Source organism: Subtercola sp. YIM 133946 (assembly GCF_036553535.1).
Taxonomy (GTDB): Bacteria; Actinomycetota; Actinomycetes; order Actinomycetales; family Microbacteriaceae; genus Subtercola.
In genome coordinates, this window is record NZ_JAZHPE010000016.1 from 57,672 (window position 1) to 114,560 (window position 56,889).

50 protein-coding genes, 1 tRNA gene and 2 pseudogenes (2 of these 53 running past the window's edge) are annotated in these 56,889 nt (G+C 70.4%); 29 read left to right on the forward strand and 24 right to left on the reverse strand.

The window, feature by feature from the left end; all coding sequences use genetic code 11:
• The 3 genes from V3W46_RS05480 to V3W46_RS05490 all read left to right on the forward strand — a co-directional run.
• Positions 1–247: the final stretch of an ABC transporter permease gene (locus V3W46_RS05480; protein WP_331782233.1), read on the forward strand. The gene continues 797 nt to the left of window position 1, outside the view; the window shows 247 of its 1,044 coding nt (coding positions 798–1,044); its start codon lies off the left edge, out of view; its stop codon occupies positions 245–247.
• A 97-nt stretch (positions 248–344) separates the two neighbouring features.
• Positions 345–1,367: an ABC transporter permease gene (locus V3W46_RS05485; RefSeq protein ID WP_443069942.1), complete on the forward strand. Its 1,023-nt coding sequence runs from the start codon at positions 345–347 to the stop codon at positions 1,365–1,367.
• Complete coding sequence (locus tag V3W46_RS05490; RefSeq protein WP_443069937.1) at positions 1,342–3,084, forward strand: dipeptide ABC transporter ATP-binding protein; 1,743 nt, start codon at positions 1,342–1,344, stop codon at positions 3,082–3,084. Before V3W46_RS05485 ends, V3W46_RS05490 begins: the two co-directional genes overlap by 26 nt.
• Positions 3,085–3,194: 110 nt before the next feature.
• On the opposite strand, the gene V3W46_RS05495 is transcribed toward V3W46_RS05490, so the two are convergent.
• Positions 3,195–3,407 (reverse strand): hypothetical protein, encoded by a 213-nt coding sequence (locus tag V3W46_RS05495; protein ID WP_331782092.1) that lies wholly within the window; start codon positions 3,405–3,407, stop codon positions 3,195–3,197.
• Positions 3,408–3,554: 147 nt separating this feature from the next.
• Here V3W46_RS05495 and V3W46_RS05500 point away from each other — a divergent pair, with 147 nt between their 5' ends.
• On the forward strand, positions 3,555–5,015 hold the full coding sequence (locus tag V3W46_RS05500; protein WP_331782093.1) for a threonine/serine ThrE exporter family protein: 1,461 nt from the start codon (positions 3,555–3,557) through the stop codon (positions 5,013–5,015).
• A 16-nt stretch (positions 5,016–5,031) separates the two neighbouring features.
• Here the strand turns inward: V3W46_RS05500 and V3W46_RS05505 are convergent.
• The 3 genes and pseudogenes from V3W46_RS05505 to V3W46_RS05515 all read right to left on the reverse strand — a co-directional run bounded on the left by V3W46_RS05505 (position 5,032) and on the right by V3W46_RS05515 (position 9,164).
• Positions 5,032–6,681: pseudogene (locus tag V3W46_RS05505) on the reverse strand (DUF7059 domain-containing protein).
• A gap of 203 nt (positions 6,682–6,884) precedes the next feature.
• Positions 6,885–7,550 (reverse strand): annotated as a pseudogene (locus V3W46_RS05510) (ABC transporter ATP-binding protein); the annotation flags it as partial.
• 123 nt (positions 7,551–7,673) lie between these two features.
• Positions 7,674–9,164: an ABC transporter permease gene (locus tag V3W46_RS05515; RefSeq protein WP_331782094.1), complete on the reverse strand. Its 1,491-nt coding sequence runs from the start codon at positions 9,162–9,164 to the stop codon at positions 7,674–7,676.
• A 439-nt stretch (positions 9,165–9,603) separates the two neighbouring features.
• Here V3W46_RS05515 and zwf point away from each other — a divergent pair, with 439 nt between their 5' ends.
• The 3 genes from zwf to V3W46_RS05530 all read left to right on the forward strand — a co-directional run bounded on the left by zwf (position 9,604) and on the right by V3W46_RS05530 (position 17,896).
• Positions 9,604–11,070, forward strand: a complete 1,467-nt coding sequence (gene zwf, locus V3W46_RS05520; RefSeq protein ID WP_331782234.1) for a glucose-6-phosphate dehydrogenase — start codon at positions 9,604–9,606, stop codon at positions 11,068–11,070.
• A 194-nt stretch (positions 11,071–11,264) separates the two neighbouring features.
• A complete protein-coding gene (locus V3W46_RS05525) occupies positions 11,265–17,738 on the forward strand; it encodes a DUF3320 domain-containing protein (RefSeq protein ID WP_331782095.1) in 6,474 nt (2,157 codons plus the stop codon).
• Positions 17,711–17,896, forward strand: a complete 186-nt coding sequence (locus V3W46_RS05530; protein ID WP_331782096.1) for a hypothetical protein — start codon at positions 17,711–17,713, stop codon at positions 17,894–17,896. Before V3W46_RS05525 ends, V3W46_RS05530 begins: the two co-directional genes overlap by 28 nt.
• Here V3W46_RS05530 and V3W46_RS05535 read toward each other — a convergent pair.
• Positions 17,893–18,075 (reverse strand): hypothetical protein, encoded by a 183-nt coding sequence (locus V3W46_RS05535; RefSeq protein WP_331782097.1) that lies wholly within the window; start codon positions 18,073–18,075, stop codon positions 17,893–17,895. The two genes, V3W46_RS05530 and V3W46_RS05535, sit on opposite strands and share 4 nt — an antisense overlap.
• Before the next feature lie 117 nt (positions 18,076–18,192).
• Entirely contained in the window at positions 18,193–19,638 is a 1,446-nt protein-coding gene (locus V3W46_RS05540; RefSeq protein ID WP_331782098.1) for a pyridoxal phosphate-dependent decarboxylase family protein, read from the reverse strand.
• A 93-nt stretch (positions 19,639–19,731) separates the two neighbouring features.
• Between V3W46_RS05540 and V3W46_RS05545 the strand changes: the two genes are divergently transcribed.
• Positions 19,732–20,751, forward strand: coding sequence for an LLM class flavin-dependent oxidoreductase (locus tag V3W46_RS05545; RefSeq protein ID WP_331782099.1), 1,020 nt, complete (start codon positions 19,732–19,734; stop codon positions 20,749–20,751).
• A gap of 38 nt (positions 20,752–20,789) precedes the next feature.
• Complete coding sequence (locus V3W46_RS05550) at positions 20,790–21,704, forward strand: Fpg/Nei family DNA glycosylase (protein WP_331782100.1); 915 nt, start codon at positions 20,790–20,792, stop codon at positions 21,702–21,704.
• Between the two features lie 121 nt (positions 21,705–21,825).
• On the opposite strand, the gene V3W46_RS05555 is transcribed toward V3W46_RS05550, so the two are convergent.
• Positions 21,826–22,287, reverse strand: coding sequence for a hypothetical protein (locus V3W46_RS05555; protein ID WP_331782101.1), 462 nt, complete (start codon positions 22,285–22,287; stop codon positions 21,826–21,828).
• 115 nt (positions 22,288–22,402) lie between these two features.
• On the opposite strand from V3W46_RS05555, the gene V3W46_RS05560 reads away from it, so the two are divergent.
• From V3W46_RS05560 to V3W46_RS05580, 5 genes are all read left to right on the forward strand, one after another.
• Complete coding sequence (locus tag V3W46_RS05560) at positions 22,403–23,785, forward strand: LLM class flavin-dependent oxidoreductase (protein ID WP_331782102.1); 1,383 nt, start codon at positions 22,403–22,405, stop codon at positions 23,783–23,785.
• Positions 23,782–24,987, forward strand: coding sequence for a methionine ABC transporter ATP-binding protein (locus tag V3W46_RS05565; RefSeq protein ID WP_331782103.1), 1,206 nt, complete (start codon positions 23,782–23,784; stop codon positions 24,985–24,987). Before V3W46_RS05560 ends, V3W46_RS05565 begins: the two co-directional genes overlap by 4 nt.
• On the forward strand, positions 24,984–25,754 hold the full coding sequence (locus tag V3W46_RS05570) for a methionine ABC transporter permease (RefSeq protein WP_331782104.1): 771 nt from the start codon (positions 24,984–24,986) through the stop codon (positions 25,752–25,754). Before V3W46_RS05565 ends, V3W46_RS05570 begins: the two co-directional genes overlap by 4 nt.
• Positions 25,755–25,993: 239 nt before the next feature.
• A complete protein-coding gene (locus V3W46_RS05575; protein ID WP_331782105.1) occupies positions 25,994–26,953 on the forward strand; it encodes a MetQ/NlpA family ABC transporter substrate-binding protein in 960 nt (319 codons plus the stop codon).
• Positions 26,954–27,049: 96 nt separating this feature from the next.
• Positions 27,050–28,096: an LLM class F420-dependent oxidoreductase gene (locus V3W46_RS05580; protein WP_331782106.1), complete on the forward strand. Its 1,047-nt coding sequence runs from the start codon at positions 27,050–27,052 to the stop codon at positions 28,094–28,096.
• A gap of 106 nt (positions 28,097–28,202) precedes the next feature.
• On the opposite strand, the gene V3W46_RS05585 is transcribed toward V3W46_RS05580, so the two are convergent.
• Positions 28,203–29,105 carry a DNA adenine methylase gene (locus V3W46_RS05585; protein ID WP_331782107.1) on the reverse strand — a complete coding sequence of 301 codons (903 nt, stop codon included), beginning with the start codon at positions 29,103–29,105 and terminating at the stop codon, positions 28,203–28,205.
• A 515-nt stretch (positions 29,106–29,620) separates the two neighbouring features.
• Here V3W46_RS05585 and V3W46_RS05590 point away from each other — a divergent pair.
• A complete protein-coding gene (locus tag V3W46_RS05590; protein WP_331782108.1) occupies positions 29,621–30,412 on the forward strand; it encodes a 4'-phosphopantetheinyl transferase family protein in 792 nt (263 codons plus the stop codon).
• A 120-nt stretch (positions 30,413–30,532) separates the two neighbouring features.
• On the opposite strand, the gene V3W46_RS05595 is transcribed toward V3W46_RS05590, so the two are convergent.
• Positions 30,533–31,549, reverse strand: a complete 1,017-nt coding sequence (locus tag V3W46_RS05595) for a GGDEF domain-containing protein (protein WP_331782109.1) — start codon at positions 31,547–31,549, stop codon at positions 30,533–30,535.
• Positions 31,550–31,782: 233 nt separating this feature from the next.
• Here V3W46_RS05595 and V3W46_RS05600 point away from each other — a divergent pair, with 233 nt between their 5' ends.
• Positions 31,783–32,799 (forward strand): alpha/beta hydrolase, encoded by a 1,017-nt coding sequence (locus tag V3W46_RS05600; RefSeq protein ID WP_331782110.1) that lies wholly within the window; start codon positions 31,783–31,785, stop codon positions 32,797–32,799.
• Between the two features lie 291 nt (positions 32,800–33,090).
• Here the strand turns inward: V3W46_RS05600 and V3W46_RS05605 are convergent, their stop codons facing one another.
• Positions 33,091–33,231: a hypothetical protein gene (locus V3W46_RS05605; RefSeq protein WP_331782111.1), complete on the reverse strand. Its 141-nt coding sequence runs from the start codon at positions 33,229–33,231 to the stop codon at positions 33,091–33,093.
• 91 nt (positions 33,232–33,322) lie between these two features.
• On the opposite strand from V3W46_RS05605, the gene V3W46_RS05610 reads away from it, so the two are divergent.
• Entirely contained in the window at positions 33,323–34,060 is a 738-nt protein-coding gene (locus tag V3W46_RS05610) for a response regulator transcription factor (RefSeq protein ID WP_331782112.1), read from the forward strand.
• A gap of 218 nt (positions 34,061–34,278) precedes the next feature.
• Here V3W46_RS05610 and V3W46_RS05615 read toward each other — a convergent pair whose 3' ends face one another.
• From V3W46_RS05615 to V3W46_RS05630, 4 genes are all read right to left on the reverse strand, one after another.
• Complete coding sequence (locus V3W46_RS05615; protein WP_331782113.1) at positions 34,279–35,568, reverse strand: glycosyltransferase family 4 protein; 1,290 nt, start codon at positions 35,566–35,568, stop codon at positions 34,279–34,281.
• The gene (locus V3W46_RS05620; protein ID WP_331782114.1) at positions 35,565–37,868 is read right to left on the reverse strand and encodes a glycoside hydrolase domain-containing protein; all 2,304 of its coding nucleotides are present in this window, start codon (positions 37,866–37,868) and stop codon (positions 35,565–35,567) included. The genes V3W46_RS05615 and V3W46_RS05620 overlap by 4 nt, the downstream gene beginning before the upstream one ends.
• A 174-nt stretch (positions 37,869–38,042) precedes the next feature.
• Positions 38,043–38,342 (reverse strand): hypothetical protein, encoded by a 300-nt coding sequence (locus V3W46_RS05625; RefSeq protein ID WP_331782115.1) that lies wholly within the window; start codon positions 38,340–38,342, stop codon positions 38,043–38,045.
• Between the two features lie 127 nt (positions 38,343–38,469).
• A complete protein-coding gene (locus V3W46_RS05630; protein WP_331782235.1) occupies positions 38,470–39,507 on the reverse strand; it encodes a PLP-dependent cysteine synthase family protein in 1,038 nt (345 codons plus the stop codon).
• Positions 39,508–39,754: 247 nt separating this feature from the next.
• Between V3W46_RS05630 and V3W46_RS05635 the strand changes: the two genes are divergently transcribed.
• Both V3W46_RS05635 and V3W46_RS05640 read left to right on the forward strand, forming a co-directional pair.
• Positions 39,755–40,012 carry a DUF3253 domain-containing protein gene (locus tag V3W46_RS05635; protein ID WP_331782116.1) on the forward strand — a complete coding sequence of 86 codons (258 nt, stop codon included), beginning with the start codon at positions 39,755–39,757 and terminating at the stop codon, positions 40,010–40,012.
• A gap of 50 nt (positions 40,013–40,062) precedes the next feature.
• Positions 40,063–40,263 carry a hypothetical protein gene (locus tag V3W46_RS05640; RefSeq protein WP_331782117.1) on the forward strand — a complete coding sequence of 67 codons (201 nt, stop codon included), beginning with the start codon at positions 40,063–40,065 and terminating at the stop codon, positions 40,261–40,263.
• Here the strand turns inward: V3W46_RS05640 and V3W46_RS05645 are convergent.
• Positions 40,232–40,642: a hypothetical protein gene (locus tag V3W46_RS05645; RefSeq protein ID WP_331782118.1), complete on the reverse strand. Its 411-nt coding sequence runs from the start codon at positions 40,640–40,642 to the stop codon at positions 40,232–40,234. The two genes, V3W46_RS05640 and V3W46_RS05645, sit on opposite strands and share 32 nt — an antisense overlap.
• 70 nt (positions 40,643–40,712) lie before the next feature.
• On the opposite strand from V3W46_RS05645, the gene V3W46_RS05650 reads away from it, so the two are divergent.
• Positions 40,713–41,558 carry a helix-turn-helix transcriptional regulator gene (locus V3W46_RS05650; RefSeq protein ID WP_331782119.1) on the forward strand — a complete coding sequence of 282 codons (846 nt, stop codon included), beginning with the start codon at positions 40,713–40,715 and terminating at the stop codon, positions 41,556–41,558.
• 31 nt (positions 41,559–41,589) lie between these two features.
• Here V3W46_RS05650 and V3W46_RS05655 read toward each other — a convergent pair whose 3' ends face one another.
• Positions 41,590–42,663 (reverse strand): helix-turn-helix transcriptional regulator, encoded by a 1,074-nt coding sequence (locus V3W46_RS05655; RefSeq protein WP_331782120.1) that lies wholly within the window; start codon positions 42,661–42,663, stop codon positions 41,590–41,592.
• Between the two features lie 102 nt (positions 42,664–42,765).
• Between V3W46_RS05655 and V3W46_RS05660 the strand changes: the two genes are divergently transcribed.
• Both V3W46_RS05660 and V3W46_RS05665 read left to right on the forward strand, forming a co-directional pair.
• Entirely contained in the window at positions 42,766–43,188 is a 423-nt protein-coding gene (locus V3W46_RS05660; RefSeq protein WP_331782121.1) for a VOC family protein, read from the forward strand.
• 61 nt (positions 43,189–43,249) lie between these two features.
• The gene (locus V3W46_RS05665; protein ID WP_331782122.1) at positions 43,250–43,528 is read left to right on the forward strand and encodes a hypothetical protein; all 279 of its coding nucleotides are present in this window, start codon (positions 43,250–43,252) and stop codon (positions 43,526–43,528) included.
• Here the strand turns inward: V3W46_RS05665 and V3W46_RS05670 are convergent.
• From V3W46_RS05670 to V3W46_RS05680, 3 genes are all read right to left on the reverse strand, one after another.
• The gene (locus V3W46_RS05670; protein ID WP_331782123.1) at positions 43,525–44,781 is read right to left on the reverse strand and encodes an acyl-CoA dehydrogenase family protein; all 1,257 of its coding nucleotides are present in this window, start codon (positions 44,779–44,781) and stop codon (positions 43,525–43,527) included. The genes V3W46_RS05665 and V3W46_RS05670 overlap by 4 nt on opposite strands.
• The gene (locus V3W46_RS05675) at positions 44,778–46,106 is read right to left on the reverse strand and encodes an LLM class flavin-dependent oxidoreductase (protein WP_331782236.1); all 1,329 of its coding nucleotides are present in this window, start codon (positions 46,104–46,106) and stop codon (positions 44,778–44,780) included. Before V3W46_RS05675 ends, V3W46_RS05670 begins: the two co-directional genes overlap by 4 nt.
• 110 nt (positions 46,107–46,216) lie before the next feature.
• Positions 46,217–47,425: an acyl-CoA dehydrogenase family protein gene (locus V3W46_RS05680; protein WP_331782124.1), complete on the reverse strand. Its 1,209-nt coding sequence runs from the start codon at positions 47,423–47,425 to the stop codon at positions 46,217–46,219.
• A gap of 184 nt (positions 47,426–47,609) precedes the next feature.
• On the opposite strand from V3W46_RS05680, the gene V3W46_RS05685 reads away from it, so the two are divergent.
• Genes V3W46_RS05685 through V3W46_RS05710 form a run of 6 tightly spaced genes read left to right on the forward strand, consistent with a single transcriptional unit; the run spans position 47,610 to position 52,503 of the window.
• Entirely contained in the window at positions 47,610–48,458 is an 849-nt protein-coding gene (locus V3W46_RS05685; protein WP_331782125.1) for a MetQ/NlpA family ABC transporter substrate-binding protein, read from the forward strand.
• Positions 48,455–49,459, forward strand: coding sequence for a methionine ABC transporter ATP-binding protein (locus V3W46_RS05690; protein ID WP_331782126.1), 1,005 nt, complete (start codon positions 48,455–48,457; stop codon positions 49,457–49,459). Before V3W46_RS05685 ends, V3W46_RS05690 begins: the two co-directional genes overlap by 4 nt.
• A complete protein-coding gene (locus V3W46_RS05695) occupies positions 49,456–50,139 on the forward strand; it encodes a methionine ABC transporter permease (protein WP_331782127.1) in 684 nt (227 codons plus the stop codon). The genes V3W46_RS05690 and V3W46_RS05695 overlap by 4 nt, the downstream gene beginning before the upstream one ends.
• 20 nt (positions 50,140–50,159) lie before the next feature.
• Positions 50,160–50,330 carry a hypothetical protein gene (locus V3W46_RS05700; protein ID WP_331782128.1) on the forward strand — a complete coding sequence of 57 codons (171 nt, stop codon included), beginning with the start codon at positions 50,160–50,162 and terminating at the stop codon, positions 50,328–50,330.
• Positions 50,323–50,979: a hypothetical protein gene (locus V3W46_RS05705; protein ID WP_331782129.1), complete on the forward strand. Its 657-nt coding sequence runs from the start codon at positions 50,323–50,325 to the stop codon at positions 50,977–50,979. Before V3W46_RS05700 ends, V3W46_RS05705 begins: the two co-directional genes overlap by 8 nt.
• Before the next feature lie 3 nt (positions 50,980–50,982).
• Positions 50,983–52,503, forward strand: a complete 1,521-nt coding sequence (locus V3W46_RS05710) for a DUF2510 domain-containing protein (protein ID WP_331782130.1) — start codon at positions 50,983–50,985, stop codon at positions 52,501–52,503.
• 49 nt (positions 52,504–52,552) lie between these two features.
• On the opposite strand, the gene V3W46_RS05715 is transcribed toward V3W46_RS05710, so the two are convergent.
• Both V3W46_RS05715 and V3W46_RS05720 read right to left on the reverse strand, forming a co-directional pair.
• Entirely contained in the window at positions 52,553–53,944 is a 1,392-nt protein-coding gene (locus tag V3W46_RS05715; RefSeq protein WP_331782131.1) for an MFS transporter, read from the reverse strand.
• A gap of 68 nt (positions 53,945–54,012) precedes the next feature.
• Entirely contained in the window at positions 54,013–55,209 is a 1,197-nt protein-coding gene (locus V3W46_RS05720) for a hypothetical protein (protein WP_331782132.1), read from the reverse strand.
• A 239-nt stretch (positions 55,210–55,448) separates the two neighbouring features.
• Here V3W46_RS05720 and V3W46_RS05725 point away from each other — a divergent pair, with 239 nt between their 5' ends.
• Entirely contained in the window at positions 55,449–55,904 is a 456-nt protein-coding gene (locus V3W46_RS05725; protein ID WP_331782133.1) for a hypothetical protein, read from the forward strand.
• A gap of 49 nt (positions 55,905–55,953) precedes the next feature.
• Here the strand turns inward: V3W46_RS05725 and V3W46_RS05730 are convergent, their stop codons facing one another.
• From V3W46_RS05730 to V3W46_RS05740, 3 genes are all read right to left on the reverse strand, one after another.
• Positions 55,954–56,208 (reverse strand): hypothetical protein, encoded by a 255-nt coding sequence (locus V3W46_RS05730; RefSeq protein WP_331782134.1) that lies wholly within the window; start codon positions 56,206–56,208, stop codon positions 55,954–55,956.
• Between the two features lie 66 nt (positions 56,209–56,274).
• Positions 56,275–56,347, reverse strand: a tRNA-Ala gene (locus V3W46_RS05735).
• 76 nt (positions 56,348–56,423) lie between these two features.
• A protein-coding gene (locus tag V3W46_RS05740; protein WP_331782135.1) for a hypothetical protein crosses the window boundary here: on the reverse strand, positions 56,424–56,889 show its 3' portion. 659 nt of this gene lie beyond the right edge of the window; the window shows 466 of its 1,125 coding nt (coding positions 660–1,125); its start codon lies off the right edge, out of view; its stop codon occupies positions 56,424–56,426.

Consider the following 56,889-nt stretch of genomic DNA (forward strand, 5'->3'; position numbering starts at 1 on the left):
CAAGCCCGCGCTCATCCCCATCATCACCGTCATCGGCCTGCAGATCGCACTGCTGCTCAGCGGCGCCGTACTCACCGAATCGACGTTCGAATGGAAGGGCCTCGGCTTCCAGCTGGCGCAGTACCTCGGTGCGCGCGACTTCGTGGCCGTACAGGGCATCGTCGCCCTGCTCGCGGTGATCGTGGCCCTGACCAACTTCATCGTCGACGTCGCCGCGGCGATCATCGACCCGAGGGTGAGGTACTGACGTGACCGCGACACTTCCGCGACCGGCCAAGCCGAGCATCCTGAGTCGCCTGCCCGTCGTGCGCCAGCTGCGCCAGAGCGTGGGGCTGCAGCGCGGCATGCTCGTCGCCGGCCTCATCATCACGGCCGTCTACGTGATCTGCGCCGTGTTCGCGCAGTGGATCGCGCCCTACGGCTTCGCCCAGCTCAGAGACGCCAGCGGGCCGTTCGGCTCGCAGGAGCCGCCGAGCCCCGGCCACATCTGGGGCACCACGGTCGGCGGCTACGACGTGTTCTCGCGGGTCATCTGGGGTGCCCAGACGGCGCTCGAGGTGATGGTCGTCGCCATCGTGCTCTCGATCTTCGTCGGCGTCTTCCTCGGGCTCGTGTCGGGGTACCTCGGCGGCTGGCTCGACCGCGTGCTCGTGGTCATCGCCGACGCGATCTACGCCTTTCCGTCGCTGCTGCTGGCCATCGTCATGTCGATCGTGATCTCGGGCGGCCAGTCGAACCTGTACGGCGGAATCCTGGCGGCGGCCATCTCGATCACGGTCGTCTACATTCCGCAGTACTTCCGGGTGATCCGTTCGGAGGCCGTGCGCATCAAGAGCGAGGCCTTCGTCGAGTCGGCCATGGTCATCGGTGCCTCGACCCCGCGCATCATGTTCCGGCACGTGCTGCGAAACTCGACCCGCACCCTGCCGCTCATCTTCACGCTGAACGCGTCGGAGGCAGTACTCACCCTCGCGGGGCTCGGCTTCCTCGGCTTCGGCATCGAGCCGACGGCCGCCGCCGAATGGGGCTACGACCTCAACAAGTCGCTCTCAGACGTGACCAGCGGAATCTGGTGGACGGCCATCTTCCCCGGCCTCGCCATCGTGCTCTCGGTGCTGGGTGTCACCCTCGTCGGTGAGAGCCTCAACGACCTGGCCGACCCGCGCCTGCGCGGCCGTCGCGCGGTCGCCGCCGCTGGGCCCACGCCGGCCGGAGGCTCCACGCGCCACGCGCGGCGGGTGGAGAGGCCGGTGGGAACGGGAGACGTCGCGCAGACCTCGGTCGTGCCCGGCGGACCCCTGACCGCCGGGCCCGCCGGTCTCGCCGGCCTCGAAGACACCGATGGAGGGTCTGACCGTGACCGTTGAGAACACCACGGCCGGCCCTACCCGCGGGCCTGTCGTCGATATCCGACACCTCGAGGTGTCGTTCTCCACCGACGCCGGCGCCATCAAGGCCGTCGACGGCGTCAGCCTCTCGGTCGCCGCGGGCGAAGTTCTCGCGATCGTCGGCGAGAGCGGTTCGGGCAAGACCGTCACGGCGAAGTCGATTCTCGGGCTGCTGCCCGAGACCGCCACCTCGAGGGGTGCGATCGTGCTCTCGAGCCGCGACGACGACAGCAGCCGCGACGTGGTCAGCCTCACGAAGAAACAGCTGCGGGGCATCCGCGGGTCTGACGTGTCGATGGTCTTCCAAGAGCCGTCGACAGCGCTCAACCCCGTGTACACCGTGGGCTGGCAGATCGCCGAAGGCCTGCGTGCGCACGGCAGCTATTCGCGGGCCGAGGCCAAGGCGAAGGCCATCGAGATTCTCGGCAGGGTCGGCATTCCCGACCCCGAGACGCGGGTGAACTACTACCCCCACCAGTTCTCGGGCGGCCAGAAGCAGCGCGTCGTCATCGCGCAGGCGCTGGTGCTGAACCCGGGCCTGATCGTGGCCGACGAACCGACCACCGCGCTCGACGTCACTGTGCAGGCCGAGATTCTCGACCTGCTGCGCCGCTGCCGCGACGAGTTCGGCGCGGCGATCGTGCTCATCACCCACAACATGGGCGTGGTGGCCGACCTGGCCGACCGGGTCGCCGTGATGTACCAGGGTGTCGTGGTCGAAGAGGCCGACGTCGTGACGCTGTTCGCCGACCCGCAGAACGACTACACGAAGCAGCTGCTGGCCGCCGTGCCCCACGTGGGCCAGGGTGCGCTGCAGACCGCCGAGCGGGCATCCGGTCGGGCGGCCGACTGGGCAGCCGCTCCCCCTGTGGTCGTCGCCGATCGCCTGCGCATCGAGTACCCCGGGCGGTTCGGGCGCAGCCCGTTCGTGGCCGTCGACGGAGTGAGCTTCGAGATTCGTGAGGGCGAGGTGCTCGGCCTGGTCGGCGAGAGCGGATCGGGCAAGACCACCATCGGCCGCGCCATCGCGGGGCTGACGAAGGTGACGAGCGGTTCGCTCTCGGTGCTCGGGCATGAGATGAACGGCGTGCGCGAGCGCCGCTTCAAGAAGACCCGCAGCGACATCGGCTTCGTCTTCCAAGACCCGGGCTCGAGCTTCAACCCGCTGCTCACCATCGCCGACTGCGTGGCCGAACCCCTGATCGTGCACGGCCGGGCTCAGGATGCCGGGGCCGCCCGCCCCCGGGTCAACGAGCTGCTCGAGGCCGTACAGCTGCCGTCGGCGTACGGCGATCGTTTTCCGCACGAACTGAGCGGCGGACAACGCCAGCGCGCCAGCCTCGCCCGCGCTCTCGCGCTCGAGCCGAAACTGCTGATCGCCGACGAGCCGACCTCGGCGCTCGATGTCTCGGTGCAGGCCCGGGTGCTCGAGCTGTTCGCAGAGCTGCAGCGGGAGTTCGGGTTCGCGGCGTTGTTCATCAGCCACGACCTCGCCGTCGTCGACCTGCTCGCCGACCGCATCGCGGTGCTGTACCGCGGAACGTTGGTCGAAGAGGGTACCGGCGCGGAGGTGCTCGGCGCTCCCCAGCATCCGTACACCCAGCGGCTGCTCGCCTCGCTGCCCGTGCCCGACCCGCTCGAGCAGGCCCGGCGGCGCGAGGCGCTGCGCGCCCTGCGCGCCGCCGAGACGGCGTAGCCGCGCGGCCCCCGGCGCCCGCGCTGGTTCTGGCGCATCCGCGCCCGTCCGGCGCATCCGCACCCTTTCGAAGCAGCGCGGATGCGCCGAAACGCCGCGTTCGCGGTGAGCTACTCGGAGTCGGCGCCCTCCTGCACCTCGATCGGGCGGTAGGTGTACTCGGCCGCGTCGGGGTCGAGCTCCCACACGACCTCGGCCGGCTCGCCGTCGATGTCGGCCGTTCGAACGATCGACTTCTGCGGCAGCCCTTCGATGTACTCGAGCTGGATCGATTCGGTGCTGCTGCCGCTGTCGAGAATGGCGGTGTAGACGGTGTCGCTCACGTGAGGTTTCCTTTCAAGATCGCCGCACCGCGCGTCACGGCCGGCACCCTCGAGACTATCCGTCGGCAGCCACCACTGACGAGCGTGGCCGGCCGCCACAGACGAGCGCTGAACCCCGACGGGCCTCGCGCCTGAGAGGATACTGACATGGCCCGAAATCCCTCGCCGGCACCGCACCCGCGGCGTGGGCTGCACCCGTGGCGCGAGCTGCGCCGCCAGTGGGGCCGCACACTGAAGCCGCAGGCGCCGCCGAAGGAGCCCGACGAAGAGGCCAAAGACACGGCCATCCTGACCATGCTGCGCGCGCTCGGCGTGGCCATGCTGGCGTCGAGCCAGGCCACCAACGATGTCGAGAACACGCTGTACGACATCGCGGCGACCTACAACCTCACGGGCATCCGTATCGCCGTGCTGCCCACGCTCGTCATTCTGCAGCTCGACGCGGTGGCGGGCCCGGGCGAGCCCCAGGTCGCCGGCGCCGTGTCGACCGAGACCGGCTCGCAGACCGTGGTCGGCGGCCACGGCCGGTACAGCGCAGAAGACCTCGCGGCCCGGGCCGGCCGCACCGACCTCGACACGGTGTCGACGCTGTCGATCAGGCTCGACCAGGCGGCCGCGATCGACGAACTCGTCGGTGAGGCCCAGCGCGGCACGCTCGACCCCGACGATGCGCTCGGCCGGCTGGCGGCCATCCGCACCTCTGCACCGCGCTTCGGGCCGTGGATGACCGTGGTCGGGCACACCGTGCTGTGCCTCGGCTTCGGGCTGACGTTGAACCCCACGGCGGCGGCGATTCCGGCGTACATCCTGCTGGGCGCCATCGTGGGCGGGCTGCTCGTGCTCGGCAAGCGGCTGCCGACCCTGGCCAGCGCGATGCCGGTGTTCGCCTCGTTCATCGTCACGGTGATCACGACGCTGTTCCTCGCCGGCGCGGCCGGCGACAGCCCGCTGAAGCTCATTGCCCCGGCGCTGGTGAGCTTTCTACCGGGGCTCACGCTCACCGTCGCGTCGATCGAGCTCACCAGCAACCAGATCATCGCGGGCGCCAGCCGGGTCGTCTACGGCGTCGCCCAGCTGCTGCTGCTCGCGTTCGGCGTGATCGCCGGGCTCACCGTGACCCACGGCGGCACCGAGGTGACACAGGTGAACGGTCTCGGGTGGTGGTCGGCGATCGCGGGAGTGGCGCTGGTGGGTGTGGGGTTCGTGTTCTTCCTGTCGGCGCCGAAGCGGTCGTTCCTGTGGATTCTCGTGGCCCTGTTCGCGTCGTACGGGGCCCAGACCATCGGGGCGGTGTTCCTCGGCTCGCTGCTGTCGGGGTTCGTCGGGGCGCTTGTGGTGGTGCCGCTCAGCCGGTTCCTCGCGCAGTTCCGGTCGGCACCGCCCGCCACGGTGATGATGCTGGCGTCGTTCTGGCTGCTCGTGCCCGGGGCGCTCGGGTTCATCGGCATCAGTGAGAGCGCCGGTGGAACCTCGGTGAGCGCGGGGGCGGCGAGCGTGACGACGCTGGTCAACACGGGCATCTCGCTGTTCTCGATCGCGCTCGGCATTCTCGTCGGCACCGGGCTGACCCGCGACTTCACTCGGGCACGCATCACCTTCCGCGGCTGACCGGGAGCGGGCTCTCTTAAGCGGGCAGCAGGAAGCCGTCGATGAGCAGCTCGCGCACGCGCGGCAGCACGTCGACGAGCAGCTCGAGCTCGTCGACCTCGAGCAGGTGCGCGATCGCGCCACAGATCTGCCCGATGGTGAGGTCGCCGTCGCAGGCTCCGACCAGAGCGGCCAACGCCGTGTCGAGGGAGACGGTGCGGGCGAACCCGCTGCCCTGACGCAGTGTCATCACCGTCGGGTTCTCCTGGCCGGGCCAGTAGTGGCGCTCTTCGGTGACGTCTGGCGCGTAGGTGACCGTCGACGCCAGCAGCGCTTCGTCGCTCAGCGCCTGCTGCCAGTCGTAACCCTCGAGGCTCGTCGAGAAATACTGCCCGAGCCCGGCCGGGTTCGAGCCGCGGGCGTCGGTCAGGCGCTCGAAGCGGCGCAACGGCCGCGGCGCGCGGCTCTGGCGCAGCAGCACGTAGCCGAAGCCTACGTGCGTGACGCCGCGCGCCTCGAAGTCGTCGAGCCAGGCCGCGTACAACGGCTCGAAGGCGGGGGTGCCGGGGCGGGTGCCGCCGTCACGAATCCAGGTCTCGGCGTACTGCGGAGCATCCTGCAGCTCGCGCTCGATCACCCACGCGTCGAGGGTGCTGCCCTGAAGCCAGCCGCGCACCCGTTCGAGGCCGTCGCCCGAGCCCTCGCCGGGGTCGCTGCCCGGGCCGCGGGGCGTGCTGCCGGTGGAGGTCGTTCGACGTGCACCGGGCTCGCGGTACTCCCAGTTGCCGAGCAGCTGCGCGATTCCGCCCGGGGCGAGGTGTGCCTCGCAGCCGCGCATCACCGTCGCCACCAGATCGTCGCCCACCAGCCCGCCGTCGCGGTACTAGTACTGCGGAACATCCTCGCCGCGCGGGGTGATCACGAACGGCGGGTTCGACACGATCTGGTCGAACTGCTCGCCCGCGACCGGCTCGAACAGGCTGCCGAGGCGCAGCTCGATGTTGTCGATCGCGTTCAGCTCGGCGTTCAGCGCCGCAAGCTCGAGGGCGCGCGTCGAGATGTCGGTCGCGACGACGCTCCTGGCGTGGCGCGAGGCGTGCATGGCCTGGATTCCGCACCCCGTGCCGAGGTCGAGCACCCGCCCCACCGGTTCGGTGATCATCAGGCCGCTGAGAGTCGTGGATGCCCCACCGACCCCCAGCACATGGTCGACGCCGAGCGGCCGGCCGCCGAGCGCCAGCTCGCCGAGGTCGGAGACGATCCACCAGCTGCCCGCGCCGAGCGCGTCGACGAAGCTGTACGGGCGCAGGTCGAGCAGCGCGACGAGCGGGTCTACGACGTCGACCGCCGCCTGGCCAGTGGCCGGCGCGGGGGCCGGGCCGACGAGACCCAGCTGCTCGGCGCCCGCGGAGCCGAGGGTGGGCAGTGCGGCATCCGTCGCCGCCCGCTCCACCGGCTCGTTCAGCACGAACAGCGTCGCCAGCGTCTCGGCCCGCGACACCGGCACACCCTCGGCCCGCCGCCGCTGCAACGCTCGCACTGCCGGCAACCGCTGCCCCCGGAACAGCGCCGCTGCGGCCTCCTCGCCCCACAGCGCCCCCACCGTCTCGACACTGAACGACGATGTAATCAGGTCGCGCCGCAGCGCCGCTACCAGGGAAGAACTCACTCTCCCATTCAACCCCAGTCTCACCGGCCGCCTCCGCGCTCAGCCTGTCTCCGGAAGGGACGAAGTCAGGCGGCCTCGGACTCGTCGCCCGAATCGGCGGCACGCGCCGTGGCAGGCTCAGCGCCAGTGGGCGCCGTGGCGGGCGCCACGCCGGGCGCCGCGGGGGCAGCGGAGGCCGCCGGGCCCGGCGCCGACCGGGCACCGACCTTCGATGAGGTGCCCACCTCGGTGACCTTTCCGTTCTTGATGTGCAGGCGGCGCTCGGCGCGGCGGGCCACCGCCGAGTCGTGCGTGACGATGATGAGCGTCAGGCCCTGGTCGCGCCAGAAGCTCTCGAGCAGTTCCATGATCTCGTCGCGGGTGCCCTCGTCGAGGGCTCCGGTGGGCTCATCGGCCAGCAGAACGTCGGGCGACTTGACCAGCGCGCGGGCGATCGCCACGCGCTGCTGCTGTCCGCCCGACAGCTCGGCAGGCAGGTGCGACGAGCGCTCGGAGAGCCCGACGGAGGCCAGGGCATCCAGTGACCGCGACCGACGCTCGGCGCCCGACACCGGCAGCGGCGCGAGCGCCGTCTCGACGTTCTCGAGGGCGGTCAGGGTCGGAATCAGGTTGAACCCCTGAAAGACGAACCCGATCTCTTTGGCGCGGATCTCGGCCAGCTTGTGGTCGCCGAGCTTCGACAGCATCGACGTTCCGAGCTGCACCTCGCCCGAGCTCGGCCGGTCGAGGGCGCCGAGCATCTGCAGCAGCGTCGATTTGCCACCGCCGGTGGGGCCCTGGATGGCCACCATCTGCCCGTCGGGAATGCTCAGGTTCACGCCGTCGAGCGCCGTGACCTTTCGTTTGCTGGCGTTGTAGGTCTTCGTGACGTTCGTGAGTTCGTACATGGTCTGGCTCCTCTGCGTTTCGTTGAGAGTGGGGTGTTGCGACGGTCGGGGTGGGCGGGTGATGCGACGGGCGGCGTGAGCCGGGGCCGCAGGGCGAGGCGGGCAGGTCTGGGATGCCGCGCCCTAGCCCACCGACCGAAGCGCCTCGGCGGGCCGCAGCCGGGCCGCACGCCAGCCACCGATAGCGCCGGCGAGAAGCCCGCCGAGCACGGCCAGCGCCACCGCGATGAGGATGATGCCGATCGTCACCGGCGCCTGCAGCGTGACCGTGGTCGATGCGACAGCCGACGCCGCGGCACCGAAGCCGCCGCCGCCGGGGCCGCCGCCCGCGCCGGGGCCTCCGGCGGTGGTGGTCGAGGCGGCCGAGCCGCTCAGCGTGGGGGCAATGATGTTGACCACGATGATGCCGATCAGGCCGACCACGATGCCGATGGCACCGCCGATGAGGCCCTGTACGACCGATTCACCGGCCACCTGGCTGACGATGCGCCGGTTGCTCCAGCCCACCGCCTTCAGGGTGCCGAACTCGCGGGTGCGGCGGGTGACGCCCGAGATCGTGAACAGGATCGCGATCAGGAAGGCGGCGGCGAGCACCAGGATCGACAGCCACGTGCCGAGGTTGGCGATGAGCGAGGAGGCGGTCGAGAGCGATCCCGAGACGGTCGACGCGAGGTCGGCCTGGGTGCTCACGGTGGCGGTCGGCAGCGCGGCCTGCAGTGCGGCGGCGACCGTGTCGACGTCGCCCGAGTTGGCGGCGGTGACGTAGATGTTGCTGATCATGCCGGCGTTGCTCGAGAGCGTCTGGGCCACGTCGAGCGGAATGTAGGCGTTCGACGCGGTGACACTGTCGGAGCCGGTCGACGAGACCGTGCCGACGATGGTGAACGTGGTTCCGCCGATGTCCATGGTGCCGCCGGTGGCGAGCGAGGCCGACGTGGCGTAGCTCGAGTCGAGCACGACGTTGTCGGTTCCGACGTCAGAGGCGTCGAGCAGCCGGCCGGTGGCGAGGGTGACGGCTGAGAGCGGGCCGACCGAGCTGCCGGTGGGGTCGAGGCCGAGCACGGTGAAGCTGTTCACGTCGAACGCGCTGCCGCCGGCACCGTCGGCGCCTCCTGTCGGGGCCTGACCCGCGGCGGGGGCACCCTGGGTGCCGGTGGTTCCGTCTGCGGTTCCGCCGGTGGTCGACTGGTCGGGCAGCTGGCCGCTGAAGGTCTGGTTGGTGAGCGACAGGGTTCCGGTGGCGGCCGAGACGCCCGCCGTGCCCTGCACGGTGGCGAGCGCGGTGTCGGCGAACACGGTCTCGGTGCGGCTGGCGGTGAGCGTCGACTGACTGAGCGTCGTGGTGCCGCCCGAGGTGGCGCCCGAGCCCGAGCCGAAGGCGAACTGGCCGCCGGGGTTCGCGCCGGCGGTCGGGGCGGCCGCCGCCTGGCTGATCGTGATGTCGGTGCCGACACCGTAGACCGACTGCAGCACAGACGCCTGCGCGCCCTGCACTCCCGCCGAGATCGAGTTGACCAGAATGACCAGCCCGATGGCGAGCGCCATTCCGATCGAAATGATGATGGTCTGTTTTCGCCTGTTGACGAGTTCTCGCCTGAGGTATGTGCCGAACATGGGGCTCCTTCGTATGGGGTCTGTGTGAGACAGTACGAAGCGGCGCTATGCGGTGCCCATGCCGATGCTATGAAGCGGGTATGCAAAAGTGAGGTTTCGATACGGCTCGCTGCGCGGGCCTACTCGACCAGCGACCCCGCCGATTGACGAACGCGGCTCGCTGCGCGGGCCCACTCGACCAGCGACCCCGCCGATTGACTAACGCGGCTCGCTTCACGGGCCCACTCGACCACCGACCCCGCCGGTTGACGAACGCGGCTCGCTGCGCGGGCCCACTCGACCACAACCCCGCCGGTTGAGTAGCGCGGCGAAGCCGCGCGTATCGAAACCCCCCGCCACCCGCGACACGAGCAGAATACCGGCATGTTTCGTTCACGTGACGGTCTGTTTGCGGCCACCCTGCGGTAGCGGGCGCGCTGCCACTATGTCGAGGGTGAGCATGATTCCCGACGAGCCCGACCGCTTCGACCTCTCGACCGCCATCGCACCGCATGTCGTGGTGCTGTTCGGTGCCACGGGCGATCTGGCGAGACGAAAACTGATCCCCGGCATGGCGCATCTGGTGCTCTCGTCGCTGGCCCCGAGCATCCGTATCGTCGGAACCTCGCTCGAACCGTACGACAACGAATCGTTCCGCGAGTTCGCCATCGAGGCCTGCCACGAGTTCAGCACCCGCCCGCTGTCAGAAGAGCAGCTCGAGAGCTTCGCGTCGCGGCTGACCTACGTGGGGCAGAACGAGGGCCCGGATGCCCTGGCCGAGGCCGTGCGCGACGCCGAGGCCCTGCTGGGTGAGGGTGCACGCCGCCTGCACTACCTGAGCGTGCCGCCGAAGGCCGCCCTCGCCGTCGTGAAGATGCTGTCTGACGCCGACCTCGTCGACCACTCCCGGGTGATCATGGAGAAACCGTTCGGCACCGACCTGCCGAGCGCCGTCGCGCTCAACGCGAAGCTGCACGAGACGTTCCGCGAGGCGCAGATCTTTCGCATCGACCACTTTCTGGGCAAGGAGCCGGCCCAGAACATCCTCGCGTTCCGCTTCGCCAATGGGTTGTTCGAGCCGATCTGGAACCGCAACTTCATCGCGCACGTGCAGATCGACGTGCCCGAGACACTCGGCCTCGACCGCCGCGCCGAGTTCTACGAGTCGACCGGCGCGTTCAAAGACATGGTCGTGACGCACCTCTTCCAGATTCTCGCGTTCATGGCGATGGAGCCGCCGACCGAGCTCGGGCCGGCCGCGATCAGCGAGGAGAAGAACAAGGTCTTCCGCTCGATGCGCTCCATCGACCCGGCGAACGTGGTGCGCGGCCAGTACGGCGGGTACCGCGACATGCCGGGTGTCTCGCACGAGTCGGAGACCGAGACCTTCGTGGCGCTGAAGGTCGAGATCGACAACTGGCGCTGGGCGGGCGTTCCGTTCTACCTGCGCACGGGCAAGAAGCTCGCCGAGGGGCAGCGCATCATCTCGATCGCGTTCCACGAGCCGCCGAAGAGCATGTTCCCGGCCGGGTCGGGCGTCGGCAAAAGCGGGCCCGACCACCTCACGTTCGACCTCGCCGACGCGTCGAAGGTGTCGCTGTCGTTCTACGGCAAGCGACCGGGGCCGGGCATGAAGCTCGACAAGCTCTCGATGCAGTTCGCGCTGCACGACCACGAGCGGGCGGGCGACGTGCTCGAGGCCTACGAGCGGCTCATTCTCGACGCGATGCGCGGCGACCACACGCTCTTCACCACTGCGGAGGGCATCGAGCGGCTGTGGGAGATCTCAGCGGAGCTGCTCGAAGACCCGCCGCCCGTGCGCACCTACGCGCCCGGAACGTGGGGCCCCAACGCCATTCACCAGCTCATCGCGCCGAACGCCTGGCGGCTGCCGTTCGAGCGCGCCTGGCGGCACTCGAAGGAGTGACTTCGCCTGTCGAGTGGCTCCGCAGGAGCGTATCGAGACCCCCGTACCCCCGGCGCTGGTTTCGATACGCGGCGACGCCGCTACGCAACCGGCGTCGGGAGGGCTGTTCGATACGCGGCGACGCCGCAACCGGCGTCGGGCGGTCTTGTTAGCCTGAGAGCATCCACACCGGCCGACGACAGCAGAGGATGCCCGTGCAGAACGAGATCTACGAGGTGCTCGACGCCGCTCTGAACGGCGTGCGCCTGCAGGTCGAACTGCAACCCCGGGTCAACTCGTCGCTGGTGTCGAGCGGGATCCCGTTCATCCGGAGCCTGGTGGTTCACAACGAGACGGCGGGGGCACTCGACTCGCTCGAACTGCGCGCCACGCTGCAGGTGGCCGGCCGGGCGAGCGCCGCCGAGTGGCGGCGACCGGTGGGGGCGCTGGCACCGGGTGACGCCCAGCGGGTGGATGCCCGTGCCGACCGTGCGGCGTTCGCCGAGTTCGCCCCGCTCATCTCGGGCGCGGCGGAGGCCACGCCGGCCACGCTGACGCTCTCGGTCGGGCCGGTGGGAGGCGCCGAGACTCGAATCGTCGCCGCCGTCGAGGTGAGCGCATTCAACGAGTTCCTCAACTACCCCGGACTGCACGCCGCCCTGGCCGCCTTCGTGCAGCCGAACACCGCCGCCGTCACCAGCGTTCTGCGCGCCGCGTCAGACCTGCTGCTGAAGCGCACCGGCAACGGCTCGCTCGACGGCTACCAGTCGGGCCCCGTGCGCGCCACCCAGATCGGCGGGGCACTCTATGAGGCATTGCGGGCGCGCGAGATCACCTACATCAATCCGCCCGCCTCGTTCGAGCTCTCGGGCCAGAAGGTGCGCACCACCGAGCAGGTGCTCGCCGAACGCTTCGGCACCTGCATCGACCTGTCGGTGCTGTACGCAGCCTGCCTCGAGGCGTCGGGGCTGTTCCCGGTGATCTTCCTGACCGCGGGGCACGCCTTCGCAGGCTTCTACACCAGCGAGAAGTACGGCGACACGGCCACGCTCGACAACGTCAACGTGCTCACCAACCTCGTCGAGATCGACGCGATTCACGCCGTGGAGCTGACCGCCATCGGGCCCGGGCGGGGCAGCCTCGACTTTCGCGATGCGTCGAAGCGGGCAGCCGAGTACTTCAGGCAGCAGTTCGACCGGCTGCGCGACATGGTCGACATCACCCGCGCCCGTCTCGACGGCGTGCGCCCGATGCCGGGGTTCACCGGGCTGGCCGGCGCCGTGCTCGGTGGCGCAGTGCTCGGTGGCGCAGTGCTCGGTGGCGCCGTGCTCGGTGGCGCCGTGCTCGGTGCCACTGGGGTGGGTGCCACAGCGGACGCCGAGGCCGCACTGCAGGCCGCCGCCGACCTCGAACGGCCGTTCGTCGCGAAGTCGAGCCTGAAGAACCTGACCGCCGCCGCCCGCGACGACGAGGTGGTGCGGGGCGTGCTCGACTCGCACGACGACTCCCCCGCCCGCTTCAAGGCGTGGAAGCGCGACCTGCTCGACCTGAGCCTGCGCAACCCGCTGCTGAACATGCCCCGCACCTCGAAGGTGCTCGACCTCATCGTGCCCGGCGGATCGCTGCCCACCCTCGACGACCTGGCCCACTCGGGCAAGAGCCTGCGCCTGATGGGCGCGGTCGACTCGACCGAGCTGCAGAAGCTCGCCGGCGACCGGGGGGTCAACGAGATCGCACCCGACGTGATGGCGACGCTGCTGAGGTCGACGCACACCGTCTTCACCGCCCGCGACGACATCAAGCATCGCGCACAGCTCCGAGCCATGAAGCGCGAAGCAGACACCCTCGAGCAGGAGACGGGCAGCAACTACCTCTACCTCACGCTGGGCACCCTCGTGCATGAGAAGTCGGGCGGCGGCGAGGCCCGGGCTCCCCTGTTTTTGCTGCCGATGCGTCTCACCGGCGGTCTGGCATTCACGCCCTACTCGATGAAGCTCGACGGCGACGACATCGCCCAGCCCAACCTCTGCCTGCTCGAGTGGCTGCGGGCCACCAAGGGTCTCGATCTCGACGAGCTGGCGAGTCCGGCGCTCGACGACTCCGGCATCGCCGTCGGGGCCGTGTTCGCCGGCATCCGGTCGCGTCTCGTCGAGGCGGGTCTGCCGTACCGCATCGACGAGACCGCGAGCCTCGCCATCCTGCGGTTCTCGACCTTCCAGATCTGGAAAGACCTCGACGCCAACTGGAGCGACCTCCTCGAGCGGCCGGTGGTCAAGCACCTCGTCGAGAGACCCGGCGAGTCGTTCGACGACCCCGCCGCATCGGCCGCCCCGGTGATCGACGAAGAGACCCTGCGCCTGCCGATCGCCGCCGACGGATCGCAGCTCGCCGCCATCGTGCGCGCCACCAGCGGGCAGTCGTTCGTGCTCGAGGGCCCTCCCGGCACAGGCAAGTCGCAGACCATCACGAACCTCATCGCGCACGCCGTGGGCGAAGGCAAGAAGGTGCTGTTCGTGGCCGAGAAGCAGGCCGCGCTCGAGGTCGTGAAGCGCCGGCTCGACGCGGTGGGGCTCGGCGTTTTCGGGCTCGAGCTGCACGGGTCGAAGCAGTCGATGAAGTCGATCCGCGACCAGCTGAAGGCCTCACTCGACGCCGCCGTCACCGCAGACCAGAGCCGGTGGGCGGCGACGGATGCCCGGCTGCGCTCAGCCGTCTCGACCCTGTCGCGCTATCCGCACCTCGTACACGACCGCAACGCGGCCGGCCAGTCGCTCTGGAGCGCCTACGACGCCCTCGGCGCCCTCGGCGACGGGCCGGTGGCGGAGGTTCCCGAGGCGTGGCTCGCCGGGCGCGGCGGCGGCGCCGGCGTGAGTGGGGTCGGCGCGAGCGCGGGTGGGGTCGGCGCGAGCGCGGGTGGGGTCGGCGCGAGCACGGCCGACCCGAGCGGGGTCGGGCCCAGTGGCGTGCCGGCGAACGCGGGCAACGCCGGCGCGGGCGCCGATGACGTCACCGAGCTGACGCGAGGTTTCGCGCAGGCCGCGGCCCGGTTCGGGCTGCGTGCCGGGCATCCGTGGGTCATCGTGGGCGCCACCGAACCCGCCGCCCTCGACGCCGCCACTCTCACCGCCGCGCTGCAGGAGCTGGCGGCCGCCGAACGCCGTCTCGCCGAGCTCGGGCCCGCGTGGGCTGCGGCCCTAACCTCGGTGACACCGGCGGGCGCTCTGCCGCTCGTGCTGCGGCTGCTCGACGCACGCCAGGCCGGCCGCCTGCCCGCGACCGGACACCTCGCCTACATCGACCGGCCGAGCTGGCGCGAGAGCGTCGACGCCCTGCGGCAGGCGACGGCCGCCTACGCGGCCCGGCACGCCGCGATTCTCGCCCAGGTCACACCCGGGGCGTTCGAACTGCCCGATCTCGCAGCACTGATCGAGCGTTCGGCGAAGCTCGACGAGTCGTGGTTCTTCGCCGAGCAGCGGCGCAAGCCGATCGTCGAACAGCTGCGGTCGGTGTCGCGCACGCCGATCGAGGGCGCCGCTGTCACGCCCGCGCTGCGTGCGATCGCCGCCGCCCAGGCCGAGGCGGTGCCGCTGCGGGCGCAGCTGGCAGCGATTCAGGGCCTGCTCGTCGACCCCGCGTGGCAGCCGTACGGCACGGCTGCCATCGGCGCGGATGCGTACGGTACCGCTGCCACCGGCACAGACGCGTACAGCACCGCCGCCCTCAGCACAGCCGCATACAGCACCGCCGCCACCGGCACAGCCGCATACAGCACCGCTGCCAGCGGTACAGACGCGTACGACACCGCCGCCACCGGCGCGGATGCGTACGGCGCCGCTGCGGGCGGCACACCCCCCGCCGGTACACCTCCAGCGAGCACGGCCGCCGCAGCGCAGCTCGACGCGGCCGTGTCTGTCTCCCTCGAGGCGGTCTGGCTGAATCGTGCTGCACCCGCGGCCTACGCGGCTCTCGACTCGACGACGCCCGCCGAACAGGCGGCGCTGGCCGACGTCGAGGCGAGTTGGCAACGCTGGCTCGCGGCGACGGGCGGCAGCGGTACCGCGCCGCCCCATCAGCCCACCACCTCGCTGCTTCCCTCGGCGACGGGCGGCACCCCTGCCACCGCTCCTGCCCCTGCCACCGCTTCTACCCCTGCCACCGCTCCTGCCCCTACCCCTGCCACTGCCACGCCCCCCATCGACGCCGCCCACCGGGTGCTGCAGTGGTCGGCCGGCCGCAACTGGGTCGAGGCGTGGCACACCGACGCACCACTGTGGTGGGCCGATGTGTCGGCCACGGGAGCCCTGCAACCGCAGCGATTCACCGAGTGCCGGCGGCTCATCGAGTCGATCCGGGCATCCGGTCTCACCGCGTTCGCCGACCAGCTCGTCTCGTCACGCATCCCCGCCGCAGAGGCGCCAGAGGCTCTCTTGCGCGGCCTCGCCCGCACCTCGCTCGATGAACGGCGCCGCGCATCCGGTCTCGACGCCTTCGACGCCGACGCCGAAGACCGCGCCGTCGCCTCGTTCCTGCAGAACGGCGCGGCCAGCCGCGAGCTGCTGCGCGGCATCGGGCCCGCGACGCTGGTCGCACGACGGCCGTTCGACCGCACGAACCTGCGCGGCGAGGTCGCCGAACTCGGCCGGCAGCTCGAGCGCAAACGCGGCGGGCTGAGCTTTCGCGAGATCACCCGGCGGTATCCGGATGCCCTGCTGGCCGTCTCGCCCGTCTTCCTGATGAGTCCCGGCTCGGTCGCGCACTACCTCGACCCCACCTCGCTCGAGTTCGACCTCGTCATCTTCGACGAGGCCTCGCAGATTCGTGTCTCGCAGGCAATCGGCGCCATGGGCCGCGGCCGCGCGGTCGTCGTGGTGGGCGATTCGAAGCAGATGCCGCCGACGCGGGTGATGCAGGTCGAGAGCACGCCCGACAGGCCCGAGGAGGGCGAGGAGCTCGTGGTCGAAGACCTCGAGAGCATCCTGACCGAGGCCGTGGAGTCGGGCCTGCCCCAGCTCTGGCTGGGCTGGCACTACCGCAGCCGCGACGAGAGCCTCATCGCGTTCTCGAACGCCCGCTACTACGGCAACCGTCTCGTCAGCCTGCCGTCGCCCGGCGTCGACCCCGGGGCCGGCGTGGGCTGGCGTCGCGTCGACGGGGTGTTCGACCGCGGCCGCACCCGCACCAACGAGGTCGAGGCGCGAGCGATCGTCGACGAGATCGCGGTGCGTCTGCGCGACCCCGAGACCCGCGGCGACTCGCTGGGCGTCGTGTGTTTCAACATCCAGCAGCGCGACCTCATCTTGAACATGCTCGAAGACTCGCCCGACCTGCTGGTGCAGCAGGCTCTCACGGCCGAGGCCGGCAGCGAGCTGTTCGTCAAGAACCTCGAGAATGTGCAGGGCGATGAGCGCGACACCATCCTGTTCTCGCTGGCGTTCTCGGTCGACCCGGCCACCGGAGTTCTGCCGCTGAACTTCGGCCCGCTGAACCTCGCGGGCGGCGAGCGGCGCTTCAACGTCGCGGTCACCCGTGCCAAGAAGCAGATCGTGCTGTTCAGCTCGTTCGACGCCGCCGACATCGACCTCAAGCGGTCGAGCGCGCAGGGCATCGCCGACCTCAAGACCTACCTCGAGTTCGCCGCCACCCGGGTCTCACCCGGCTCGGTGAACCAGGTCGACGCGTTCTCGAACCGCGGCCGGCTCGTCGACGAGATCGCGGCCGACCTCGTGGCGGCCGGCTACGAGGTCGAGGCTGAGCTCGGCATGTCTGCCTTCAAGGTCGACCTCGCCGTTCGCACGCCGGGCGCCGACAAGTGGATGCTCGCGGTCATGGTCGACGGCCCCGGCTACAACTCGCGGCCCACCGTCACCGACCGCGAGGGGTCGTCGCAGCTGCTCGTCGACATCATGGGGTGGAACCAGGTGACCCGCGTGTGGCTGCCCGGCTGGCTGCGCGACCGCGCGGGCGCCCTGCGCCGCCTCATCGAGCTGCTCGAGCGCCCGGTGGCCGCTGCTGCCCTACCCCCCGCTGACGACGCGGCCGAGGCCGCTGTCGCCGGCGCGGCCGTCACCACAGGTTCGGCCTCCAGTGCGCCGATCGCCGGCGGCCCGGCCGTGGCGGCGCCCGGAGACGATGCGCCCGCAGACGATGCGCCGACAGACGATGCGCCGACCCGTTCACACGCGGCGGCCGCCACGGGCGCTACGACCGCTACGGCCTTACCGGCCCCACCGGCCTCACCGGCCTCACCGGCCTCACCGGCGTCACCGGCGTCACCGGCGTCACCGGCGTCACCGGCCGAGGGTACCCCGATCCCCGTGTTTGAGGTCGCACCCGACAGCGTCGTGGCGGCGCAGTCCGCGCTCGGCAACATGGCCGCGGCAGCTGCCGTGATCGCACGCATCGCGACCGAGATCGTCGACGTGGAGGGGCCGATTCCCCTGCAGCGCCTCGTGTCGACGGTGAGCCGCCGGTTCGGGTTCAGCCGCATCGGCGAAGCGAAACGCCAGGAGCTTGCCCGCGTCATCCGACGGTCGATCACCGTCGTCGACGACATCGCGTGGCCGGGCGCTCTCGACCCGCAGCAGTGGCGCGGATTCAGGCGCACACAGCGCACCGACGACCGCGCGCTGGCCGACATAACCCTCCCGAGATCACCAACGCCATGCTCTTCGTGCTGGGCCAGGCGCTGAGCTCGGGGCGCGACGACCTGTTGCGTGAGACGGCGTCGGTGCTCGGCTATTCGAGGCTCACCGAAGCGAGCCGGCGCACCCTCGACGGCGTGCTCGCCGCGGCCGTGGCGGCCGGGCGCATCACCGACGACGACGGCCGGCTGAGGGCAGCGCTCTAGACGGGCTCGTCGTCGGCGAGCGCGTCGAGCGTCTCGATCACCTTGTCGAGCGCAGTGAGCAGGTTGTGGATCGCCTGACGCTCAGGAGTGTCAGACTCGAACTTCTGAACGTCGTACGCGGCGAGACTGGCGCTTTCGCGTGCTTCTTTGAGGTAGGCCTGGGCCTTGAGGTTCGACATGCCGCCACTCTAGCGGCGCGAGCATCCATTCCTCCAGAGCCGCACACAACCCCGCCCGGGCCACCCGCTCCCGGCGGTCGGCCCACCGGCACGTCACCAGACCACCACGCCCGCACGTCACCCCACCAGCACGTCGGCCGCTGCCACCGCCCGGCGCACCGCGTCGACCGCCCGCTCGACGTCGGCCTCGTCGGTGCTGTAGTTGCTCACCGAGATGCGCAGGATGACGCGGCCGTGCCACTTCGACCCCGACATCCACGTCACGCCGTCGGCGAGCAGCAGCTCGGTCACCCGCCGGGTGCGGTCGTCGCTGCCGAAACTGATGCTGACCTGCGTGAAGACGACATCGTTCAGCACCTCGGCCCCCTCGATGAGCCGGATGCCGTCGGCCAGCTCACGCGCCCGTTGGGCCATGCGCTCTACCATCTCGATGGTGCCGGCCCGGCCGAGCGACTTCAGCGCCGCCCACACCGGAACCCCACGGGCGCGCCTGGAGAACTCGCCCACCTTCTCGAACGGGTCGCCCGGCCCCGAATCGTCGTTCAGCAGATAGCTCGCGTGCACACCCATGGCGGCCCGCACCGCCTCCCGGTTGCGCACGATGGCCAGGCCGCAGTCGTAGGGAACGTTCAGCGTCTTGTGCCCGTCGGTCGCCCACGAGTCGGCCAGGTCGAGCCCGTCGACGGCCTCGGCGAACTGCTCGCTGACGGCGGCCCAGAGCCCGAACGCGCCGTCGACGTGCACCCAGGCCCCCCGCGCGTGTGCGACCGCGATCGACTCCCGCATCGGGTCGAAGGCACCGGAGTGCAGGTTGCCCGCCTGCAGGCAGACGATGGTGAACACGTCGGCCGCGTTCGACCCGTCGGTCACCGAGGGGTCGAGTGCGGCATCCGCCAGCAGGTCCATCGCGGCGGCGAGCGCGTCGGGCCGGATGCGGCCCTGCTCGTCGACGTCGACCGCGACCGGGGCGGGCAGCCCGAGGTACCGCAGTGCGAGGTCGACCGAGTCGTGCCGCTCGGCGCCGACGAACACCCGCACGGCAGGGCCGCCCGCGAGGCCGCGGCTGCGAACATCCCAGCCGCGTTCAGAGAGCAGTGCTTGCCGCGCCGCGGCGAGACCGACGAAGTTGGCCATCGTGGCACCCGTGGTGAAGCCCACGTCGCTGTCGGCGGGCAGGCCGAGCAGGTCGAGCGACCACGCCGCGGCGGCTTCTTCGCAGGCGGCCGTGCCGGGGGTGGCGAGGCGCATGGCGGCGTTCTGATCCCACGTGCTGACCAGCCAGTCTGCACCCAGGGCGGCCGGTAGCGTGCCGCCGATCACCCAGCCGAAGAACCGGCCGGAGCCCATGGCCATCAGCCCGGGCTCGATGAGCTCGGCCAGTTCGTCGACCACCGCGGCGGGGTCGGTCGGATGCTCGGGCAGAGGCTGAGCGAACTGCGCGAGCAGTTCATCCGCGGTTCGGCGGGGCCCCACGGGGCGCGAGTCGAGCGAACCGAGCCACTCGAGCGCGTGCGCTTTCGCGCGGGCCAGTACTTCGTCGTATGCATCGCTGGAGGCCGACATACGCACATGGTAGCCCTCGCGTCGCCCCGCGTGAAGACAGGGTTGCGCGCGGGCGACGGGAAGAAAAGGCGGGCGCAGGGGGTTGAGAAGAGCATGACGCTTCCCCTCTCCATTCTCGACCTCGCCCCCATCGCCCCCGGCGAAACGGCCCGCGAGAGCTTCGCCTCGAGTGTCGCCCTCGCGCAGACCGCGGAGAAGAGCGGCTACCGCCGCGTGTGGTACGCCGAGCACCACAACATGCCCAGCATCGCGTCGTCGGCCACGAGCGTGCTGATCGGGCACGTCGCCGCGCAGACGTCGACCATCAGGCTGGGCGCCGGCGGAATCATGCTGCCGAATCACGCTCCGCTCACCATCGCCGAGCAGTTCGGCACCCTCGAGACCCTCTTTCCGGGCCGCATCGACCTCGGCCTCGGCCGGGCGCCGGGCAGTGACCAGGCCACCATGCACGCAATGCGGCGTGACCCCATGTCGGCCGAGTCGTTTCCGCAAGACGTCGTCGAGCTGCAGGGCTACCTGTGGGGCGAGTCGCGCATCGCGGGCGTGCAGGCGGTGCCCCGGGCATCCACTCGCGTGCCGCTCTACATTCTCGGATCGTCGCTGTTCGGCGCCCAGCTCGCCGCCATGCTCGGGCTGCCCTATGCCTTCGCCTCGCACTTCTCGCCCGACGCCCTGCACGAGGCCGTCGCCCTGTACCGTCGCGAGTTCAAGCCGGCCGACCTGACCGGCGACGGAGTGTTCAGCGAGCCATGGGTCATCGCCGGCGCGAACGTCGTGGCCGCCGAGAACGGCGACGACGCCCGCGAGCAGCTGGCCACCACCCGCCGGTCGCGCGTGCGGGGCATGATCTCGCGCGGCGCCGCCTCGCCCGAGTACAGCGACGAGCACATCGACGCCTTCCTGACCACGCCGAACGGGCGCCAGCTCGCCAACATGATGAAGTACTCGGCGGCGGGCACTCCGACCGAGGTGGCCGCCTTTCTCACCGACTTCGCGTCGGCCGCCGACGCCGACGAGGTGATCGTGGCGCACCAGTCGCCGCAGATCGCCGAACGCCTGCGCTCTGTCGAGCTGACCGCCGACGCCCTCTCCCTCGCAGGAGCCGCCGTCTAGTCCGGCTCGAAGTCGGCGCAGACCGTCATACTTGTAGGGTGCCAGAGCTCCCTGAGGTGTACGCGCTCGTCGCCGATCTCGGCGCGCGGCTGGTCGGCCGCACGCTCGACCGGTTCGACGTGGTGTCGTTCGCGGCCCTGAAGACGTTCGACCCGCCCGCCTCGGCGCTGGCGGGGCGGATGATCGTGGCCGTCGACCGCCACGGCAAGTTTCTCGACCTGACGTTCGCCGCCCCCGGCGCCGGCGTCGCGGCCGGCGGCGACGACGAGCTGCACCTGGTGATGCACCTGGCCCGCGCGGGGTGGATCCGCTGGCGCGAGGGCCCGCCCGTCATCAAGGCGGGGCGCCCCGGGTCTGGCCCGCTTGCGGCACGACTGGTGCTCGATGAGAGTGGCGATCCCCCCGGCTCGGGGCTCGACATCACCGAGGCCGGAACCAAGAAGAGCCTCGCGATCTACGTCGTGCGCGACCCGAACGAGGTGCCGGGCATCGCGCGCCTGGGCCCCAACCCGCTCGACCCCGGGTTCACGCTCGAACAGTTCGCGGGCATCCTGAACGGTGCCGGCCGCGCCCAGATCAAGGGCGTTCTGCGCAACCAGGCGGTGATCGCGGGAATCGGCAACGCCTACTCCGACGAGATTCTGCACACCGCCCACATGTCGCCGTTCAAGCCCGCCGCCATGACCGACGACGAGGTCGGGCGCCTGTTCGAGGCCATGCAGTCGACGCTGCGCGGTGCGATCGAGCGCAGCGACGGGCTCGCGGCGTCAGAGCTGAAGCGCGAGAAGAAGCTGGGGCTGCAGGTGCACGGCCGAACGGGCGAGTTCTGCCCGGTGTGCGGCGACATCGTGCGCCAGGTGACCTACGCCGACTCGTCGCTGCAGTACTGCCCCACCTGCCAGACGGGCGGCAAGCCGCTGGCCGACCGGGTGCTGTCGCGCCTGCTCAAGTAGCCCGCGACCGCCCTCACCAACCGGCCGCTGTTCGCGTGCGCTCGGGTGCCCCCGCCGGGTGCTGTTCGCGTGCGCTCGGGCGCCCCCGCCAGGCACCGCCGGGTGCTGTTGGCGTGCGCTCTCACTCCGCCGGCGCTGCACACAGATGCGCACGCAGCCAGTCCGGTGCGTCGGCGGGGTCGAGCTCGCCCGAACGGATGATCGTGGCGAACTCGATGGCGCACTCGGTGAGTCGCCCGTCGGCAGAGTCGAGCGCGTCGCGGCGAACGTGCACCGACAGCCAGCGCGTCGCGCGGGGGCCGAGGCGGGCGACGCTCGCCACGATTCCGGCGAAGTGCCGCGCCTGGCCGGTCGAGCCGTCGTCGAGCGAGGCCGCGAAACCCCGCCCGCGAAGAGGATTGCGCCCGCCCGTTGCCGCCGCCACGAACCACAGCGGGCCGGCCGGAATGCCCGCTCCACGCCGGCCGAACTCGACGAGATACCGTCGGCCGCCGGGGCCCTGCGCCGCCAGCGAAGCGGCCATCGCGCAGAGGGCGGCGCATCCGTCGCGGGTGTCGCCGCGGGCCGACCGTCGCTCTGCCATCGTTCGAGCCTAATCGCACGCCGGCGCGAACCCATTTTGTGTACTCGGTCTGGAATGTGACGCTGTATAACGCATGCGCGCGCGCCGATCGACGAACTCGCCCATGATGATCACCATGACTCGCCAGATTCGCTTCAACGCTTTCGACATGAACTGCGTCGCCCACCAGAGTTCGGGCATGTGGCGGCACCCCGACGACCAGTCGTGGCGCTACAAGCAGATCTCCTACTGGACTGAGCTCGCCAAGCTCCTCGAGCGCGGCGGGTTCGACGGCATCTTCATCGCCGACGTGCTGGGCACCTACGACGTGTACGGCGGCTCGAACGAGGCCGCGATCCGGCACGGCGCCCAGGTTCCGGTCAACGACCCGATTCTGCTCGTGTCGGCCATGGCCGCGGTCACCGAACACCTCGGGTTCGGCATCACCGCCGGCACGGCCTACGAGCATCCGTACCCGTTCGCACGCCGCATGTCGACGCTCGACCACCTCACGAACGGCCGCGTCGGCTGGAACGTGGTCACCGGCTACCTGCCGAGCGCCGCCCGCAATATGGGGCACGAAGACCAGCTCGAGCACGACGACCGCTACGACGTGGCCGACGAATACCTCGAGGTGCTCTACAAGCTCTGGGAGGGCTCGTGGGAAGACGACGCCGTCATCCGCGACCGCGAGTCTGGCGTCTTCACCGACCCGAGCAAGGTGCACGAGATCGGGCACTACGGCAAGAACTTCACGGTTCCGGGTATCCACCTCGCCGAGCCGTCGACGCAGCGCACGCCCGTGATCTACCAGGCAGGCGCCTCGCCCCGCGGCATCAGGTTCGCCGCCGGCAACGCCGAGGCGATCTTCGTCGCCTCGTCAACGAAGGCGGGCCTGAAGGCGACCGTGGGCCGCATTCGGGATGCCCTCGAAGAGGCAGGGCGCGACCGCTACAGCGCCAAGATCTACACCCTGCTCACCATCATCACCGATGAGACCAGCGAGAAGGCGCACGCCAAGCACCAGGACTACCTGCGCTACGCCAGCGAAGAGGGCGCCCTCGTGTTCATGTCGGGCTGGATGGGCATCGACCTGTCGCAGTACGACCTCGACGAGCCGATCGGCAATGTGAAGAGCAACGCCATCCAGTCGGCGGTCGCCAACTTCCAGGAGGCGAACGAAGACGGCGGCGAGTGGAAGGTGCGCGACATCGCCCGGCTCGGCGCGATCGGCGGCCTCGGCCCGTTCATCGTCGGTTCGCCCGAAGAGGTCGCCGACCACCTGCAGGAGTGGGTCGAAGACACCGATGTCGACGGGTTCAACCTCGCCTACGCCATCACCCCCGGCACGTTCGAAGATGTGGTGGAGTTCGTCATCCCCGAACTGCGCCGCCGTGGCGCCTACCCCGAGGAGTACGTCGAGGGCAGCCTGCGCCAGAAGCTGCACGGCCGCGGCGACCGCCTGCCCGAGGAGCACCTGGGCGCCAGCTTCCGTATCGGGGTGCCGGCGAGAACATGATCACCCTCGAGAAACTCACCAAGGTCTACGGTCACGGCGACAGCGCCGTGGCCGTGCTCGACAACCTCGACTTCAGTGTCGGCGCCGCCGAGATCTTCGCCGTCGTCGGCCCGAGCGGCGCGGGCAAGAGCACGCTGGCGCAGTGCGTCAACCTGCTCGAGCGCCCCACTTCCGGCTCCGTCATCGTCAACGGCGAGAACCTCTCGCGGCTCACCGAGGCGCAGCTGCGCACGGCCAGGCGCCGCATCGGCACTGTCTTCCAGGCCGACGGCCTGTTCAGCCGCCGCACCGCCGCAGAGAACATCGCGCTGCCGCTCGGCTACCTCGGGGTCACCCGGCGCGAGTCGAAGAAGCGCGTCGCCGAGCTGCTCGACCGTGTCGGCCTCTCCTCCCGCGCCGACTACTACCCGCACCAGCTCTCGGGCGGCCAGCGCCAGCGCGTCGGCATCGCCCGCGCTCTCGCCCTGAAGCCCACCGTGCTGCTCGCCGACGAGGCCACCTCGGGCCTCGACCCCGACTCGACCGCCTCCATCACGTCGCTGCTGAAAGAGCTGCGCTCTGACCTCGGCCTGTCGATCTTGTTCATCACCCACGAGATGCAGACCGTTCTGCAGGTGGCCGACTCGGTGGCGCGGCTCGACCGCGGGCACATCGTCGAGTCGGGGCGGGTCGTCGACCTGCTGCGCGACCCGTCGTCTGGTCTCGGGCGCGCCCTGAACCCCGCGAAGCCCGCCCAGAACGCGGGCGCGAGCGAGAGCGAGTGGTTCGTCAGCTACACCTCTGCGGCGGTTCCGGCCGACTGGGTGACCCGGCTCGGCCAGGAGTTGCAGACGCCGGTGTCGCTGCTCGGCGCCTCGATCGAGACGATCGACGGCGCCATCGTCGGCCACGCCACGGTCGGTCTGCGCGGCCCCGATGCGCAGGCCGTCGCCGAGGCCGCCCGCCGACTGGGGCTGGATGCCCGGCCGAGCGACGGGGCGTCGTCGGAGGTTTCGATACGCAGCTCCGCTGCTACTCAACCAGCGGGCCGACCGTCGGTTGAGCGGGCCGCAGGCACAACGCCGGTTGAGCAGGCCGCAGGCACAACGCCGGTTGAGCAGGCCGCAGGCCGTGTCGAAACCCCCACGCCCGACGCAGGCGTTCCGGTACGCGAGCCCTCCGAGCACGCCACGAGGCCGACGGGTACGGAGGTCACGGTATGAGCGCCATCGTGCTCGCCAACCCGAACGACGTTCCCCTCGCCGACATTCCGGCGCTCGTGCTGCCGGCACTCGGTGAGACGCTGATCATGGTCGGCATCGTGATGGCGATCGTGGTGGTCGTGGGCGTGCCGCTCGGCGCGATCATCCACAATCTGGCTCGTGACGGCCTCTTTCCCAACCCGGGCATGCACTCGGCACTCAGCTGGATCGTGAGCGTGGGCCGGTCGCTGCCGTTCCTGATCTTGATGGTCGCGATCATTCCGTTCACCCGGCTGATCACCGGCACCAACATCGGCATCGCGGCCGCCGTGGTGCCGATGTCGGTGGCCGGCATCGCGTTCTTCACCCGTATCGTCGAGAACTCGCTGCGCAGTGTTCCGCCGTCGCTGGTGAAGGTCGCGAAGGCGTCGGGCGGGTCGAGCCTGCAGATCATCCGTACGGCCCAGCTCGGCGAGGCGGTGCCGTCGCTGATCGGCGGCCTGACCATCAATACGATCGCCATGATCGAGTACTCGGCGATCGCCGGCACCATCGGCGCGGGCGGAATCGGCTACGTGGCCATCACCTACGGCTACCAGCGCTTCGACAACCAGGTGATGCTCGCGACGATCATCATTCTCGTCGCGCTGGTCGCGGCGGTGCAGCTGGTCGGCGACGCGCTGGTGCGGCTCACGACGCCGCACAGCTCCACTGCGAGCGACCGCCGGTTCGCCCGGCGGGTGGCCCGCATCGACATCGAGACCGCCAATGCCGCGTCACCCGTCTGATTTCGATACGCGCTTCGCGCTACTCAATCAGCGCACCCCCGCCCGTTGCTCTGATTTCGATACGCGCTTCGCGCTACTCAACCAGCGCACCCCCGCCCGTTGCTCTGATTTCGATACGCGCTCCGCGCTACTCAATCAGCGCACCCCCGCCGGTTGAGTAGGCCGACGGCCGTATCGAAACCAGCACCCCAGCTCCTCGTTCCACCTCATCACACAGCAGCCCGAAAGGCACCACAACCATGTCTGAAACACCCTCCAACGCGCCCGAAAACGATGCCACCCCACCCGCCAGCACCCCCGGTGCCCCTAGCGCCACCCCCGACGCCGGCCTGGGCTTCGAACTGAAGAAGCGCCGCAGATGGCCCTGGGTCGCAGGCGGCATCGTCGTGGTCGTCGGTGTCGCCGCCGCGATCACGATCCCGCTGCTCAGCCCGACGGCCTCGGCCAACGACCAGGCGGGTGCGACGCTGTACGTCGCCACCGCCGAGGGCAACGCCTCCGAAGAGGCTCTCGTCAACTACGTCGCGGCGAACGTCGCGCCGAAGTACGGCATCACTGTCGCCTTCAAGGGGCTCTCTGACAGCAACACCATCAACCGCGCGGTGAGCGACGGCGAAGTCGCCGCCACGGTGTACCAGCACAAGCTCTGGCTCGGCCAGGTGCTCGAGGCGAACCCCGACTTCAAAGAGGAGGCGGCGACGCCCGTCTTCCGCTGGGGCTTCGGGCTCTGGAGCGACAAGTACACCGACCCGAGCCAGATTCCCGACGGTGGCACCATCTCGCTCTACTCCGACCCGGCCAACGAGTCGCAGGGCCTCTGGATTCTCGACAGCGCCGGCCTCATCACCCTCAAAGACGGCACCGACAAGGGCACCGCGACCGTCGACGACATCGCCTCGAACCCGAAGAACCTGAAGTTCACCCTGCTCGACTTCGCCGCCCAGTCGCGGGCGCTGCCCGACCTCGACGCGGCCGTGGGCTACACCGAGTACTACCTGGCCGCGAACATCCCGATCGCCGACCAGATCTTCGCGCCCCAGGCCCCCGACGAGTTCGCCGGCCAGCTCACCATCGGATCGAACTACGCCGACAGCGACAACATCAAGAAACTGGTCGCGGCCTTCCAAGACCCGCTGGTGCAGCAGTTCCTGGCCAGTGACCCCACCGTCAAGGGCATCCTGCTGCCGTTGAATCAGTAGGGTACATCCGCGGCGACCGGATGCCCGGCGGGCCGAACGGGTACGCTACCGTTGCGGCCACCGACGACCATGGGCGGCCGCGCGAAAGGGGCAGCCATGCGGCTCGGCGTGACGATCGACTACTCCGACGACTTTCTCGTGGCGGCCGGTGAGACGGTCGAATTCGAGCGGGCCGGCGCCCAGGTGGTGGCCGTCTCAGAGGCGTACTCGTTCGACGCTGTGAGCCGGCTCGGCTACCTCGCGGCCGTCACGTCGACCATCACGCTGATGTCGGCCATCCTGCCCATCTATTCGCGCACGCCCACGCTGATCGCCATGACGGCGGCCGGGCTCGACTCCGTCTCCGGCGGGCGGTTCGAGCTCGGCCTCGGCAGCTCGGGGGCGCAGGTCATCGAGGGCTTCCACGGCGTGCCGTTCACGGCCCCGCTCGGTCATCTGCGTGAGACGGTCGAGATCTGCCGCTCGGTGTGGCGGCGCGAGCGGGTCGTGCACAACGGCAGGAACTACCGCATTCCGCTGTCCGCCGATCAGGGAACCGGTCTCGGCAAGCCGCTCAAGCTCATCAACGAGCCGGTGCGGGCGGGCATCCCGATCTCGATCGCCGCGCTGACACCGCGCGCGGTGGCGCAGACGGCCGAGATCGCCGACGGCTGGCTGCCGCTGTTCTACCACCCCGAGTTCGCCGCTGCGGCCTGGGGCGAGGCGCTCGCCGACGGGCAGGCGAAGCGCGACGCGGCACTCGGCCCGCTCGACACCATCGTCGCCGTTCCGCTCTACATCGGCGACCACACCGACAGGATGCTCGACGCCTACCGTCAGCGCATCGCCCTGTACGTGGGCGGCATGGGGGCCCGCGGCGCCAACTTCTACAACGACCTGGCCATTCGGTACGGCTACGCCGACGAGGCCGAGCGGGTGCAGGAGCTGTACCTGGCGGGCGAGAAGAGTGCCGCGGCCGCCGCCGTGCCCGACGATCTGGTGCGCGCCACTGCCCTGATCGGCAACGAGTCGCACGTGCGGGACCGCCTTGCAGCGTTCGCCGAGTCGGGCGTCACGACGCTGCTGGCGCAGCCGCTGGCACCAACCGGCCCCACCCGCATCGAGTCGATCGAGGCGCTGCGCGGACTGCTGCCGCAGAGCTGACGCGGTTTGGGCCCGCAACGGCTGGCCTGACGCGCTGGGCGGGGCACCGACTGCTGGCCCGACGCGGTTCGGGGCCTGCAACGGCTGGCCTGACGCTCTGGGCGGGCTACGCGCGCAGGGCGCGGTGCAACAGGGAGTTGGCCCAGAGGGGCGCGCCGTCGTCGGTGGGCAGGCGCGAGAGGGTGCTCCAGCCCGAGGCTCCGGCCGGCGTCTCGTCGACCGGATGCCCGGCGAGCAGCACCGCGGCCCCCTTCGCCGTCACCGCAGCGACGAAGCTCTTCACTTCGCGCGGGGTGGGGGCCGCACCTCGAGGCGCCGCCGAGCCCCGTGGTTCTCCGGGCGGCGGAGCCGCCGCCGAGCCCAGCGGTTCTCCGGGCGGCCGAGGCTCCCCCGGCACGCGCGGCTGCCCCGCTTGCCCGGGCTCCCCCGCCGCGGCCACCGGGTAGGGCGGATCGACGAACACGATGTCGTCTTCGTGAATCTGCGGCAGCAGGTCGAACGGCTGCCGGCCGCTCAACCGCACGTCGCGCCCGGCGAGCAGCCTGCCCAACGCGCGCAGGTTCGCCGCATCGAACGCCACCGTGTCACGTGCGAAACGCGCCGACGCAAAATCGTCGGCGGCGCCGGCGAGCCCGTTGCCCTCGGCCGTGCCGCTGAGGTAGACGAAGCGGGCCGCCCTGTCCATGGCCGGGAGGGGCTGCTGTTCGCGCAACCCGGCGAGGCGCTGGCCGTCGAACTGGCGGCGGTCGTGGCCGGCAGCGAGGCCAGCCACGAGGCCGATGAGCCGGCCGGGGTCGGTGAGCAGGGCATCCCACACCGCCAGCAGGTCGGGGTTCGAGCTGTTCAACACGAAGGAGGCCCCGGGGTGCTGCTGCATCACGGCGATCGCTCGCGCTCCGCTGCCGAGGAACGGCTCGATGTACGACCCGAACCGGGCGGGAACGGCCTGGGCGAGCAGGGCGGGCGGGCGGCGGCGGCCTGATCCGTAGAGGTAGGGCGGCGCGATCATCCCGTCAATTCTCGCGCAGAAACGCAGGGCGCAGCGAGCGCTGCGATTTCCTGCCCTGTCAGCTCAGGGAGGAAATCGCTCGGCTCGCAGAAACACACAGGTCTCGGGTGAACTCATTGATCGGCGCTTTTTCAGAGAATGCCACGAGTTATCAAAGAATCAGTGACGCTCTCCACCGGGCTGCGAATCGAACGCGTTCGGGGTGAGACAGAAGTGTGGTGGAACGGGGCAAACCAGACGTGCACAACGACAGCGTCGGAATGATCTGTGCCTGCCCGGGTTCGATACCCGAGTGTGGCCTTGCCCCCAGCGGACGGTGATGATGCACCGCAATCCCGCAGCCGCAACCATAACACACCCGGGCCGCTGGCGACGAACCGGGCCACGCGCCGATGAACGTCGCGATTCACCGACGGGTGCGTACGGCTCGCGCCAGAGTGTCACGGCTGGCGCGAGAGCACCGCGCTCAGCCGGCGCACGTCGCGGTTCGACGACGGGGTGCGTACGGTGGGTCTGTGGCCGTCGCATGTGAGATCTGGATGACCGACCTGCGCCAGCACACCCCGGCGGCCCTGCGGCAGCGGCTCGCCGAGCTCGACGCCACCGAACACTGCCGGCACGCCTCGTTGCGGCTGCCCGACGACCGCGCGCGGTTCGTGCTCGGCGCCAGCCTCGTGCGGGGGGCGGCCGCGCTGCGCCTCGACACAGCGCCCAGTGACGTCGTCGTCGACCGCCGCTGCCCGCGCTGCGGAGCATCGCACGGCCGGCCCACGCTGCCCGGCACCGGGCTGTACGTCTCGGTCTCGCACTCGGCCGACCTCGTGGTGGTCGCCCTGACCGCCGCGGGCCCCGTCGGCATCGACGTCGAGCGCATCGACTCCCCCCGCCTGTCCCGCCACGTCCCCACCTCCCCCGCGCCCGAAGCAGGCGCCTCGCCCGGCCACACCGCGCCCGACACCATCGGTCTCGGCAACGGCCCCTCCGCGGATCTCTCCGCGCGCGCCGCGTCGACCCTGCCGATCCTGCTCGGCGAAGGCGAGACGCGACCCACATCGACGGCCGCGTTCTACACGACCTGGTGCCGCAAGGAGTCGGTGGTCAAGGCGACGGGCGACGGCATGCGCGTAGCCCTCACCGACGTTCTCGTCACCCCGTCAGCAGAGCCACCCCGGTTGCTCGCCTACCCGTGCGGCGTGCGCGACGCCCTGATGACCGACCTGGAGCTCGCCGACGGCTACGCGGGCGCCCTCACGCTGCTGACGAGGCAGGCAGCCCCCCTCGAGTTCACAGTGCGCACTGCACCGTAGCAAGCGCAGACCCGCGAGCCGGGAAGCGGCAGTCGAGCATCCGGCGCGGCGCGGCTCGGCCCAGCGCGGCGCGGCGCAGCGCGGCCCAGCGCGGCGCGGCCCAGCGCGGCCCGGCGCGGCTCAGGCGCTGCGGATGGTGTTGCGGCCGCCCTGCTTCGCCGCGTAGAGGGCCTTGTCAGCGCGCGCCGACAGCGCCGAGATCTGCACCGTATCGCCGCCCGAACCGATGGCGGCGCCGATGCTCACCGTCAGCTGCGGTGCCGACGGCTGCTGCTCCAGCTCATGCCTGAGGCGTTCTGCGAGCGCCATCATGTCTTGCTCGCCGAGCACCAGGCAGAAGATCGCGAACTCCTCGCCGCCGGTGCGTACCGCCACGTCGGCCTCACGCATCGTGCGCACGATGGTCGCGGCCGTCACCCGCAGCACCTCGTCGCCCACGGCGTGCCCGAAGCGGTCGTTGATCGCCTTGAAGTGGTCGAGGTCGAGCAGGATGCACGCCAGCTGTTGTCCGGTGCGCCGCGAGACGCTGTCGAGCAGCGGAACCTGCACCTCCATGCCCCGCCGGTTGAGCAGCCCGGTCAACGAGTCGGTGAGCGCGAGGTTCAGTGCGGCATCCCGAGCCAGTTCGAGAAACTGCCGCTGCCGAACCAGCAAGAACGTGCTCGTCACCGTCAGCCCGAGGTACACGACGCACGCCGCCAGGGGGTTGGCGCTGCGCAGCACGATCGTGACGATGGCCAGCACCACCCCGATCGATCCGATCAGCAGGCCCATGCGGTAGGTGTCGAGCACGGTCGCGGCCATGGTGAGCGACACCAGCGAGTAGACGATGATGACCGGCAGGCCCGGGTTGGTGACCGTGTACGCCACGAAGCTCAGGCACACCATGGCGGCGATGATGAGGATGCGCCCCGGGGCGTGCGTGGCGATGGCGCGCCCCCGCACGGCGAGCGCCACGACGGCGGCACTGGTGGCCAGGAAGCCCAGCACCAGCCGCACCCAGAACGGGTGGATGTCGACGAACAGCGCCAGGAACGCATACAGAACGGCAGTCTCGACGGCCAGGATCTGCACCACCCGCGACCGGAACAACAACTGTGACACGTCGGCAGGCGGGGCTGCCGTCGGTGCGGTCATGGTTGTTCCTTCACGTAGCGGCAGGGCGACAGCAGACTGTTGGCAGAACATCGAGCGAAATATGGCTGGTTTGACCATACCCTCTCCCTGTCGAGCAGACGCGATTTCACACGACGACGACGGTTCGATCATTCCGCGTCAGCGCGGGCGTGGATGGGCCTCGGGGCATGTTCGCAGTAGATCCAGAGGTGCATCACGGCTGACCGGCATGCTGGGTGCCTACGGTTGGCCTCATGAACGACTCACCTGCGGCGGCTCCCCCTGTCGCGCCCGCCTGGCACCTGGCCCTGCGGTCGCTGTTCAAGGGAACCCCGGTGTGGGCCTTCCGGGCCGGCATGTTCGTCATTCAGAACTCAGAGACGAAGCGCATGAACGTCGACCCCGTGGCGGGGGTGCGGCAGACGACCGATATCGACTATGCCGGGCACGGGCATCCGCAGCAGCGGCTCGACGTTCTCGTCGCCGACGACACCGCGGCGGGCGCGAAGCCCGTCTACATCTACCTGCACGGCGGCGGCTGGACCTCGGGCGACAAGAACACGGTCACGAAGTACTGCGCCCTGCAGGCCGCGGCCGGCGCGGTCGTGGTGAACGTCAACTACCGCCGGGCCGGGCGCTTCCAGATGAACCACATGATCGAAGACGCTGCCTCGGCGGTGCGCTGGGTGCACGAGAACATCGTCGGCTACGGCGGCGACCCCGCACGCATCGTGCTCGGCGGCGACTCGGCCGGCGGCCACATCGCCGCCCTCTTCACCGCGGCGTCTGGCAGCCCCGAACTGCGCGAACACTTCGGGATGCCCGCCGGTACCGGCCTCGATACGGTGCAGGGTCTGGTACTGCACTGCAGCGCCGTCGACTTCTCTGAGATGTTCGGTCGCGCGCCCATCCTGAGCAAGAACTTCGTGCGGCTGCTGCACCCCCGGGCGGCGGCCACCCGGTCACTGAGAGCCGCTGCGACGTACCTGTCGCCGATCGAGTGGGTGAAGGCCGGGCATCCGGAGGTCTTCGTGTCGACCTCAGAGCTCGACTACTTCTACGAGTCGAACCTGCGGTTCGTGTCGCGGCTGCGGGCGGCGCTGGTTCCGGTCGAGACGCTCGTCTACGGGCGCGAGAACCGCAACGCTCGGCACACCTGGCAGCAGAACTTCAGGTACCCCGAATCGCAGGCGGTCTACGCCCGGCTATCGGAGTTCATCCAGCGCGTGACGGCCCCCGTCGTGGCGCCGATCGCCGCCCGCGCGGTTTAGCCCCGCAGCAGTCGAGCCAAGCGGCAGCCCGTTCGCGCGCGCGCGCGACCCACGCCGCGAGGGCCGGGTGCCCGATGGCGGGGCGCCGAGACGGCGGGCCACTGCGCCCGGGCGTAGACCAGCCCGAGAGCGTCAGCACGGCGGCCGCATCGTCGGGTGGCGAGGCGCCGACGAGCGGGTAGCCGGACAGGGTCATCGGAACGACCGTCCCGAGCTCCCCTGCGCCGCGTCCGGTGCGTCGCCCGATGCGTCGGCGTCACCCGCCGCGGCCTGGCACGCGCTGTCGCCACCCTAGTCGCCGGGCACGTCGGCCGCGGGGGCGAGGTACTTCATTTGTTCGTCGTCGTCGTCGTCGGCGCGGCGGTGCTCGAGCCAGCTGGGCGGAGTCATGGTCAGAAGCACAGGCGGGCATCCGGGGGCCGGGCGGTTCATGACGTGACCGTGCCGATTCGCGGCGCGTTTGACAGGCGGTTCATCGGTGGTCGAATGCTGCCGCACAGGCTCGACGCGCAGGCTGAAGGGCATGACGACCTCGACGCAGCTGAACCCGGCCTCTGCGACCACCACCACCCCGCGCCCCATCAGGGTGCTCGTCGTCGAAGACGGCGAACCGTTGCGCGACCTGCTCGGGCGGGCGCTGCGGCTGGAGGGGTGGGATGTTCGCGAGGTCGCCGACGGAGCGAGTGCCCTCGACGCGGCGGTGGAGTTCCGGCCCGACGCAATCGTGCTCGATGTGATGCTGCCCGACATGAACGGCATCAGGGTCGTGACGGCACTGAGGGCATCCGGTGACGCGACGCCGGTGCTGTTTCTGACGGCGCTCCACTCGACGGCCGACCGGGTCGACGCCTACATGGCGGGAGGCGACGACTACATGACGAAGCCGTTCAGCCTCGAGGGGGTGGCGAGCCATCTGATGGCGCTCGTGCGGGCGCACGGTGTGCCGGGGCGCAGCCGCACGCTGGCCGATCTCGTGATCGACGACGAGCGGCGGGAGGTGTGGCGCTCGGGCGACCGCATCGACCTCACGCCGCCCGAGCTGCGGCTGCTCGACGCCCTGATGGCCTCCCCCGGCGAGCGCCTGACGGCGGAGCAGCTGAGCGCCGCCGCCGCCGCACCGACACTCCACGATGCCCGCGAGGTGGCAGCGCTGCTCGCGTCGCTGTCGAAGAAGCTCGACACCGACCGCACCCCGCTCATCACCGTCACCGACGACGCCCGCTACTCGATCGGCACCCCCTCCATCCCCTCCACCCCCTGACCCGCCCTCCGCTGCCACCCGGATGCGCGCCCCTCACCCCCTCGGCCGGCGACTTTGCGCAGAAGCACGTTATGAGGCCGCATGAGAGCCGTCCGCGCCAAGTGGATCGGCACAGAGGGGTGGATGCGAGGGGAGGTGGGCGGCCGCCGGGTGAGTGCTGCGGTGCGGATGGTGGGGCGAGTGGCGCGGCGCCCACCGCGCCGGGCGCTCCGGGCAGGTCAGACGCGGGACGCGTCGGGCTCGCGCACGACGCCCGCGAAGAGGCGGTCGAAGACCGTGCGGCGGTCGAACTGCAGTGCGTACTCCCGGGCGCGCACAGCCCACTCCGCCCGCTGCGCCGGCGACGTGTCGACCACCGCCCGCACCAGCGCCGCCGAGATCGCCGCCGGGTCGTTGACCGGTACCACGATCGCATGCTCGCCCGTCGCCTCGGCGATTCCGCCGGTCACCGTGGTGATCACGGGCCCCCCACCGGCCAGCATCTTCTCGGCCAGGGCGATGCCGAACGTCTCGACGAACTCGGGGCGCGGCTTGCTCGGCAGCGCGAACGCGGCGCAGCCGGCCATGAGGTACGGCTTCTCGGCGTCACCGACATCGTCGAGAAACAGGATGCGGTGCGCGACGTCAGACGCCGCCGCCACCTCGCGCAACGCCGCAGCCTGCGGCCCGCGCCCGGCGATGACGAGCGCCTTGGTCGTGTGCACTCCACTCGTGGCGTACCCCTCGATGAGGTCTTCGACCCCTTTCGCCTCGGTCAGCCGCGACAGGAACAGCACGTACCCGTCGCGCTCGAGCCCACGCGCGGCGAGTACCTCAGCGATCACGTCGTCGTCGAGGTCGAGGTAGGCGTCGGCGTCGATCGCCGGATACGAGATGCGGATGCGCTCACGGCACTGCTGCGCGAACCGCGTGCCGTGCTGTTCGTCGACCCGCTCGGCCTCCGTGATGATGAGCTGGCGGGTGTACTCCGAGACGGCCACGCAGTGATCCTGGCTGAGGTAGCTCGACAGAATGTGCGCCGCGGCACCGAGCCGGCCCTCTTCGACCGCGGTGCACACCACGTTGGTGACGTCGGAGCCCACCGCCTCGGCGACCGTGGTGACGTTGACGGGCAGTCCGGTGCCCCATGCCGCACGCAGAGCGTCGGCCACCGCGATGGTGTGGGGGCTGAGATACAACGAGAGGCAGACGGTGGGCACGCCGTCGGTGAACAGTTCCACGAGACGACCGACGATACCGGCCAGGTACCGGCCATCCGGAACCTTGTAGTCGCCCACGGGCTCCGGCCGCTCGACGATGATGCCCGGGCTGTACGGCAGCACCGAGTCGAGCGGTTTCAGCGGCAGGCCGGCGGCGGCCAGCCGGTCGAGCGGCCAGGTCACGATGCGCACCTCGTCGAAGCCGCGCTCGAGGGCGGTCTCGGCGAGATTGCGGGCCTCGACCGAGTGCCCGCAGATCACGGGGTCGGCGCGGACGACGATCACAAGACGGTTCTGCACGGGGTTCATGGCTTCACTTCCGTTCGGGCTGGCGGCGCTTCGGGTGGGGCGGGCGGGGTGGCGGCGGCTGGGGCGGCGGCGGCCGACGACGGATGCACGGCCAGCGGCCGCGACGGCGGCAGGGTGTGCTCGGCAGTGGCCCAGGCGCTCGACTCGGGCCCGAGTTCGACGAGCAGCTCGCCGCCGCGATGCAGTTCGGCCCCGGTCATCCAGCTGCGTTCGAGAGGGGAACCGTTCAGCTGCATCGACTGCACGTACTGCACCGGGCCGCCGTGCGTCGGCTCGAGAAAGCCGAGCGTGCGAATGGTGAACGTGGTGTCGCCGATCGCGATCGATGCCTGCGCGAACGACGGGGCGTTGAGCAGCACCACGTTCTGTCCGGCCACCGGAAACAACCCGAGCGACGCCCACACGTACCACGAGCTGAGCCCGCCCGAATCGTCGTTGCCGGGCAGGCCGCCGCGGCCCGTGCCGAACTGCTGCAGCAGAACGTTGTGCACGATCTCGGCGGTTCGGTCGGGGCGGCCGGCGTAGTGGTAGGCCCACGGCGCCTCCATGTCGGGCTCGTTGTTGAGCCCCTCGAAGCGGCCGAGGCGGTAGCCGGCGAGCATCTCGGCGAGCTCGGGCTCGCGGCCCGGCTGCACGACCGGCTCGGCCCCGAACCCGAAGAACTCGTCGAGCTGTGCCACGAACGCCTCGGCTCCCCCGCTGAGCGCGATGCGCGAGGCCATGTCGTGCACCAACCGGAACGAGTAGTTGTACCGCGTGCCCTCGTAGAACGTCGAGTCTTTGAGCAGGCCGGTCGCCGGGTCGTAGGCGTTCGTCCAGCGCTCGGCCATGGCCGAGAACTGTTCGGCCAGCGCACGGTCGCCCACCCGCTGGGCGACCTTCGCCGTGCACCAGTAGCCGAAGGCGAGGTCGAGCGTGTGGCTGATGGGGTGGGTCTCGCCCTGCTGCAGAAACTCTTCGCCGTAGGTGCGCCGCAGATCATCCGACATGTGCACCAGAGCCCACTCCCAGTCGACGCCCGGCAGCCCCAGCTGGCAGAGGTCGGCCAGGAACGTGTGCGCCAGCGCGCTGCCCTGCCGCGAGAACCGGTCGCTGCCCCGGGCCATGCGGTAGCCGATGGGAAAGTTGCCCTCTTCTTCGCAGATGGTCAGCAGCGCGTTGGCGAGCTCGACCGCGCGGTCGGGGGCGATGGCGGTGATCAGGGGCAGCTGGGTGCGGTAGATGTCCCACATGGTGCTGATGTCGAAGGCGAACGGGCCGTCTGACGGCCAGAACGGGCTCTCCGACGGGGCCAGGCACGGCTTGATCAACGAGTGGTAGAGCGCGGTCGAGAACACCGTCTGGCGTTCGATCGAGGGCGTGTCGACCGTGACCGTCTTCAGGTGCCTGCGCCACACCTTCTTCGTCTTCTCGCGGCGGCTCGTGAAACGTTCGTCGCCCGTGCCGAGGTCGGTGTGCAAATTGTGTTTGGCCTGCTCGACCCCGCGCAGCGAGAATCCGATGCGCAGCTCGACGCTCTGGCCCGGCTCGCTCGGGCCCGCCCACATCAGCCCGAACGGCCGCAGGGTCGTCGGCCTGATGTGGTCGAAGTCGAGCCTTTTGCCGCCCGGCATCAGCCGCCGGTCGTACCAGAGCATCTGCCGCCACTGCGGGCTGTCGAATTCGAGGTACACGGCGATGGGCGTGCCCTCGACCACGATCTCGCCGCTCGCCACCCCCGGCCCGTGCGTCTCGAGGTGGGCACGCAGCGGCAGGGTCGCGCCGTACGGAATCGAGAGACCGCCCTGCGAGAAGTCGATCACGACACGCGAATTCGGATGCCGCGGAAACGTGTACCGGTGCACCGCGCTCTTCGGCCCCACCGTGAGTTCGGCCGTGACGCCGGAGTCGAGCGTGGCCTGGTACCAGCCGGGTTCGGCGCGCTCGTCGGTGACCTGCCAGAGGCGCCCGAGGGCATCCAGCGGCTCGGTCATCGGAGTGACCCTGAAGTAGTTGTAGTACTTGCGTATCGCGCCGGTGCCCGACTGCTGAAAGTGTGTGAACCCCGACACGACGGTGGTGTCGTGGATGATCGGCGGCACCCCCTCGAGACTGAGGTCGTAGCGCCCGTACCCCGTGGGGTATGCCCCCGAGTAGCCGCACGCCGACACCATGCCGAAGGGGTACGTCGCCCCCGGGTGGGTGTTGCCGATCTGGGGTTTCGGCCACCACCAGGTGGCGGCCAGTCCGGTGCGTTCGCGCAGCTCGGTGATGTCGGAGCCGATGAAGGGATCGACTCGGTCGATCATGCGGTCGTGCATCCCGGTTTCATAGGGCGACGGTAGGCAGCCAAGACATCACCGCCGTGAACCCACGATGTCGAGTCGGTGAACGGGGTGTGTCACGCTGGGGCGGGGCGCAGTCGTGTCGCGTAAAGGTGCGGCCGGGGGCGGCGCTGAGGCATGCGCGAGCGGGGTGGAGGCGCGGCCCGTCGCTCAGGCGTGCGCGGCCGGCGCCGGGGCGAGGCCCCACTCGCGCGCGAACTCGGCGGAGTCGCAGGTCAGCAGCTCGTGGCGCACGATGGCGAGCATCCGTTCGGAGTGCACCCCATCACCGGCCGGGCGCAGGCTGGCCACCCGGCCGTCACCGATCGAGATGAAGATGAGGTCGTTCAGGTCGGGCCCGTCGCAGACGAAGTCGCGGAACGGCCCGAACGAGTACCCGATCGCCCCGCGCCAGGCCCGCGGCGTGCGCGCCCGCAGTTCGATTCGCCAACACTCCGCCGCCAGTGGCACGACCCGTCACTCCCCCAGCTCGCGGGGTGCCGCTGCGCACCCCACGTGAAACCTAGACGAGCGCGCCGCACGTTCTCCCCGCCGGGCCCACGGGCGAGCGGATGTTCACCCAGCGTTCATCGCCTCGTCAGCCCCGCCCGTCGAGCCGCGCGCGCAGGGCGTCGAGGTGCGGGGCGACCGTGATGCCCTGCGCCTGCACCCAGGCAGCGTCGTAGTAGGTGTCGGAATAGCGGTCTCCGCTGTCGCAGAGCAGGGTCACGATGCTGCCCGTCTCGCCGCGGGCGACCATCTCGCCGGCGAGGTCGAGCGCAACCACGAGGTTGGTTCCCGTGGAGGGCCCCGGGGCGCGCCCCAACCGCTCGGCCACCACGTGCATGCCCGCGATCGACGCACCATCGTCGACGGTCTGCACCCGGTCGATCACGTCGGGCAGAAACGACGACTCGACCCGAGGGCGCCCGATGCCCTCGATGCGTGAGCCGCGTGCCGTGACGTCGCGCCGGCCCGTTCGCCAGGCCTCCGCGAACGCCGACCCCTCCGGGTCGCCCACCGCAACCCGGGTGGCCGTGCTCGCATACCGGGCGTAACGGGCGATGGTGGCGCTCGTGCCGCCGGTTCCGGCGCCGACGACGATCCAGGTGGGCTCGGGATGCCGCTCTCCCGCCATCTGCTCGAAGATCGAACACGCGATATTGTTGTTGCCGCGCCAGTCGGTCGCGACGGCGGCATTGGTGAACTGGTCGAGGTAGTAGCCGCCGGCATCCTGAGCGATGCGTTCGGCCTCGGCGTACACCGCACCGGCAGACTCGACGAGAACACAGGTGCCGCCGTAGCCCTCGATCAGCTCGATCTTTCGCCGGCTCGTCGACCGGGCCATCACCGCGACGAACGGCAGCCCGAGCAGCTGGGCGAAGTAGGCCTCAGACACGGCGGTCGAGCCGCTCGAGGCTTCGACGACGGTCGTGCCCTCGTAAATTCGGCCGCCCACGAGTCCGTAGATGAACAGCGACTTGGCGAGCCGGTGCTTCAGCGACCCGGTGGGATGCGACGACTCGTCTTTGACGTACAGGTCGATGCCCCAGGCGCGGGGCAGCGGAAACCGCAGCAGGTGCGTGTCGGCGCTGCGCGTGCTGTCGGCGGCGAGCTCCCTCACGGCCTCGGTGATCCAGCGCCGGTTGCGCGTCGCGCCTGTCGTGCCCCTGCCCGTCTGGTTGTCGCTCGCCGCACCCGTGTCAGCGCTCGCGCCCACACCTACGCCCGTCACGCTCTCGCCCGACTCGACCACGCCCGCCTCCCTCTCGGCCGGCGCCTCTCGAGCCGGCCACACCCCCTGAGCGTAGCGGGCCGTGTCTCGGCACGGGCGGGGAGCGCAACCCGTGGCGGTGTCGCCTTCGGCGGTGCAGGCTGGAGGCATGGCCACAGAACGTCAGCTCGAGGAGGGCATCCGGTCGCTGCTCGCGAGCCGGGAATCCACCGCCAGCATCTGCCCCTCTGATGTCGCCCGGGCGGTGACCTCGAACGAGGCCGAGTGGCGCGCCCTGATGGAACCCGTGCGCCAGGCCGCCCGGCGCATGATGGCGGCGGGCGAGGTGGAGATCACCCAGGGCGGCAGGGTCGTCGACCCGACGAGCCTGAAGGGCCCGATCAGAATCAGGAGGGCCCGCGGCTGACCCCGCCGACGGCTGCGCGGGCTGTCAGCGGGAGGCGGTAGGTTTCGTCTATGGCAACGAACCCCCGCGCACCATACCGGGCCGGTAAGCACGCGCACTGGCGCAACCTGCTCGTCGTCGAGGCCATCGGCGCCATCGTCGTGCTCGCCATTCTCGCGACCGACTACTCGCCCGCCGTGTGGATCGCCGTCGCCGTCATCGTGGTGACCGCGCCCATCGTCATCCGCGGCTGGCTGCGTTCGCGCGGCTGACCGCCGGGCGAACGGTGCGCCCGATCAGCCAGTTGAGCGGTCGCGACAGCAGCAGAATCAACAGCGGGTAGAGCCCGAGCACCGGCAGCACGATCACCAGCACGAGGGCGACGAAGGTCAGGATGACCGTGATCCAGTCGGCCCAGAAGAACACCGCCGGGCGCTGCACCCCCGGTTCCAGCAGGTTCGAGCGCACGATGATCTGCTCCTGGATGCGCGTCGCGATCTCTGCGACGCGCACCGTGGCCACGTACGCCGCCGACGCCAGCGGGTCGTGCCCGGGCACGTCGACGATCAGCACCGTGGGCACCGGCAGAAAGACGATCGCGGCCAGCCACAGCAGGTTCGCGTTCACCAGCGCCGGCGTCGAGCTCGCCACGGGCCACCCCCCACCTTCGTAGGACTACCGGGGCCACGACAGCCTCGGCCACGTCATGCAGACTGGTGCCATGCAGTCTTCGGAGTTCGGGCGAATGGTGCGCCGCTGGCGTGACCGCGTCGCACCCGAGGCCGTGGGCCTGCCGAGCGGCGGTCACCGGCGCGCAATGGGCCTGCGCCGCGAAGAGCTGGCCGGCCTCGCCGGAATCTCTGCCGACTACCTGACGCGGCTCGAGCAGGGCCGCGCGACCTCCCCGTCGGCGCAGGTCGTCGAGTCGCTCGCCCGCGCCCTGCGGCTCACCGACGCCGATCGCGAGTTGCTCTACCAGCTCGCCGGGCACGCCGCCCCGGGCCGCGACGTCGTGCCGACCCGCATCCCGCCGAGCGTTCAGCGCCTGCTCGACCGCCTGGCGCACACCCCGGTGGCGGTTCTGGATGCCACGAACACCCTCCTCGTGGCGAACGCCCCGTACGACGCGCTGATGGGCGAGACCTCACGCCTGCGCGGGCTCGACCGCAATGCCCTGTGGCGGCACCTCGTGGGGTCTGGATCGCGCACGGCATTCAGCGTCACCGAGCAGGCACAGTTCGAGGCCGGGCTGGTCGCCGACCTGCGGATGACCGCCGCACGCTACCCGGCCGACCGCACCCTGAGGCGGCTGATCGCCGAGCTGCGCGGCCACAGCGCGCGTTTCGTCGAGCTGTGGGATTCGCCCGACACCGACACCCCGCACGACACGGCGCGGCGCAAGGTGATCGAGCATCCGGTGGTCGGTCGCATCACGCTCGACTGCGACACGCTCATCGTCGCCGCCGACGACCTGCGCATCATGGTCTACACCGCCGAGCCTGGCACCGACGACGCCGAACGCCTCGCCCTCGCCATCGTTCTCGGCACACAGACCCTCGTCGAGTAGCACGCTGCCTCAGCCCGCGGCCGCCGCTGCCTCAGCCCGCGGCCGCCGCGAACCGGCGGGCGAGGTGCCCGCACGCCCGCGCCAATTCAGGCGGCCCCACCACCTCGATCTCGACGTCGAAGCGCCCGAGGCCGGCCGCCAGGGCGTTCCACGACCATGACCCGAGCACCATGCGGCATCTGCCGGGGCCGAGGTCTTCGACGAGGGCATCCCCCGCGAACGGCGCTACGTCTCGGGCCGCCGCCGCCAGGATGACCTCCCCCCGGCACGGCCATCCCCCACCGATCCCGCCGCCACCCGCCGCGGGGTCACCCTCGCCCTGGAACCGGGCGCTCACGAACGCCGCCACGTCGCCGCCCGGCACCTCGCGCGCCGCGAACTCCCCACCGGCGTGGCTGCGCAACCGCATGCGATCGACCCGGAACGTGCGCCAGTCACCCCGGTCGAGATCCCACCCCACGAGGTACCAGCGCCCGAGGCGCAGCACGACGTGGTGCGCCTCGGCCCGGCGCAACGGCGACAGCACGCCGGCAGCACCGGTTGCGACCCCGCCCGTCGCGGCGTCGCCCGCTCCCGCCCCGCCCGTCGCGGCGTCGCCCCCCACCCCGCCCGTCGCGGCGCCCGTACCCCCGGAGTACTCGAACCGCAGAATCTGCCGCGCGCGCACCGCGGCGCCCAGCCGTGCAAGCACCTCGGCGTTCACCGGGGCCAGGGCCGAACCGGCGGCGACCGGCACGACGCGCAGTTCGTCGATGCGATGCCGCAGCCGGGCCGGCATCACCTGGCGCACCGCGGCGAGCGCCCGCTGCGCCGGCTCTTCGAACCCCGTTCCGGTCACGGCCACCGTCTGCAGCGCCACGGCGAGCACGATGGCCTGCTCGTCGTCGAAGAGCAGGGGCGGCAGCTCCGACCCCGCATCGAGCCGGTAACCCCCGTCGGGCCCCTTGGCGGCGCTGATTCGGTATCCCAGCTCGCGCAGGCGATCGATGTCGCGGCGCACGGTGCGTTCGCTGATGTCGAGCCGCTCGGCCAGGGCGCGGCCCGGCCAGTCACGGCGGGCCTGGAGGAGCGACAGCAGAACGAGCATCCGAGACGACGGGGCCATACGACCCATGATCGCAGCAGTAGCGGACACGAACTGACCGCCACTGCTGAGAGCCTGTGTCTGTTCCGGTACCCGCCGGAGCCTGTTCACGAAGGAGCCACAATGTCGATCGTCACCACCACTCACCTCAACTTCCGCGGCGAAGCGCGCGCGGCGCTCGAGTTCTACGGCCAGGTCTTCGGCGGCGAGGTCACCGCTTTCACCTATGCCGACGCCCACCGCGTCACCGATCCGGCCGAGGCCGACCAGCTCACCTGGGGGCAGGTGCAGGGAGCGAGCGGCATCCACCTCATGGCCTACGACGTGCCGGCCGCCCAGAGCTACGACCCGGGTGACAAGGCCGTGTTCGTGTCGGTGCGCTCTGCCGACGCCGACGAGATCAGCAGGTACTGGCAGCGCCTGGTCGACGGCTCGACCGTCATCGAAGACCTCGCGCCCGCCGGCTGGTCGCCGCTGTACGGCATGCTGAAAGACCGGTTCGGGGTGGTGTGGGTGCTCGACGTCGTCGCGCCCCACGCCGGCTGAACGGCCGCTGGCGCGAGTCAACCCCCTGCGGTCGCGGGGGTGGGCGGGGTACTTTCGGGCTATGCAGCCACAAGACATCGCCTGGAACGACGAAGCCCGCGCCAAGATCCTCGACGACTCAGATCGGGTGCTGCGCGAAGCGGTGCTCGATCTGAGTCGCACGATGACCGGCCACGACGCCGATGAGGTGTACTCGGCCCTCTACGCGCAGCTGAAAGACCGGTTCATCGACTTCGAGCCGGGCCCCGACATCCGCACCTACGCCGACGCCATCGCGAACGGCGAGATCGCCGGCGACGACGCCACCAGCGACGACGCCGGCAGCACAGACGCCGCCTAGCCCACCACCCACAGCTTGCGCCACATGTCGTTCGGGCCGACCCCGTTGGTCTCCCACTCGCCGAGCTGGCGCAGCTTGTAGATGACCGGGTTGTGCGACGCGATCGTTCGAACGTTGCGCCAGTGCCGGTCGAGGGCTGCCGTTCGGTAGGTGGCGGATGCCCCACCCACCTCGAACAGCAGTGACGCCCCGCGCTGGGCCTCGTCGAGCACCGCGACCTGCGCCTGGTACGCAGCGATCTCGGCCGTATCGACGGCCGCGAGCCGTGCCTCGGAGTCGTCGGGCCGGGTTGCCGCCGCGTCGGCCGCGTGCTGCATCAGGCGCGCGGCGGACTCCACCAGCGCCCGAGTGCTGAACGCGATCGCCGACAGCTGCCCGACGACCTGCTGCACCTGCGGGTCGTCGCGCGGAAGCTCGGTGTTGGCGCTGATGAACGACCGCTTTCTGGCCCGAACGTAGGCAACGGCATCCGTCAGCGTCGCCTGGCTGACGCCCGCCGCCACGGCGACCAGCACGAGCTGGAAGAAGCCGCCGAGGTGGGTCGGGCCGCCGCCCGAGTACGACGCGATGGTCGACGGGTCGACCTCGACGTTCTCGAAGACCGTCGTACCGCTGGCCGTCAGGCGCTGCCCGATGCCGTCCCAGTCGTCGATCGTGCGAACTCCCGGCGCGTCCGTCGCCACGACGCAGGTCACGCGCTCGTCGCCCCGGGCGGCTGCCGTGTACACGTGCGTGCTGTAGAGCGTGCCGGTGGAGTAGAACTTGGTGCCGTTCAGCAGCCAGCGGCCGTCGACCTCGGCGAGGGTGGTCGAGATGTCGGCGAGCGTCGTGCCGGTCTGCTCGCTGGCCGCGTTGCCCACGATGGCGCCCTCGGCGATCGCCCGCAGCCAGCGCGACCGGTATTCGGAGTCGGGCTTCAGCAGCAGTATCTCGACGAACGCGAAGTGCCCCCGCAGCAGGTGCGCGACGTTCGAGTCGGCAGCGGCGAGGTCGACGAGCAGCGTGAAGAACTCGGGCAGACGGATGCCCGCTCCCCCGAACTCGGCCGGAACCCTCAGCGCGGTGAACCCGCTCTGCCGCAGCAGCTCGACGGCCTCGTACGCCAGCTCGCGCCCCAGCTCCCGCTCGACAGCGCCGGCCGCGATGGTCGCGAAGATGTCGACGAAGTCGTGCGCACCCGCCGCACCCGTGCCGTCGGCGTCGGCGTCGGCGGCCGCGCCCGCGCCTGCGCCCGCCCCGGAGCCCGAGCTCACGAGAACGCGCCGCGGAACGACCTGCCGTAGTGCCGGTCGTTCAGCTGGTCGGTTGCGGTGAGCTTCTGGCGCAGCGTGCCGGGGGTCGGCTCGTGCTTCGCCAGGCCCCGCGCCCGCAGCGTCGGCATGACCTCGTCGATGAACAGCTCGTACGAGTTCGGAATCGTCCAGTTCATCACGTTGATGCCGTCGACTCCCGCCCGCTGCCACTCCTCGAGCTTGTCGGCGATCTGCTCGGGCGTGCCCACGAAGCGGCCACGCACCTTCGCCGTGATCTTGGCCAGGTCGCGAACGGTCGGCTCGCGGTCGGGATTCGCCTCGCGCAACCACTGCACGTGCGAGAAACCGCCCTCGTGCTTGATGTCTTTCAGCGGCAGGTCGGGGTCGAGCGGTGTGCCGGTGGCCTGGTCGAGCCCGAGGTTGATGTGCGCGAGAAAACCGTCGGTCGAGATGTACTCGTCGATCTCCTCTTCGTTGCGCTTGGCCTCCTCCTCGGTGCTGCCGATCACGAACGTGATGCCCTGGAAGAACTGGATGTCTTCGGGCCGCCGCCCGAACCCCTCGGCGAGCGCCCGCGTCGCGGCGATGTCTTTGGCAGCGATCTCCGGCGTGGGCGACAGGATGAACTGGGCCTCGGCGTTGCGTGCCGCGAACTCGCGCCCGGCGGGCGACGACCCGGCCTGGAAGATCACGGGCGTGCGCTGCGCCGACGGCGAGGGCAGGTGCGGCCCCTCGACCTGATACCGCTCGCCCACGTGGTTGATCTTGTGGATCTTCGTGTAGTCGGCGTACACCCCGGTGGCCTTGTCTTTGAGCAGGGCGCCGTCGTCCCACGAGCCCTCCCACAGCTTGTACACCACGTCCATGTACTCCTGGGCCCAGCGGTATCGCTCGTCGTGCTCGATCAGGCGGTCGAAGCCGAAGTTGCGCGCCGAGTTCTCGAGCGAACTCGTCACCACGTTCCAGCCGATGCGGCCCTTCGAGATGTGGTCGAGCGTCGACACTTTGCGCGCGAAGTCGAACGGATGCTCCTGCAGAATCGAGCTCGTGAACGCCAGCCCGAGGTTCGTCGTGCTCACGGCCAGCGCCGACAGCAGCACCGCCGGGTCGTTCGACGGAATCTGCAGTCCCTCGCGCGCATTCACCTCGTACGACCCGTTCACCGGCCCGTAGAGCCCCACGACGTCGGCGAAGAACATCGTGTCGAAGTTGCCGGCCTCGAGCGTCTGGGCGAGCTCGATCCACAGGTTCACGTCGTCGAAGTCGACCTGGCGCGCCGACGGGTGCCGCCACAGTCCGTGCTGGATGTGCGAGTTGGTGTTCATCACGAACGCCGAGAAGTGCAGGGGCTTTGTCACAGGTGTTCCTCAGATCGCAGGGTCGAACGCAGGTGCGGGTTCAGCGGGCGGTTTCAACGGGCAGATGAACGGGCCTCTCACCGGTAGACCGATGGCTCGGGCAGCGCGCCCGTCAGCACGTAGTCGCCGAGCTCCTTGTACTTGTACGACACGGGGTCGTGCAGCGTGATCGTGCGCGCGTTGCGCCAGAATCGGTCGAGGCCGAAGCGGCGGGCGGATGACCGGGCCCCTGTCGCGTCGAAGATGGCGGTCGAGGCATCCAGGGCCACCCGGTGCGACACCACCTTCGCCGCCGCGATGAGTTCGGCGGCCTGGCCGCGCGTGGTCGGAGTGATCTCGAGCGTGCCGGCGAAGAAGGCACCGAGCACGTCGCCGGCGGCGTGCACCTGCGCCTCGACGCCGAGCGCCTTCGAGGCGTGCTCGCCGAACAGGCTCTGGATGTACGGGTCGTCGGTCGACGAGTCGACCCCCGAGTGGATCCAGGGCCGGCCCGACTCGAGCACGTACGCGCGGGCCTCGAACAGCGCGCCCTCGGTGATACCGAGGTTGAGGTACGCGAACAGCAGCTGGAACGACGGAATCATGAGCGACTGCAGCGGCGCGGGCTGCTGCCCGGGCGGCGGCAGCACCGCGATCACGTCGGCCGCCGAGACCCGCACGGCATCGAGCACGACACCCGTGCTCGCCGAGAGGCGCTGGCCGACGGCATCCCAGTCGTCGAACACGCTGACGCCGTCGAGCGTGGTGTCGACGGCCGAGATGTAGAAGCGGCCGTCGTCGGCCGACACCGTCTGGGTGAAGAACAGGTCGGCGAGCGGGGCACCCGTGGCGAAGCCGCGCTTCGCGTCGATGAGGTAGCCCTCGCCGTCGGCGCGGATGCCGCCCGAACCGCCGAACGCACTGCCGATGCTGGCCCAGAACGACTGCCGCTCGGCTGAGCGACGCACGATCTCGCGGCCGGTGTCGGTGTCGTAGAGCTGGGTGAACCACAGCCACGTGTAGTGGTAGCCCACGGCGTGGGCGATGCCGGCGTCGACGCGAGCGAGGATGCGGGCGATCTCGGCGCCCGTCGACCACGGCTCGCCGGCGCCGCCGAGGTCGGTGCGAACGATCACCGACAGCAGGCCGTGCTCACGCAGCAGGTCGACGACGTCGTGCGGTATCTCGTTCGACGCCTCGCGGTCGAGGATCGTCTCGCGCAGCTGGTCGGCCACGCGTTCGGCCACGTCGAGCCAGGGCGACTCCGACGCCGGGCGCAGCGGATTGGCGAAGAGGTGACGGGGCATGCTCCCAATTCTGGCCCGAGCCCGGCGTCCGGGTCGCGACGGCCGTCATATTGCGTAGCGTTACGCGTCGTTTTGCCGCGCCTCGCCCGTCGCTCCTATCGTGAGACACCGACCCCGCCGCTGCCAGAACGCTTCTGCCGGCTCACAGCACCCAGCCGACGCGGCGACAACCAAGGAGACCATCGTGCACGCCAAGAGAATTCTGATAGCGGCCGCCGCCGCCGCATCGTTCGCCCTCGTGGTGAGCGGATGCGCCGGCTCCAGCTCCTCGTCGAGCACGGCGGCCGTCGGCTCGACCAGCGGCGCCGTCACCACCCTGAAGGTGGGCGCCACCTTCCCAGCCGACGACATTCTGAACTACGTCGAGCAGACCCAGGCCGCGGCCGCGGGCATCGACATCCAGGTCACGAGCTTCACCGACTACACGACGCCCAACACCGCCCTCGAAGACGGCTCGCTCGACGCGAACCTCTACCAGCATCTGCCGTTCCTGAACAACTTCAACACCCAGAACGGCACGCACATCGCGCCCGTGGGCAAGGTCTACTTCCCGGCGCTGGCGCTGTACTCGAAGACCATCAAGAGCGTCGACGACATCAAAGACGGCGACACGATCAGCATTCCGAACGACCCGACCAACGAGCTGCGGTCGCTGAACCTGCTCGCGAAGGCCGGTCTCATCACGGTGAAAGACGGTGCCACGGGCACCATCGAAGACATCGACCAGAACCCGAAGAACCTCAAGTTCCAGGAGCTGGATGCCGCGACGCTGCCGCGCGCCCTCGACGAGAACGCCGCCGGCGTCGTGAACCTGACCTACGCACTGCCCGCCGGCCTCACCGGTGACGAGCAGATCTTCAAAGAAGACGTCGACGGCACGAAGTACACCAACCTGCTGGCGACCAAGGAGGGCCACGAGAACGACCCGGCCATCCAGACGCTCTACTCACTGCTGACCTCCAAGCAGACGCAGGACTGGATCACCTCGCAGTACAAGGGCCTCGTCACCCCGGCTTCGGGCCCCGCACAGTGATCACGATCTCCGACCTGCACAAGTCGTATCCGCCGCGTACAGGTCGCGGGTCGGAGGTCGAGGCACTCAAGGGCATCAACCTCGAGGTGAAAGACGGCGAGATCTACGGCGTGGTCGGCCAGAGCGGCGCGGGCAAGTCCACGCTCATCCGGTGCGTGAACCTGCTCGAGCGCCCGACCTCGGGCCACATCACCGTCGCCGGCCAAGACCTCACCGCGCTGAGCGACGCCGAGCTGCGCGTCGCCCGGCACGGCATCGGCATGGTCTTCCAGCACTTCAATCTGCTGTCGTCGCGCACGATCGCGCAGAACGTCGAACTCGGGCTCGAGATCACGGGCCTGGCGCGCAACAGGCGACACGCGCGGTCGCGCGAGATCCTCGACCTCGTCGGGCTGGCAGACCGGGCATCCGCGTACCCGTCGCAGCTGTCGGGAGGGCAGAAGCAGCGTGTCGGCATCGCCCGCGCGCTCGCGGGCAACCCGAAGGTGCTGCTCTCTGACGAGGCGACGAGTTCGCTCGACCCGGAGACCACCGAGTCGATCCTCGAGCTGCTCAAGTCGCTGAACACCGAGCTGGGCCTGACGATTCTGCTGATCACGCACGAGATGGAGGTCGTCAAGCGCATCTGCGACTCGGCTGCGCTCATCGAAGACGGCCGCATCGTCGAGTCGGGCAACGTGATCGGACTGCTGAACACGCCGCGGTCGAAGATCGCCCACGCGCTCTTTCCGCTCGGCGAGAGTCGTGGAGAGGCCGGCAACACCATCATCGAGATCATGTACGCGGGCCACCTGGCCGACGAGCCCATCGTGGGTCGGCTGTCGCGCGAATACGGCATCGACGTCAACATTCTGGGCGCGGCGGTCGAACTCGTCAGCGACCACCGGGTGGGCCGCATGCGGCTCGAACTGCCGGGGCCGGTCTCGGCCTACGGCGACGCCATCGGGAAGCTGCGGTCGACCGGCCTGTACGTCGAGGTGCTGAGCGAGGTGGCCGCGTGAACTTCAACTGGAGCGTCATGACGCCCATTCTCATCAAGGCGCTCGGCGAGACCTTCCTCATGGTGGGTCTCGCCCTCGTGCCGACGATCATCTTCGGCATCGTGGTGGGTGTGCTGCTCGTCGGCACCGACGCCGACGGCGTGTTCGCCTCACCACTCGGGTCGAGGCGGCTCGGGTCGATCATCCACTCGGTGCTCGGGTTCTTCGTCAACATCGGGCGGTCGCTGCCGTTCATCATTCTGATGGTGGTGCTCATTCCGCTGAGCCGGCTGCTGGTCGGCTCGTCGATCGGGCCTGTCGCGGCCGCGGTGCCGCTCACGGTGGCTGCGATCCCGTTCTTCGGGCGCCTGGTCGAGATCGCGCTGCGGGAGGTCGACGGCGGGCTCGTCGAGGCCGCCAACTCGCTCGGCGCGACGCGCGGCACCATCATCTGGAAGGTGCTGCTGGCCGAGGGCCGGCCGAGCATCATTCTGGCGCTCTCGACCTCGGTCATCTCGCTGCTGAACTACTCGGCCATCGCCGGCACCATCGGCGGCGGCGGCATCGGCGACATCGCCGTGCGCTACGGCTACCAGCGGTACGACAACGCCTACCTGCTGGTCACGATCGTGATTCTGATCGTGATCGTGCAGGTCGTGCAGACCATAGCGAGCCGGGTGGCCCGGCGGCTCACCCGGTAGCGGGTGCGGTTCCGGTCGCCGTGGTTGTCGTGGTCGCCGGGTCGTCGTGGTCGTGGGGTCGCGGGGTCGTCGTGGTCGTGGGGGTCGTCGGGGTCGTGGTCGCCCGGGTCGCGGCCGACGGGCCGTTCGTATCCCGCGAACGCGGGTCTTCTTCAGCGCTGGGCGCGGTGCTACTCTCCGACTATGACTGACCCGAACTGGTCTGACTACCTGGCAGAGCAGCCGCAGACCGACCCGAACGCCTCGCTCGCAGACAACCTCGACACCGTCGCCGACGCTCAGCAGAACGACTCCGACGTGCTCGCCTCGGCGGCCGGCGACCTCAGCGACACGGCCGACGCCGGCACGGCCGTCACCGACACCGCGGCCGACCTCAGCGACGCGTCGAGCGACCTCGGGGTCGCCGCCGACAGCACCGGCCAGGCGGCGAGCAACGCCGACTGGGCCGACTGGAACGCCGCCACCGGCGATGAGAACGCAGAATCGGCGGCGAGCTACGCCGACTGGGCGGCCGACCAGGCCGCGAGCGGCGACACCGAGAGTGCCGAATGGGGTCTCGAACGGGCTGCGAGCTACAGTGACGCGGCCAGCGGGGCGTACGCCACGGCCGACTCCTACGATTCGGCTGCGGCCGCCGACGCGGGCGATGCCGACGACAGCGTCGATTCCGCCTCGGCGTCGCTCGATGCAGCGGCCTCTGCGGCGAGCTATGACAGTGCGAGCGACGACGCAGGCAGCCTCGACACTGCGAGCTACGACGCCGGCAGAGCCGACACGTCGAGTTACGACGACACCAGCAGCTACGACTCCTCCAGCTACGACACCGGCTCCGACCTCTGATCGGTGTCTGACCTGACGCCCGCCGGGGCCGACGACCGTATCCGGGCCCACGCCGTTCGGGTGCTGCCCGTGGCGTTCGGGCGTGTGCGGGCCGAGCTCGAGCATGCGGTGGTGCAGCAGCGTTTCACCGTCACTGTCGACCAGCTGACCGTTCTCGAGGCGAAACGCGACTCCCTGCTCGGCGGGCCCGGGCGCAACGATCGGGCCGCTCCCCTGTTGCTGCACATCGACCTGCAGCGCAGTGACGACGACGCGAACCGCACCACGGTGGTCGTGACCCTGTCTGACCGGTGGTCGCTGCCCTTTGCGAAGCCGACCGACCTCTACCAGCAGGCCCTCGCCGAGACGATGGCGGCGATCGACGCTGCGCTCGGGTCGCTGCAGCCCGGGCATCCGCCGTTCGCCCCTGTCGAGGTCGACGTCGGTGCGGCCGAGACGCCGGATGCGCTCAGCCGCCTGACCGCACGGGCATCGGGCGTGGCGCGGCGCATGCTCGACGGCGCGGGTAGGCCGAACCCGAAGGGCTGGCGCAGGGAGGGATCGATCATCCTGGGCCACGACGATCGCGAGGCGGAGTTCGCCGTCGAGCGCGTGTATGCTCTCGTCACCGCCGGTGCACTCATCGCACAGCGGCCGGGCCGCATGCCCCCGGCCCTCGTGCACGAAGTCGAGCGTCTCGTGACGACCCTCGAGGCGGCGCTGCAGGCTGACGGGCCGATTGTCGCCGAACGCATCGAGGTCGATGCGCAGGGAGTGCAGGCTGCGACCTTTCTCGCCCAGCAGGCGAGCATTCGCGAACAGCTGCCGCTGCGCACGCTCTTCGTCTGCGTCACCTGCCGCACACCGAGAGTGGTGAACCCCGACTACCAGCGGCTGAGGCAACGCAACCAGCGCGCCCGGGCCCTCTCGGGCAGCCTCGGGCTGATGGTGTCGCCGCACGGTGCGAGCCCGTTCGTGCTCGTCGGCCGCATGATGCAGCTGGGCCAGCTCGACCCCGACTTCGTCTGCGCACGCTGCCAGGGCCTGCACGCCGAGACGGCGATCGTCACGTTCTGCCCGCGCTGCGGCGAGCAGACCGCCGAGTCGGCCCTGCGCGCCTGCGCGAAGTGCTCGTTCGACTTCCGCTCCCTGGCGACGGATGCCCAGCCCTGGCGCCCCCGCACCGCCGCCGCCGCGCCCCCGCCCCTCCCGACCCCCGCGCCGGCAACCACCGCCGGCGCGCCCGGGACGCTCCCGACCCCCACGCCGACGACGGCCCCCGTGGTTGCGCCCGCCGCCGCCCTCGCCGCACCCGGCCCGGGGCCCGCACCCCTCCCGACCCCCACGTCACATGCAACCCCCGGTGCCGCGCCAGCCTTCGCCGCCGCACCGGCACCAGCACCAGCACCGACGCGGGCCGTGCATCCCCCCGGCTGGTACCCCGACTACGCGCGACGCTACGACCACCGCTGGTTCGACGGGCGGGTGTGGACCACCCACGTCTCAGCGAACGGCGTGGCCACGATCGATCCGCAGGGCCTCTAGGCCAGCGAGCCCGCTACCGGGGCGCCGCGCTCGCCGGCCACGCCTCGCCTCAGCAGGGCGCCCCCACGCACGGATCGTCGACGACCACCGCCGGCACGGCATCAGCCACTCTGCCTGGCGCACGAACCGGCGCCGGCACCCTCGAGGTGCTGTCGGCACGCACGACCCCCGCAGCCGGCGCCGAGGCCGTCGCAGCCACGGCCACACCCGTCGGGCGGCCGGCCCGCGCAGGCACGACCGCCGCGTCTGCCGGCGCTGCCGCATCCGCGGGCACGAGCGCGTTCGCGCGCCGCAGTCCGAGCCCGATGAGCACCACCGCCCCGATCACGGCGATCGCGCCAGAGACCCAGAAGTCGGCCGCGATGCCGAGCGAGGAGACGGCCACCCCGCCGGCGATCGAGCCCACGGCGATCGACAGCTGGATGGTGGTCACGAAGAGTGCGAGACCGCTCTCGGCTCCGCTCGGCGAGGCCCCGGCCATCCAGGTCTGCATCCCCAACGGCAGCGCGCCCCACACGAAGCCCCACACGGCCAGCAGCACGAACACGCCCGGCAGCGACCCGGCGAGGAACGGCAGCAGCACCAGGGCCGCCGCCAGCACGAACTTCGCCGACCCCAGAGTGCCGATCACGCTGCGGCTGAGGGTGAACCCGGCCACGAAGTTGCCCAGGATGCCGGCGAGACCGAACACGAGCAACGCGATCGTCGTGGTGTCGGCGCCCACCCCGACCAGCTCGGTCAGGTACGAAGCGATGTAGGTGTACGCGGCGAACTGCGCCACGAAGATGAAGGCAGCCGCAATCAGCCCGACCCGGGCGCGCGGAATCGTCAGCAGGGCGCCGAGGGTGCCGAACCGCACACGGTGCGTGGCGGCGAGCTTCGGCAGCAGCGCGAGCTGCAGCCCCAGGGCGATGAGGCCGAGAACGCCCCCGATGACGAAGGCCAGTCGCCAGCTCGCCACCGACGACACGAACGCCCCGAGCGGAAGGCTGACCACCGTGGCCACCGAGATTCCCGCCGTGATGAACGAGGTCGCCCTGATCGCCGAAGACGGCTTGACGAGCCGGCCGGCGATGCCCGCGCCGATGGCCCAGAACCCGCCGATGCCCACGCCCAGCAGCATGCGCGCCACCAGCAGCACCCCGAACGTCGGTGCGACGGCGGCGAGCGCGTCGGCCACGACCAGCAGCACGGTCAGGGCCACCAGCACCACGCGCCGGTCGACGCGCGATGTGACCACCGTGACGACGGGGGCCGCCACGGCGCCGATGAGCCCCGTGCCCACCACCATCAGCCCGGCGACGCCGATGCTGACACCGAGGTCAGACGCGATCGAGGGCAGCAGCCCGATGGGCAGGAATTCTGAGAGCACCAGCACGAACGACCCCAGCGCCACCGAAAGCACGCTCAGCCACCCGCGACGTTCCGTCGTCAAGGTCATGAAAGGCCCTAAGCACCGAGGCTCCCGTTCCATTCCCGTCCGCCGTCGCGTGTCGCGCAGGATGCCCGTCAGCCCGCGTAGGGTACAGACTGGTCGTTGGCGTCGAAGCACGACGGGTCGTCGAGCGCGTCGGCGGCGAAGTGCACCGATTCGAGCAGCGCGCAGGTGGGCTCGTTCTGCAGTTCGGCGAGCACCTTCCACGTTGCGCCATCTTTGTACCAGAGCATCCCCGACCCCGATCCCTCCCCGCTGCAGCCTGAGCCGCCTTCGGCGAACCCGGTGAGGTTCAGCCTGTCGACCGAGATGACGGCGGCGCAGTCGGTCGACGTGGAACTCTGCACCAGGCTCCAGATGAACGCCTGGAAGTCGGCTGGGGCGCCGGTGAGGCGGGTGAGATCCTGCTGGGTCTGCACCTGCACCGGGGGCGAATAGACGATGGGAGAACTGCCCACCGCACCGCCCCCTGTTGGCAACCCCGGCCCCGCGCTGCTCGCCAAGGTCGTCGGTGGGGCACCCGAGGTGACGACGCCCGACGCGATGAGGCGGCCGCCGGCCAACGCGATCGATGTCCACCCCTGCCCGCTCGGGCAGCAGTTCGCGTCGGTCGGGGTGAGGTACTTGCCCGAGATCACCACCTGCCCGTCGACGAACGTGACGGCATCATGGGTCAACGCCTCGCCGCCGGGCGCCGTGCCCAGGTCGGCGTTCTGAAGCACCCCCACCAGCTGAGGCCCGCTGGCACCCGCCGTGAACACTGCGACGGGAAAGGCGCCCACCCCGTTCGATCCGTCGAGGATGCACGAATAGCGCAACACCGCCGCGGCGTGCCCGCCGAGTTCGCCGACGTCGGGAGGGAGCTGTGCCGAGACGCGGTACTGCGTCTGGGCATCCACCACCACGGTGCCCTTGCCGCCTTTGAGCGTGAGGTCGCCCGTCGCGGCGGCATCGCACGACGCAGCCGACAGCGCGACACTCGACCAGTCGTAGGCCCGCAGGGCGTCGGCGGTCGCTGCAGTGTCGCCGCCCGCGGCTGCCGAACCGGTCGAGGAGCCCGCGGCCGTCGTGGCGCTGACCGTTGCCGATCCCGACCTACTCGCTGCCGGCACCCCTCCGGCTGCGGCGCACGCACTGAGGCCGAGCAGGGTCACGGCCGTGACGACAAGCCCGGCGATGCCGAATCGGCTGCGCGCGCCCGCCCTGCGCAGCCTCCGCGCCGCACTGGACGCGCCGAGTTTCTCGGTCAGTGACTTGCGTGAATCCACCACGTGGCACTCCCGTCATGAGGAGCCGGCGACACACCCGCCCCCCACCACCGCACATCGGGCACAGCCCCCGTGACAGGTGACGCACCGGAGTGAACGTGTCTCGGTGCCCGTCACACTACTCAGCGTCGCCGGTCGCCACCGCCCCCCATTCGGGGGGTAGTGGCAGAGCCTCGGCCACCGACGCCCCGATCCACCCTGACGTTCGTTGCGGTGTCTCGCCGGGTCGTAGGGTGGAACCCATGACCAGGCTGCGCCGGATGCTCGTGGTGGCGGCCCTCGCGACGTGCGGCTGGGCGGCGAGCGGATGCACGATGGTGGCCTGCGCGGGCGCCTCCGCCGAGCCACCGCACGTCGAGCTCGACCTGAGCTACTGGTTTCGCTACAACCCGACCTCCACCGTCACCGCCTGCTTCGACGACGTCTGCCAGACGACGGGCGGAGCCGCCCCTGCGCTGAAACTGCAGCTGGTGCTGGCCGACAGCGACACCGAGCATCCCGACCGCCCCTACGACCTCTCGGTCGAAACGAGCATCCCGGGCGCCGAGCCGCACCGCAGCAGCCAGTCGGTGAACCTGACGGAGTTCAAGAACACCTCGCCGTGCGGAAGCCACTCCGAGTGGATGCTCCCCGTCGTTCTCGACCCGAACGACACCCTCGACACCTCCCCTGCCGACGGCCTCTGGCTCCCCAGCTGACCCACCCCGTGCGTCGGGGGCAGCGACCCGCGCGTCGGGCACAGCCGGATCAGGATGCCCGCCAGCGAAAGAACCGTGCCCGATAGCTCAGAACGAGAGCGCCGAGCGTCACGGTATAGCCCGTGACGCCGAGCACGACCAGCGAGCCCACATCGGTGCTGTGCAGCCGACCACCGACGAGCCCGCCGAGAATGACCACGACGTACCAGACAGCGAACGCCGTGGCCGCCACGATAGCCGTGCCGTTCGCGTAGCTGCGCCACATGCCCTGCTGCTCGACCGGTGTTCGCGCCCGCTGCCGCATGCCACCACATGTTACGCCGTGGCGGGGCAGCACGAAGCGCAGACAACTTGCCCTTCTGTGTCGTTGTGGAGCTAAGGAGATTCGAACTCCTGACCTCCTCGATGCGAACGAGGCGCGCTACCAACTGCGCCATAGCCCCTCAAAACAACTTACGAAGACTATCACGCACGGCCGGGTGCACGAAAACCCACAGGCTGCAGCAGGGGTACCGCGGCTCAGCCGGCGCGGCGGCGGGCGAGAACCTGGTCGACGTCGAGGGAGCCCGTCTCGGCCTCGTCGACGATTCCCATGGTGCTGAAGCGGCTCGGGATGCGCGGGGCCGACGCCGAGGCGCGCGAAGAAGCGTCCGCCTCGCCCGACCGCGTCGAAGTCGAGGTCGAACTCGAAGCCGAAGTCGAGGTCGAAGCCGCGGCAGCGTCGCCACGAGCCGCGAGCGCGCCCTCGACGGCGTCACCCGCAGAAGCACCCGCCCGGGCATCCTGAGCCGCGTAGCCGGCGCGCAGGGCCTGCTCTGCCACGACTGCGGCGGCACGCAGCGCCTGCTCGGCCTGTGAGGCGGTCTGTTCGGCGAAGCCGAGCGACTCCGAACCGGTGGGAGCGTAGGCGACCGGCTGGCCGACGTCGAGCTGCCGCAGCCGGCGACGCTCGGTGTAGAGCGGTTTGGGCAGCGGAACAGGAGTC

Coding starts and splice junctions, on each gene's coding strand:
- V3W46_RS05485 (WP_443069942.1), top strand. CDS start 345: ATGCTCGTCGCCGGCCTCATCATCACGGCCGTCTACGTGATCTGCGCC.
- V3W46_RS05490 (WP_443069937.1), top strand. CDS start 1,342: ATGGAGGGTCTGACCGTGACCGTTGAGAACACCACGGCCGGCCCTACC.
- V3W46_RS05500 (WP_331782093.1), top strand. CDS start 3,555: ATGGCCCGAAATCCCTCGCCGGCACCGCACCCGCGGCGTGGGCTGCAC.
- V3W46_RS05515 (WP_331782094.1), bottom strand. CDS start 9,164: ATGTTCGGCACATACCTCAGGCGAGAACTCGTCAACAGGCGAAAACAG.
- zwf (WP_331782234.1), top strand. CDS start 9,604: ATGATTCCCGACGAGCCCGACCGCTTCGACCTCTCGACCGCCATCGCA.
- V3W46_RS05530 (WP_331782096.1), top strand. CDS start 17,711: ATGCTCTTCGTGCTGGGCCAGGCGCTGAGCTCGGGGCGCGACGACCTG.
- V3W46_RS05535 (WP_331782097.1), bottom strand. CDS start 18,075: ATGTCGAACCTCAAGGCCCAGGCCTACCTCAAAGAAGCACGCGAAAGC.
- V3W46_RS05540 (WP_331782098.1), bottom strand. CDS start 19,638: ATGTCGGCCTCCAGCGATGCATACGACGAAGTACTGGCCCGCGCGAAA.
- V3W46_RS05545 (WP_331782099.1), top strand. CDS start 19,732: ATGACGCTTCCCCTCTCCATTCTCGACCTCGCCCCCATCGCCCCCGGC.
- V3W46_RS05555 (WP_331782101.1), bottom strand. CDS start 22,287: ATGGCAGAGCGACGGTCGGCCCGCGGCGACACCCGCGACGGATGCGCC.
- V3W46_RS05560 (WP_331782102.1), top strand. CDS start 22,403: ATGACTCGCCAGATTCGCTTCAACGCTTTCGACATGAACTGCGTCGCC.
- V3W46_RS05565 (WP_331782103.1), top strand. CDS start 23,782: ATGATCACCCTCGAGAAACTCACCAAGGTCTACGGTCACGGCGACAGC.
- V3W46_RS05570 (WP_331782104.1), top strand. CDS start 24,984: ATGAGCGCCATCGTGCTCGCCAACCCGAACGACGTTCCCCTCGCCGAC.
- V3W46_RS05575 (WP_331782105.1), top strand. CDS start 25,994: ATGTCTGAAACACCCTCCAACGCGCCCGAAAACGATGCCACCCCACCC.
- V3W46_RS05580 (WP_331782106.1), top strand. CDS start 27,050: ATGCGGCTCGGCGTGACGATCGACTACTCCGACGACTTTCTCGTGGCG.
- V3W46_RS05585 (WP_331782107.1), bottom strand. CDS start 29,105: ATGATCGCGCCGCCCTACCTCTACGGATCAGGCCGCCGCCGCCCGCCC.
- V3W46_RS05595 (WP_331782109.1), bottom strand. CDS start 31,549: ATGACCGCACCGACGGCAGCCCCGCCTGCCGACGTGTCACAGTTGTTG.
- V3W46_RS05600 (WP_331782110.1), top strand. CDS start 31,783: ATGAACGACTCACCTGCGGCGGCTCCCCCTGTCGCGCCCGCCTGGCAC.
- V3W46_RS05605 (WP_331782111.1), bottom strand. CDS start 33,231: ATGAACCGCCCGGCCCCCGGATGCCCGCCTGTGCTTCTGACCATGACT.
- V3W46_RS05610 (WP_331782112.1), top strand. CDS start 33,323: ATGACGACCTCGACGCAGCTGAACCCGGCCTCTGCGACCACCACCACC.
- V3W46_RS05615 (WP_331782113.1), bottom strand. CDS start 35,568: ATGAACCCCGTGCAGAACCGTCTTGTGATCGTCGTCCGCGCCGACCCC.
- V3W46_RS05620 (WP_331782114.1), bottom strand. CDS start 37,868: ATGCACGACCGCATGATCGACCGAGTCGATCCCTTCATCGGCTCCGAC.
- V3W46_RS05635 (WP_331782116.1), top strand. CDS start 39,755: ATGGCCACAGAACGTCAGCTCGAGGAGGGCATCCGGTCGCTGCTCGCG.
- V3W46_RS05640 (WP_331782117.1), top strand. CDS start 40,063: ATGGCAACGAACCCCCGCGCACCATACCGGGCCGGTAAGCACGCGCAC.
- V3W46_RS05650 (WP_331782119.1), top strand. CDS start 40,713: ATGCAGTCTTCGGAGTTCGGGCGAATGGTGCGCCGCTGGCGTGACCGC.
- V3W46_RS05655 (WP_331782120.1), bottom strand. CDS start 42,663: ATGGCCCCGTCGTCTCGGATGCTCGTTCTGCTGTCGCTCCTCCAGGCC.
- V3W46_RS05660 (WP_331782121.1), top strand. CDS start 42,766: ATGTCGATCGTCACCACCACTCACCTCAACTTCCGCGGCGAAGCGCGC.
- V3W46_RS05665 (WP_331782122.1), top strand. CDS start 43,250: ATGCAGCCACAAGACATCGCCTGGAACGACGAAGCCCGCGCCAAGATC.
- V3W46_RS05675 (WP_331782236.1), bottom strand. CDS start 46,106: ATGAACACCAACTCGCACATCCAGCACGGACTGTGGCGGCACCCGTCG.
- V3W46_RS05680 (WP_331782124.1), bottom strand. CDS start 47,425: ATGCCCCGTCACCTCTTCGCCAATCCGCTGCGCCCGGCGTCGGAGTCG.
- V3W46_RS05705 (WP_331782129.1), top strand. CDS start 50,323: ATGACTGACCCGAACTGGTCTGACTACCTGGCAGAGCAGCCGCAGACC.
- V3W46_RS05715 (WP_331782131.1), bottom strand. CDS start 53,944: ATGACCTTGACGACGGAACGTCGCGGGTGGCTGAGCGTGCTTTCGGTG.
- V3W46_RS05725 (WP_331782133.1), top strand. CDS start 55,449: ATGACCAGGCTGCGCCGGATGCTCGTGGTGGCGGCCCTCGCGACGTGC.
- V3W46_RS05730 (WP_331782134.1), bottom strand. CDS start 56,208: ATGCGGCAGCGGGCGCGAACACCGGTCGAGCAGCAGGGCATGTGGCGC.